This is a genomic window from Sphingomonas citri (genome assembly GCF_019429485.1).
GTDB lineage: Bacteria > Pseudomonadota > Alphaproteobacteria > Sphingomonadales > Sphingomonadaceae > Sphingomonas > Sphingomonas citri.
On the sequence record NZ_JAHXZN010000001.1, the window covers coordinates 616,015 to 672,897 of the forward strand.

General features: G+C 70.1%; 46 protein-coding genes (2 of these 46 cut by a window edge). 19 read left to right on the forward strand and 27 right to left on the reverse strand.

The window, feature by feature from the left end; genetic code table 11:
* The 3 genes in view from KZ820_RS03065 to KZ820_RS03075 are tightly spaced (at most 41 nt apart) and all read left to right on the forward strand, a layout consistent with a single transcriptional unit that may run on beyond the window.
* Window positions 1-884, forward strand: the 3' portion of a protein-coding gene (locus tag KZ820_RS03065; protein ID WP_219747205.1) for a pilus assembly protein TadG-related protein. It extends 1,015 nt beyond the left edge of the window; 884 of the gene's 1,899 nt are visible here — the last part of the coding sequence; its start codon lies beyond the left edge, outside the window; the stop codon is at window positions 882-884.
* A gap of 41 nt (window positions 885-925) precedes the next feature.
* Complete coding sequence (locus tag KZ820_RS03070) at window positions 926-1,459, forward strand: TadE family protein (RefSeq protein ID WP_308462108.1); 534 nt, start codon at window positions 926-928, stop codon at window positions 1,457-1,459.
* Window positions 1,456-2,109: a TadE/TadG family type IV pilus assembly protein gene (locus KZ820_RS03075; protein ID WP_308462109.1), complete on the forward strand. Its 654-nt coding sequence runs from the start codon at window positions 1,456-1,458 to the stop codon at window positions 2,107-2,109. Before KZ820_RS03070 ends, KZ820_RS03075 begins: the two co-directional genes overlap by 4 nt.
* A 99-nt stretch (window positions 2,110-2,208) precedes the next feature.
* Here KZ820_RS03075 and KZ820_RS03080 read toward each other — a convergent pair whose 3' ends face one another.
* Entirely contained in the window at window positions 2,209-3,648 is a 1,440-nt protein-coding gene (locus KZ820_RS03080) for a pyruvate dehydrogenase complex E1 component subunit beta (RefSeq protein WP_219747208.1), read from the reverse strand.
* 1 nt (window position 3,649) lies between these two features.
* Window positions 3,650-4,720, reverse strand: a complete 1,071-nt coding sequence (pdhA, locus tag KZ820_RS03085; protein WP_219747209.1) for a pyruvate dehydrogenase (acetyl-transferring) E1 component subunit alpha — start codon at window positions 4,718-4,720, stop codon at window positions 3,650-3,652.
* A 114-nt stretch (window positions 4,721-4,834) separates the two neighbouring features.
* Between pdhA and KZ820_RS03090 the strand changes: the two genes are divergently transcribed.
* Genes KZ820_RS03090 through KZ820_RS03100 form a run of 3 tightly spaced genes read left to right on the forward strand, consistent with a single transcriptional unit; the run spans window position 4,835 to window position 8,446 of the window.
* A complete protein-coding gene (locus KZ820_RS03090) occupies window positions 4,835-6,202 on the forward strand; it encodes an MFS transporter (protein WP_219747210.1) in 1,368 nt (455 codons plus the stop codon).
* Entirely contained in the window at window positions 6,199-7,119 is a 921-nt protein-coding gene (gene cysK / locus KZ820_RS03095) for a cysteine synthase A (protein ID WP_219747211.1), read from the forward strand. The genes KZ820_RS03090 and cysK overlap by 4 nt, the downstream gene beginning before the upstream one ends.
* A gap of 22 nt (window positions 7,120-7,141) precedes the next feature.
* A complete protein-coding gene (locus tag KZ820_RS03100; protein ID WP_219747212.1) occupies window positions 7,142-8,446 on the forward strand; it encodes a cell wall hydrolase in 1,305 nt (434 codons plus the stop codon).
* 170 nt (window positions 8,447-8,616) lie between these two features.
* Here the strand turns inward: KZ820_RS03100 and KZ820_RS03105 are convergent, their stop codons facing one another.
* From KZ820_RS03105 to hisI, 4 genes are read right to left on the reverse strand one after another with little or no spacing between them, the layout of a single operon-like run.
* A complete protein-coding gene (locus KZ820_RS03105) occupies window positions 8,617-10,419 on the reverse strand; it encodes an acyl-CoA dehydrogenase C-terminal domain-containing protein (RefSeq protein WP_219747213.1) in 1,803 nt (600 codons plus the stop codon).
* A 4-nt stretch (window positions 10,420-10,423) separates the two neighbouring features.
* Window positions 10,424-10,855 carry a MerR family transcriptional regulator gene (locus KZ820_RS03110; protein ID WP_183943762.1) on the reverse strand — a complete coding sequence of 144 codons (432 nt, stop codon included), beginning with the start codon at window positions 10,853-10,855 and terminating at the stop codon, window positions 10,424-10,426.
* A gap of 49 nt (window positions 10,856-10,904) precedes the next feature.
* On the reverse strand, window positions 10,905-11,381 hold the full coding sequence (locus tag KZ820_RS03115) for a hypothetical protein (RefSeq protein WP_308462110.1): 477 nt from the start codon (window positions 11,379-11,381) through the stop codon (window positions 10,905-10,907).
* A gap of 23 nt (window positions 11,382-11,404) precedes the next feature.
* On the reverse strand, window positions 11,405-11,785 hold the full coding sequence (gene hisI / locus KZ820_RS03120; RefSeq protein ID WP_219747214.1) for a phosphoribosyl-AMP cyclohydrolase: 381 nt from the start codon (window positions 11,783-11,785) through the stop codon (window positions 11,405-11,407).
* Window positions 11,786-12,053: 268 nt separating this feature from the next.
* On the opposite strand from hisI, the gene KZ820_RS03125 reads away from it, so the two are divergent.
* Together KZ820_RS03125 and KZ820_RS03130 are read left to right on the forward strand one after the other, a co-directional pair.
* Entirely contained in the window at window positions 12,054-13,394 is a 1,341-nt protein-coding gene (locus KZ820_RS03125; protein WP_219747215.1) for a cryptochrome/photolyase family protein, read from the forward strand.
* 10 nt (window positions 13,395-13,404) lie between these two features.
* Window positions 13,405-14,616 (forward strand): SAM-dependent methyltransferase, encoded by a 1,212-nt coding sequence (locus KZ820_RS03130; RefSeq protein ID WP_219747216.1) that lies wholly within the window; start codon window positions 13,405-13,407, stop codon window positions 14,614-14,616.
* Window positions 14,617-14,936: 320 nt separating this feature from the next.
* Here KZ820_RS03130 and KZ820_RS03135 read toward each other — a convergent pair whose 3' ends face one another.
* The 8 genes from KZ820_RS03135 to KZ820_RS03170 form a co-directional block, all read right to left on the reverse strand.
* On the reverse strand, window positions 14,937-17,291 hold the full coding sequence (locus KZ820_RS03135) for a TonB-dependent receptor (protein ID WP_219747217.1): 2,355 nt from the start codon (window positions 17,289-17,291) through the stop codon (window positions 14,937-14,939).
* Between the two features lie 248 nt (window positions 17,292-17,539).
* Window positions 17,540-18,235, reverse strand: coding sequence for a response regulator transcription factor CtrA (ctrA, locus tag KZ820_RS03140; protein WP_183920808.1), 696 nt, complete (start codon window positions 18,233-18,235; stop codon window positions 17,540-17,542).
* A gap of 97 nt (window positions 18,236-18,332) precedes the next feature.
* Window positions 18,333-19,451, reverse strand: coding sequence for an AI-2E family transporter (locus KZ820_RS03145; protein WP_219747218.1), 1,119 nt, complete (start codon window positions 19,449-19,451; stop codon window positions 18,333-18,335).
* A 287-nt stretch (window positions 19,452-19,738) separates the two neighbouring features.
* On the reverse strand, window positions 19,739-21,181 hold the full coding sequence (locus KZ820_RS03150; RefSeq protein ID WP_219747219.1) for a hypothetical protein: 1,443 nt from the start codon (window positions 21,179-21,181) through the stop codon (window positions 19,739-19,741).
* A gap of 44 nt (window positions 21,182-21,225) precedes the next feature.
* Window positions 21,226-22,620 carry a dihydrolipoyl dehydrogenase gene (lpdA, locus tag KZ820_RS03155; RefSeq protein WP_219747220.1) on the reverse strand — a complete coding sequence of 465 codons (1,395 nt, stop codon included), beginning with the start codon at window positions 22,618-22,620 and terminating at the stop codon, window positions 21,226-21,228.
* Between the two features lie 78 nt (window positions 22,621-22,698).
* Window positions 22,699-23,037, reverse strand: a complete 339-nt coding sequence (locus KZ820_RS03160) for an acyl-CoA thioesterase (protein ID WP_132910401.1) — start codon at window positions 23,035-23,037, stop codon at window positions 22,699-22,701.
* Between the two features lie 62 nt (window positions 23,038-23,099).
* The gene (locus tag KZ820_RS03165; RefSeq protein WP_219747221.1) at window positions 23,100-23,330 is read right to left on the reverse strand and encodes a hypothetical protein; all 231 of its coding nucleotides are present in this window, start codon (window positions 23,328-23,330) and stop codon (window positions 23,100-23,102) included.
* A gap of 13 nt (window positions 23,331-23,343) precedes the next feature.
* Window positions 23,344-24,696 (reverse strand): pyruvate dehydrogenase complex dihydrolipoamide acetyltransferase, encoded by a 1,353-nt coding sequence (locus KZ820_RS03170; RefSeq protein ID WP_219747222.1) that lies wholly within the window; start codon window positions 24,694-24,696, stop codon window positions 23,344-23,346.
* Window positions 24,697-24,849: 153 nt separating this feature from the next.
* Between KZ820_RS03170 and KZ820_RS03175 the strand changes: the two genes are divergently transcribed.
* Window positions 24,850-25,302 (forward strand): universal stress protein, encoded by a 453-nt coding sequence (locus tag KZ820_RS03175; RefSeq protein ID WP_219747223.1) that lies wholly within the window; start codon window positions 24,850-24,852, stop codon window positions 25,300-25,302.
* Between the two features lie 180 nt (window positions 25,303-25,482).
* Here KZ820_RS03175 and KZ820_RS03180 read toward each other — a convergent pair whose 3' ends face one another.
* On the reverse strand, window positions 25,483-27,276 hold the full coding sequence (locus KZ820_RS03180; RefSeq protein ID WP_219747224.1) for an ABC transporter transmembrane domain-containing protein: 1,794 nt from the start codon (window positions 27,274-27,276) through the stop codon (window positions 25,483-25,485).
* A 153-nt stretch (window positions 27,277-27,429) separates the two neighbouring features.
* On the opposite strand from KZ820_RS03180, the gene KZ820_RS03185 reads away from it, so the two are divergent.
* Window positions 27,430-28,674, forward strand: coding sequence for a polyhydroxyalkanoate depolymerase (locus tag KZ820_RS03185; protein ID WP_219747225.1), 1,245 nt, complete (start codon window positions 27,430-27,432; stop codon window positions 28,672-28,674).
* Between the two features lie 261 nt (window positions 28,675-28,935).
* On the opposite strand, the gene dprA is transcribed toward KZ820_RS03185, so the two are convergent.
* Window positions 28,936-30,027, reverse strand: a complete 1,092-nt coding sequence (dprA, locus tag KZ820_RS03190; RefSeq protein ID WP_219747226.1) for a DNA-processing protein DprA — start codon at window positions 30,025-30,027, stop codon at window positions 28,936-28,938.
* Window positions 30,028-30,043: 16 nt separating this feature from the next.
* Window positions 30,044-30,679: a glycerol-3-phosphate 1-O-acyltransferase PlsY gene (gene plsY, locus KZ820_RS03195; RefSeq protein ID WP_373369011.1), complete on the reverse strand. Its 636-nt coding sequence runs from the start codon at window positions 30,677-30,679 to the stop codon at window positions 30,044-30,046.
* A gap of 107 nt (window positions 30,680-30,786) precedes the next feature.
* Here plsY and murI point away from each other — a divergent pair, with 107 nt between their 5' ends.
* Window positions 30,787-31,569 carry a glutamate racemase gene (murI, locus tag KZ820_RS03200; RefSeq protein ID WP_219747227.1) on the forward strand — a complete coding sequence of 261 codons (783 nt, stop codon included), beginning with the start codon at window positions 30,787-30,789 and terminating at the stop codon, window positions 31,567-31,569.
* Window positions 31,570-31,910: 341 nt separating this feature from the next.
* A complete protein-coding gene (hemA, locus tag KZ820_RS03205; RefSeq protein WP_219747228.1) occupies window positions 31,911-33,155 on the forward strand; it encodes a 5-aminolevulinate synthase in 1,245 nt (414 codons plus the stop codon).
* A gap of 419 nt (window positions 33,156-33,574) precedes the next feature.
* Here hemA and KZ820_RS03210 read toward each other — a convergent pair whose 3' ends face one another.
* Window positions 33,575-34,738, reverse strand: a complete 1,164-nt coding sequence (locus KZ820_RS03210) for a BaiN/RdsA family NAD(P)/FAD-dependent oxidoreductase (protein ID WP_219747229.1) — start codon at window positions 34,736-34,738, stop codon at window positions 33,575-33,577.
* A 219-nt stretch (window positions 34,739-34,957) separates the two neighbouring features.
* On the reverse strand, window positions 34,958-38,374 hold the full coding sequence (locus tag KZ820_RS03215) for an amidohydrolase family protein (RefSeq protein WP_219747230.1): 3,417 nt from the start codon (window positions 38,372-38,374) through the stop codon (window positions 34,958-34,960).
* Between the two features lie 170 nt (window positions 38,375-38,544).
* Between KZ820_RS03215 and KZ820_RS03220 the strand changes: the two genes are divergently transcribed.
* Window positions 38,545-39,288, forward strand: a complete 744-nt coding sequence (locus tag KZ820_RS03220) for a Crp/Fnr family transcriptional regulator (protein ID WP_219747231.1) — start codon at window positions 38,545-38,547, stop codon at window positions 39,286-39,288.
* A 226-nt stretch (window positions 39,289-39,514) separates the two neighbouring features.
* Here the strand turns inward: KZ820_RS03220 and KZ820_RS03225 are convergent, their stop codons facing one another.
* Together KZ820_RS03225 and KZ820_RS03230 are read right to left on the reverse strand one after the other, a co-directional pair.
* Window positions 39,515-39,793 carry a hypothetical protein gene (locus tag KZ820_RS03225; protein WP_219747232.1) on the reverse strand — a complete coding sequence of 93 codons (279 nt, stop codon included), beginning with the start codon at window positions 39,791-39,793 and terminating at the stop codon, window positions 39,515-39,517.
* Window positions 39,793-40,758, reverse strand: a complete 966-nt coding sequence (locus KZ820_RS03230; RefSeq protein WP_258047713.1) for a glycerophosphodiester phosphodiesterase — start codon at window positions 40,756-40,758, stop codon at window positions 39,793-39,795. The genes KZ820_RS03225 and KZ820_RS03230 overlap by 1 nt, the downstream gene beginning before the upstream one ends.
* Before the next feature lie 121 nt (window positions 40,759-40,879).
* On the opposite strand from KZ820_RS03230, the gene KZ820_RS03235 reads away from it, so the two are divergent.
* The 6 genes from KZ820_RS03235 (at window position 40,880) to KZ820_RS03260 (ending at window position 48,613) form a co-directional block, all read left to right on the forward strand.
* Complete coding sequence (locus KZ820_RS03235) at window positions 40,880-41,389, forward strand: 2Fe-2S iron-sulfur cluster-binding protein (protein ID WP_183920824.1); 510 nt, start codon at window positions 40,880-40,882, stop codon at window positions 41,387-41,389.
* Complete coding sequence (locus tag KZ820_RS03240; RefSeq protein ID WP_219747233.1) at window positions 41,386-42,351, forward strand: FAD binding domain-containing protein; 966 nt, start codon at window positions 41,386-41,388, stop codon at window positions 42,349-42,351. Before KZ820_RS03235 ends, KZ820_RS03240 begins: the two co-directional genes overlap by 4 nt.
* The gene (locus KZ820_RS03245) at window positions 42,348-44,591 is read left to right on the forward strand and encodes a xanthine dehydrogenase family protein molybdopterin-binding subunit (protein WP_219747234.1); all 2,244 of its coding nucleotides are present in this window, start codon (window positions 42,348-42,350) and stop codon (window positions 44,589-44,591) included. Before KZ820_RS03240 ends, KZ820_RS03245 begins: the two co-directional genes overlap by 4 nt.
* A gap of 29 nt (window positions 44,592-44,620) precedes the next feature.
* Entirely contained in the window at window positions 44,621-46,825 is a 2,205-nt protein-coding gene (locus KZ820_RS03250) for a xanthine dehydrogenase family protein molybdopterin-binding subunit (protein WP_219747235.1), read from the forward strand.
* A 203-nt stretch (window positions 46,826-47,028) separates the two neighbouring features.
* Window positions 47,029-47,952, forward strand: a complete 924-nt coding sequence (locus KZ820_RS03255; protein WP_219747236.1) for an XdhC family protein — start codon at window positions 47,029-47,031, stop codon at window positions 47,950-47,952.
* Window positions 47,939-48,613, forward strand: coding sequence for a nucleotidyltransferase family protein (locus KZ820_RS03260; protein ID WP_219747237.1), 675 nt, complete (start codon window positions 47,939-47,941; stop codon window positions 48,611-48,613). Before KZ820_RS03255 ends, KZ820_RS03260 begins: the two co-directional genes overlap by 14 nt.
* Window positions 48,614-48,756: 143 nt before the next feature.
* Here KZ820_RS03260 and KZ820_RS03265 read toward each other — a convergent pair whose 3' ends face one another.
* From KZ820_RS03265 to bioB, 6 genes are all read right to left on the reverse strand, one after another.
* Window positions 48,757-49,965, reverse strand: a complete 1,209-nt coding sequence (locus tag KZ820_RS03265; RefSeq protein ID WP_132907653.1) for an ABC transporter permease — start codon at window positions 49,963-49,965, stop codon at window positions 48,757-48,759.
* Window positions 49,965-50,699, reverse strand: coding sequence for an ABC transporter ATP-binding protein (locus KZ820_RS03270; protein WP_219747238.1), 735 nt, complete (start codon window positions 50,697-50,699; stop codon window positions 49,965-49,967). The genes KZ820_RS03265 and KZ820_RS03270 overlap by 1 nt, the downstream gene beginning before the upstream one ends.
* Window positions 50,689-52,086: an efflux RND transporter periplasmic adaptor subunit gene (locus KZ820_RS03275; protein ID WP_219747239.1), complete on the reverse strand. Its 1,398-nt coding sequence runs from the start codon at window positions 52,084-52,086 to the stop codon at window positions 50,689-50,691. The genes KZ820_RS03270 and KZ820_RS03275 overlap by 11 nt, the downstream gene beginning before the upstream one ends.
* Complete coding sequence (locus tag KZ820_RS03280; RefSeq protein ID WP_219747240.1) at window positions 52,086-53,603, reverse strand: efflux transporter outer membrane subunit; 1,518 nt, start codon at window positions 53,601-53,603, stop codon at window positions 52,086-52,088. The genes KZ820_RS03275 and KZ820_RS03280 overlap by 1 nt, the downstream gene beginning before the upstream one ends.
* Window positions 53,604-53,904: 301 nt before the next feature.
* Entirely contained in the window at window positions 53,905-56,028 is a 2,124-nt protein-coding gene (locus KZ820_RS03285; RefSeq protein WP_219747241.1) for an acetyl-CoA carboxylase biotin carboxylase subunit, read from the reverse strand.
* Between the two features lie 74 nt (window positions 56,029-56,102).
* On the reverse strand, window positions 56,103-56,883 hold the 3' portion of the coding sequence (gene bioB, locus KZ820_RS03290; protein ID WP_373368994.1) for a biotin synthase BioB. 278 nt of this gene lie beyond the right edge of the window; the window shows 781 of its 1,059 coding nt (coding positions 279-1,059); its start codon lies off the right edge, out of view — the gene reads right to left on this strand; it ends in the stop codon at window positions 56,103-56,105.

Below are 56,883 nucleotides of genomic sequence, written 5' to 3' on the forward strand. Positions count from 1 at the left end.
TCGACACGACCAGCTTCGGGGCTGCGGGTGCGGACTATTTGGCGAACAGCACGGCCTATCGCTCCTGGTTCTACGACTATTACATCGGACTGAACGACGGTAGCGCCAGCAATAGCAACGACGTCATCCGGGCGACCAGCCCCAAGGGCGGGTACTACGACCCGGCAACGGGCAACCGCCTTTCGACCAACTGGTATGTCGACTGGAAGCAGATCCCCAACTATTACACGCGTTGGGCGAACACCCCCGGGAGCGCGCGCGTCAATCCTAACGGCGGCGTCACGGCCAACGGCTCGCAGAATCAGACACCGAACAAGAGTCCCAATTGGCAGTGCCCTGAAGAGGCCATGCTGCCCCTCTACAACCGGCCGAAGAGCGACTACACCACTTATATTCGTGACTCCAACGCGGCGATCTATCCAGCCAACGGCACGATCCACCACGCCGGTCTGCTGTGGGCCTACCGCCTGCTGGTGCGCGACGACGTCTTCCCACGCCCGCGTCCCTCCGGTCTGACGGCGGAGAAGCCGCGGCGCGCGATCGTGTTCATGACCGACGGTATCAACGAGATCGGCCAAGACCAGAACGGATACATCGATCGCACCTTTACCTGGTACGGCCGTTGGTCAGATAAAACGATCTCGACGTCGGACAATCCTAACGATGTGAAGACGCAAATGGTGCGACGATTTTCGAAGACGTGCGCCAACATTCAACGCGAGGACAATGCCCCGCAGGTCTATATCATCGCGCTGGTGTCCAATAGCTCCGCGTTCGATGCCTGTGCCCCCGGCCGCGTCTACCGCACCAACGATGCCACCCAGCTCAACGCCGCGTTCCAGAATGTCGCGGCCGAACTCGTCGACCTGCACCTGACGCAATGACGCGCGCGCTTCCCCTCCTCCGCGATCGCCGCGGCGCCACGGTGATCGAGTTCGCGCTGATCCTGCCGGTGGTGCTCAGCGCGGTGTGCGGGACGATCGAGCTCGGCCACATGCTGGTCGCGCGCATGGTGCTCGACGGTGCCGTGGTCGAGGCCGCGCGAGTCGCCACCGCGAGCGTCGACAACAGCCAGGCCGCGCGTGACACGGTGATGCGTCAGAGCATCACCACCGCGATGAGCAGCTTCCCGCTCGCCACCGGCCAGCAGATGTCGATCGACACGCGCGTCTTCGCCGATTTCAGCACGGCCTATCCGGAGGTCTATGCCGACGCCAATCGCAACGGCAAATACGATCTGGGCGAGACTTTCACCGATCGCAACAAGAACGGTAAATGGGACCCCGCCACCCCGATCACCGGGACGATGGGGGGCGCCGGCGACGTGCTGAGCATCACCGTACGCTATCCCAAGAAGGTGCTGTTCGGCTTCCTCGGCACGCAATGGGCGATGGGGTCGCTGATCAACCTCTCGGCCACCACCGTCGTGCGCAACGAAGCCGTGAGCCGCACCTCGTGAGCGCCCGCGCTCTGCTCATCCGGCTCGCGCGCGAGCGCCGCGCCGTGGCCATGCTCGAGCTCGCGCTCGTCATGCCGCTGTTCCTCGGCTTCGTGCTCACCGGTCTCGAGTTCGCCAACTGGGTGATGGCGAACAATCGCGCGCAGCGGCTCGCCTCGATGACGGCGGATCTGGTGGCGCAGAGCGGCGTCGGCTCGGTCGGCGCGAGCGAGAAGCAGATCTACGACCTGTTCAGCGCAATCGACATCACCGCCCAGCCCTTCGACCTGCGTAACCACGGGCGCGTGGTGATCAGCAGCGTGAAGGGGACCGACAACGACGAAGACGGGATCATCGAGGAGCGCTTCCTGTGGCAGCGCTTCGACGGCAATTACGTCGCGGCGACGCCGCTGCTCGGCTGCGCGCGGTCAAATCCGCTGGCGACGCTGCCGACCAGCCGGGCGCTACCGCTGGACGAGATCCTGTTCCACGTCCAGGTGACGTACGATTACCAGCCGCTGATCAGCCGCCGACCATTCGGCTGGATCGACCTCGGCACCGCGATCACCCGCACGGCGACCTATCGTGCGCGCAGCACGCAGTTCCAGACGCCCTCGCCGGTCAATCAGTTTCCCGCCAAGAGCAAGTGCACGACCGCGGACGGGTTGTGAGCGACAGCGAGCATCACTTGTAGATCATCGCGCGACGGATGGCGCACCACGCGGGCGGGTAAGTGGCGCCCGCGCCACTTACCCGCCTCGCCGGCGCCGTCACTTGCGGTAGGTCACCTTCTTCACCGCGGCGACGATCTTGTCCGCGGAGATCAGCGCCAGCTTCTCGAGGTTGGCAGCGTAAGGCAGCGGCACGTCCTCGTTGGTGACGCGCAGCACCGGCGCGTCGAGGTCGTCGAAGCCCTGCTCCATCACTACCGCAGCGATCTCCGACGCGATCGAGCAGGTCGGCCAGCCCTCTTCCACCACTACCAGGCGGTTTGTCTTGGCGAGGCTCTTGAGCACCGTCTTGGTGTCGAGCGGGCGCAGCGTGCGCAGGTCGATCACCTCGGCCTCGACGCCCTCGGCCGCCAGCTTGTCGGCCGCCTCGAGCGCGAGCCCGACGCCGATCGAGTAGCTCACGATCGTCACGTCCTTGCCCTGGCGCATGATGCGCGCCTTGCCGATCGGCAGCACCCAATCGTCCAGCTTGGGCACCTCGAACGAGCGGCCGTAGAGCAGCTCGTTCTCGAGGAACACCACCGGGTCCTGGCTGCGGATCGCCGCCTTGAGCAGGCCCTTGGCGTCGGCCGCGTCATAGGGCGCGATCACGATCAGACCGGGGACGCTGGCGTACCACGGGCCGTAGTTCTGCGAGTGCTGCGCGCCGACGCGGCTCGCAGCGCCGTTGGGGCCGCGGAACACGATCGGGCAGCGCATCTGGCCGCCGGACATATAGTTGGTCTTGGCGGCCGAGTTGATGATGTGGTCGATCGCCTGCATCGCGAAGTTGAACGTCATGAACTCGACGATCGGCTTCAGCCCGCCCATCGCCGCGCCGGTGCCGACGCCGGCGAAGCCGTACTCGGTGATCGGCGTGTCGATCACGCGCTTGTCGCCGAACTCGTCGAGCAGGCCCTGGGTCACCTTGTAGGCGCCCTGATATTGCGCGACCTCCTCGCCCATCACGAACACGCGCGCGTCGGCGCGCATCTCCTCGGCCATCGCGTCGCGCAGCGCCTCGCGGACGGTCTGCTTCACCATCTCGGTGCCCTCGGGCACCGCGGGGTCGCTCACCTCGGCGTCGTGGCGCGCCGCCTCGAACATCTGGCGCGCGCCGGTGTCGACCTTCTCCTGCGCGGGGTGCGCCGAATCCTCGACCGTGTCCGACTTCTTCTCGTCGGCCTGCGCGTCGCCGCGCGGCGAATCATCCTTGGTCGCGGCGGCGCCGCCCGAGTCCGCCGACTCCGCCTCCTCGCCCTCGCCGGCCAGCTGGAGGATCACCGTGCCGACCTTCACCCCATCGGTGCCCTCGGCGACCAGGATCTTCGCCACGGTGCCCTCGTCGACCGCCTCGAACTCCATCGTCGCCTTGTCGGTCTCGATCTCGGCCATGATGTCGCCGGACTTCACCGTGTCGCCTTCCTTGACGAGCCACTTGGCGAGCGTGCCCTCCTCCATCGTCGGGGACAGCGCCGGCATCTTGATGTCGATCGCCATCTCAATACTTCTCCACCAGGACGTCGGTATACAGTTCGGCCGGATCCGGCTCGGGCGTGCTCTCGGCGAAATCCGCCGACTCGTTGACCTGCTTGCGGATGCGCTGCTCGATCGCCTTGAAGTCCTCCTCTTGGGCGCCGTGCAGCTCGGACAGCGTGCGTTTCACCGCCTCGATCGGGTCCGACTTGTCGCGCACCGCCTGCACCTCGTCGCGCGAGCGGTATTTGGCGGGGTCGGACATCGAGTGGCCGCGGTAGCGATAGGTCTTCATCTCGAGGATGATCGGGCCCTTGCCCGCGCGCACCCAAGCGAGCGCTTCTTCCGCCGCGCCGCGCGCCGCCAGCACGTCCATGCCGTCGATCTGCAGGCCGGGGATGCGGAAGCTCTCGCCGCGCTTGTACAATTGGTCCTCGGACGAGGCGCGGTTGACGCTGGTGCCCATGGCGTATTGATTGTTCTCGATCACGAAGATGATCGGGAGCTTCCACAGCTCGGCCATGTTGAAGGCTTCGTACACCTGGCCCTGGTTGGCCGCGCCGTCGCCGAAATAGGCGAGGCAGACGCCGCCGTCCTCGCTGTACTTGTGCTTGAACGCGAGACCGGCGCCGAGCGACACCTGCGCGCCGACGATGCCGTGGCCGCCGTAGAATTTATGCTCGACGCTGAACATGTGCATCGAGCCGCCCTTGCCCTTGGAGATGCCGGCCTGACGCCCGGTCAGCTCCGCCATCACGTCCTTGGGCGGGATCCCGCACAGCAGCATGTGGCCGTGGTCACGATAGCCGGTGATCACCGAATCGGCGTCGGTCAGCGCCGACTGGAGTCCGACCGCGACGGCTTCCTGGCCGATGTAGAGGTGGCAGAAGCCGCCGATCAGGCCGAGGCCGTAGAGCTGGCCGGCCTTCTCCTCGAAGCGGCGGATCAGCAGCATGTCCTCGTAGAATTTGAGCAGCTCTTCCTTGCTCGCCTCGTACGGACGCGGGTCCGACGGGCGCTCACGATTCGTCTTCTGCGGGTCGGCGGGGGGCGTATCGCCGGCCGGTGCCGGGCTGCGTGCTGGGGCTTTTGCCACGATGGACAGGACCTCATTCCTTGGGGAGATGGGGGCCTATAGGCGCGGGTCGCATCGGACTGCAAACCCCACCGGGTTGCAAGGGTTTCAGCGCGGGTCTACGCCGCTGGTCCGATGCACGCCCCGATCGATCCGCCGGCCGCGCCGCGCCACCCATTACGCATCGCCAACTTCCGCGCTTACTGGCTGGCGCGCTTCTGTGGCACGATCGCGATCAGCGCGCAGGCGATCATCATCGGCTGGCAGGTCTACGGCCTCGCGCGCCAGACCATGGACATCCGCGACGCCGCCTTTCTCCTCGGCATGATCGGGCTGGTGCAGTTCATCCCCTTGTTCCTGCTAACGCCGCTCGTCGGGCTGGTGGCGGACACGGTGGACCGGCGCTGGATCGTGCGCGGCACCACCGCACTCTTGGTGCTCAACGCCGCGACGCTGGGGCTGCTCACCTGGTCGGGTCAGCTCGGCCTACCATATCTTTTCGTGTCCGCTGTCCTGATCGGGGTCGCCCGCGCTTTCTCCGGGCCAGCCTATTCCGCGCTGGCGCCGAATCTCGTGCCCAAGGAGAGCCTGCCGACCGCGATCGCGATCTCCTCGATTGCGTGGCAGTTCGGCACGATCGCGGGGCCGAGCGTCGGCGGGCTGCTCTACGCGATCCACCCCGACATGGCCTATGGCGTGATCTCGGGGCTGCTGCTGCTCGCGCTCGGGCTGATGTTCCTGATCGGCAAGGTGCCGCAGCCGCCCGCGCAGAAGGACCGCCGCCCGCTCCAGCGCATACTCGACGGCTTCGCCTATGTTCGCCGCAACCGGCTGGTACTCGCGGCGATCACGCTCGACCTGTTCGCGGTGCTGCTGGCGGGGGCGACCGCGCTGCTGCCGATCTTCGCGCGCGACATCCTCCACGTGGGCGCCTCCGGGCTGGGCGTGCTGGCGGCGGGCATGGGGATCGGCGCGGCGAGCACCGCTCTCTGGTTCTCGTTCCGCCCGATGAAGCGCAACGTCGGCGTGAAGATGCTCGCCTCGGTGATCGTCTTCGGACTGGGCATCCTCAGCTTCGGCGTGGCGACGCAGCTGACCGATGCGCTCGGCATCACTCATGTCGCGCTCGGCGCGGGGTGGCCGGTCCTCCAGACCGACTTCCTGCTCAGTCTCGTCGGGCTGATCGTCGCGGGCGGCGCGGACATGGTGTCGGTCTATGTCCGCACCTCGCTGATCCAGCTCCACACCCCCGACTCGATGCGCGGCCGCGTCAGCGCGGTGTCGCAGCTCACCATCTCGGCCTCCAACGAGCTCGGCGAGGCCGAGAGCGGGCTGATGGCCTCGCTGCTCGGGCCGGTGGGCGCGGTGGTGTTCGGCGGCGTCGGTGCGATCGCCATCACGGTGATCTGGTCGCGGCTGTTCCCGGAACTGAAGAACGCGCGGACCTTTGACCCGCCCGAGATGCTAGAGACCGAACCCCAGCACGGAGTAGCGCAGCCATGAAGGCCCAGACCATCCTGGAGACGATCGGCAACACGCCGCACATCCGAGTCAGCCGGCTGTTTCCCGGCTCGGAAGTGTGGATCAAGTCCGAGCGGTCGAACCCCGGCGGCTCGATCAAGGACCGGATCGCGCTGGCGATGATCGAGGCGGCCGAGGCGTCGGGCGCGCTCTCGCCCGGCGGCACGATCGTCGAGCCGACCAGCGGCAACACGGGGATCGGCCTCGCCATGGTCGCCGCGGTGAAGGGCTACAAGTTGATCCTCGTGATGCCCGAGAGCATGAGCCTCGAGCGCCGCCGGCTGATGCTCGCTTATGGCGCGCAGTTCGACCTCACTCCGCGCGAGAAGGGGATGAAGGGCGCGATCGAGCGCGCGCTCGAGCTGGTCGAGCAGACGCCGGGCGCGTGGATGCCGCAGCAGTTCGAGAACCCCGCCAACGTCGACGTCCACGTCCGCACGACGGCGCAGGAGATCCTCAACGACTTCCGCGACTCCCCGATCGACGTCATTATCACCGGCGTCGGCACCGGCGGCCACATCACCGGCGTGGCCGAGATGCTGAAGAAGGAATGGCCTAATCTCAAGGTCTTCGCGGTCGAACCTCAGGCATCGCCGGTAATCTCGGGCGGCCAGGCCGGCCCCCACTCGATCCAGGGCATCGGCGCTGGCTTCATCCCGGCCAACCTCCACACCCAGGCGCTCGACGGCGTGATCGAGGTCGACGCCGCGGTGGCAAAGGACATGGCGCGCCGCGCCGCGCGCGAGGAAGGCATGCTGGTCGGCATCTCCTCGGGCGCGACGCTCGCCGCGATCCTCCAGAAGCTGCCCGACCTGCCCGACGACGTGCGCGTGCTCGGCTTCAACTACGATACCGGCGAGCGCTACCTCTCGGTGCCGGACTTCCTGCCGGAGAACTGAGCTGGGCGGCATCGGTAAGCGGATGGGCGCGATCCTCGGCGGCATCGCGCTGCTGGCGATCGCCGGCCCGCTGGTGGTGATCCAGCGCACCCCCGCGGTGCCGCGCGCGATCGCGGCCAAGGTGCGCCCGCCGCAGAGGGTCGCGCCGCCGACCGAGCTGCCCGCGGTCGAGCCGGTCGAGCTGCAGGACCTCACCGCCGAGGAGGCGCGCGCCTATAACGCGGGGATACCGTTCGTGCGCGGGCCGAAGCCGGCAGCGCAGCCGTTCCGCTTCGCCGGCGACGCCGCCGCGCTGGCGCGCGCGACCGACTGTCTCGCCGCCGCTGGCTGGTACGAGGCCGGCGACGATCCGGCAGGCCAGCGCGCGGTGGTGCAGGTGGTGCTCAACCGATTGCGCCATCCCGCTTTCCCCAAGACGGTATGCGGCGTGGTGTTCCAGGGCGCGGAGCGCAGCACCGGCTGCCAGTTCACCTTCACCTGCGACGGCGCGTTGGCGCGGCATCCGAGCGCGCCGGCGTGGGACCGCGCGCGCAAGGTCGCGGCCGATGCGCTAGCGGGCAAGGTGGAGAAAAAGGTCGGCTACGCCACGCATTACCACACCGACTGGGTGGTGCCCTATTGGAGCTCGAGCCTCGACAAGATCGCCGAGGTTCACACGCATCTGTTCTTCCGCTGGACCGGCTGGTGGGGCACGCCACCCGCCTTCCGCCGCGCGGTGTCGCGCGACGAGCCGGTGATCGCCGCGCTGGCACCGGTGTCGCCGGCGCACCAGCTCGGGGCCGCGCTGACCGAGGCGGAGGCTGCGACCGCCGCGGCGGCGCCTTTGCTCGCGGGCGCGGGCGCTCCGGTACCGGCGGCGACGCCGCTGGCCGGGGACGAGGACGCCTTCGCGATGGTGCTGGGAAGCGACTCGCCCGAGCGCTACGGCGACGCCGCGCGCGCGGCGTGCGGCGAGCGCGCGCGGTGCAAGTTCATGGGCTGGACCGACCGCGCGCAGCTGCCGGGGAGCGCGACGATGACGCCGCAGCAGATCGCGGCGATGTCGTTCAGCTATCTCCGCAACAAGGACGCGGGCATCGAGCGGATGCTGTGGAACTGCAAGGAGTTTCCGCGCACCGGTCCCGGCCTGTGCATGCGCCGCCAGGCGGTCTCGCAGCTCGCGCCGCCGTCGGGGGCGACGCCGGCGGGGCCGGAGCCGCTCGACGGCGTGCGGCGGCGCGAGGGGGCGGGAGTGAGAAGCCAATCCCCTTCAGGGGAGGGGTTGGGGTGGGGCGCTTCCTCAGGCGCCACCCCTGCGGCGAGGCCCCACCCCCAGCCCCTCCCCTGAAGGGGAGGGGAGCGAACAGCACAAATCCTCCTTGATCGCGGGTAGGGAGACCGCTCGGCGCAGCCGGGTGGTGGAGGGGGCAGGCCCAAAAGCTCGGCACGCGCGGAGCCCCGCCTCACCAGCGCTGACGCGCTGCAACCTCCCCGTGCCGGGGACGAGCTGAGCCCCCCTCACGCCGCCGCGAACATCTCCGGCGGCAGCGCCATGATCGCCTCGGCGCCGCCCTCAATCTTGCGGCGCAGCGCGCCCGCCTCGGGCAGCACGCGCTCGGCGAAGAAGCGCGCGGTCACCAGCTTGGCGTCGAGGAAGGCGGCGTCGCCCGCCCCTTCGACCTTGAGCCGCGCCGCCGCACTCGCCATGCGCAGCCACATCAGCCCGACCGCGACCACGCCGACCAGGTGCATGTACGGCACCGCGCCAGCGCCGACATTGTTGGGGTCCTTCATGCCGTTGGCGAGGAACCACATCGTCGCCGCCTGCAGCTCGCCCGCAGCCTTCTCCAGCCGGGCGGCGAGGTCGGCGGTGGCCGGCTCGGCTTTGCCCGCCGCGATCTCCTCCAGCACCAATTTGCCGAAGGCCTGCACCGCTCGGCCGCCGTTCTGCGCGAGCTTGCGCCCGACCAGATCCATCGCCTGCACGCCGTTGGTGCCCTCGTAGATCATCGCGATGCGCGCATCGCGGACATACTGCTCCATCCCCCACTCGGCGATATAGCCGTGCCCGCCATAGACCTGCTGCGCGTTGGTCGCGATCTCATAGCCGCGGTCGGTGCCGACCCCCTTGATCACCGGGGTGAGCAGACCGAGGAGATCGCCGGCGAGCTGACGCTCCGCCTCGTCGGTGGCGTTATGCTCGAGATCGGCCTGGAGCGCGCCCCACAGGCACAAAGCGCGCAGCCCTTCGGTCCAGGCCTTGCCCTCCATCAGCATGCGCCGCACGTCGGGGTGAACGAACAGCGTGTCGGCCTTCTCGCCCGGCTCCGCCGGGCCGGTGAGCGCGCGGCCCTGCCGCCGGTCCTTCGCGTATTGCACCGCGTTCTGATACGCGGTCTCCGCGACGCCGAGCCCCTGCAACCCGACGCCGAGCCGCGCCGCGTTCATCATGATGAACATCGCGGCGAGCCCTTTCATCTCATCGCCGACGAGCCAGCCAGTGGCGCCGTCATAGTTCATCACGCAGGTCGAGTTGGCGTGGATGCCCATCTTGTGCTCGATCGAGCCACACGTCACCGCGTTGCGCGCGCCGAGCGACCCGTCGTCCTCGACCAGGACCTTGGGCACGACGAAGAGCGAAATGCCCTTCGAGCTGTCCGGCGCGCCCGGCGTCTTCGCCAGCACGAGATGGATGATATTGTCCGTCAGGTCGTGCTCGCCCGCCGAGATGAAGATCTTGGTGCCGGTTATCGTGTAGCTGCCGTCGGCCTGCGGCTCGGCGCGGGTGCGGATCAGCCCGAGGTCGGTGCCGCACTGCGGCTCGGTGAGGTTCATCGTGCCGCCCCACTCGCCCGACACCATCTTGGGCAGATACTTCTGCTGTTGCTCGGGGCTGCCCTTCACCAGCAGCGCCGCGATGGCGCCATGCGCCAGGCCGGGGTACATCGCGAACGCCATGTTCGCCGAGATCATATACTCCTGGAAGGCGGTGGAGACGACGTGCGGCATCCCCTGCCCGCCGAACGCCTCCGGCGCGCTCAGCGTACCCCAGCCCGACTCGACGAACTGCCGATACGCTTCCTTGAAGCCCTCGGGCGTGGTGACGCTGCCATCGGGGTGGCGCGTGCAGCCCTCCTGGTCGCCCGACTGGTTGAGCGGGAACAACACCTCGGCGACGAAGCGCCCGCCCTCTTCCAGCACCGCCTCGACCGTGTCGGGCGTGGCGGCGGCGAAGCCGGGAACGTTGGCGTAGCGGTCGAGCCCGATCACCTGCTCGAGCACGAAGCGGGTGTCGCGGACGGGGGGAGTGTATTGCGGCATCGTCTCAGCTTTCCTTGGCTTTGCCACCCTCGACCACCGTCAGGAACTCGGCCAGTTCGGTGATCGCGGCGTCGATATCGTGCTTCTGTTGCTGGAGCGCGGCAATGCGCTCGCGGCAGCGCTCGATCGCCACCGCGCGCTGCTTCTGCCGGCCGTCCCCGACGTCGTAGAGGTCGATCATCTCGCGGATGTCGGCGAGGCTGAAACCGACGCGCTTGCCGCGCAGGATCCACGCCAGCCGCGCGCGATCGCGGTGCGAGTAGATCCGCACCATCCCGCGCCGCTCTGGCGCGATCAGTCCCTCGTCCTCGTAGAAGCGCAACGCGCGCGGCGTCACGCCGAACTCGGCCGACAGATCGGTGATGGTGAAATGATCCCGGTCCGCGCGCGGCGGTACGACGGCATAAGCGGCAGACGCGTCGAGAAGATCGCTCATGAGGAGCGAGGTAGCTTCCCTTTACGTGAACGTCAACCAGCGTGGTCGGCTAGTCGTCACCGCAAAGCAGTCGACCGTCGGGACCGCGTGTCCGGCGTGCCTCGGCGACCGAGTCGCTCAACCGCTCCAGTCGGAGCCCCGCGATGGAGGCGCGGCCGGAGCACCGCGGGTCGCAACCCGCGGGGAATGTCGCCGGGAAGACGAGCGCGTCGTCATCGTAGCGGAGCTCGACCGTACAGCCCCTGCCCCATTCAGTCGTCACCGCCGCCCCGGCACGCGCCGCGCCGCGCGCGACACAGCGCTGACCGGCACCGTAATCGACGCTCGCGCCCGCTCTCAGCGCACCGTCCCGCCGTGGGACGAGGCAGAGCCGCGCGGTCTCCGACGCGAAGACGCCGACCGGTCGCTCGCGCGCCGGTGCCGCGATCAGGCCGGTCGCCTCGGCGGCGCGCTCCAAAGCGACTCCCCCGGGCTCGCCCGGTGCGTGCGATGGCGCGGCGCGGTCGCAGCCGGCGAGCAGCAGCACAGCGGACGCCAGTGCGCAGCGGATCACACCACTGGGCTCAGCGCGCCCTCTGCGGGCGTGACGCCGAGGGCGACCCCGCGGTAGAAACAGCTGCGCGCGCCAGTGTGGCAGGCGGGACCGGCGGGATCGACGATCAGCCAGAGGGCATCTTGGTCGCAGTCGACTCGCATCTCGACGACTCGCAGGATGTTGCCCGACGTCTCGCCTTTCCTCCACAGCCGCCCGCGACTGCGCGAGAAGAAGGTCGCCTCGCCAGTCGCCCGCGTGACCTCGATCGCGGCCGCGTCCATGTGCGCCACCATCAGCAGCTCGCCGCTGGCGCGATCGGTCACCACCGCGGTGACCAGCCCGGCCGAGTCGAACTTGGGGAGAAAGTCGGAGCCGGTCTCGCGCGTGTCGGTCATGCGAGATCGCCTAGAGCGAGATGGTGCCGGTTTGAAGCGGCGATGTGCGTCGTCGGTGTCTCTTGGTACCCCGGCGAAAGGCGGGGCGCGGGAAGGTCTTTGAGGCTCGCACGCCGAGCTTCGAAGAATATAAAATCGGTCTCGGCGGCCGCAGGTCACGAGTTCTTCCGCTTGGGCCCCGGCCTTCACCAGACACCCGACGTGCCTCACCGCGCCTTGACTCAACCTGGATCAGGAACCAGCGCCGGGGCTGGAACGTAACCGAGCGATGACCGACCTGCTGTGGCTGCGCCAGGACCTTCGCCTCCATGACCAGCCCGCGCTGATCGCCGCGGCGCACGCGGGCGCGGTGATCCCCGTCTATGTGCTCGACGACGAGGCGCCGGGCGCGTGGAAGATCGGCGAGGCACAGCGCTGGTGGCTTCACCACAGCCTCACCTCGCTCGCCGACGCGCTCGAGAAGAAGGGCAGCCGCCTGATCCTCCGCCATGGCAAGGCGGAGGCCATCCTCCCGGCACTGCTCGAGGAGACCGGTGCCGAGCGAGTCCATGCGATCCGCCACTATGAGCCCTGGTGGCGCGACGCCGAGGCGGCGCTCGGCGACCGACTCTGCCGCTACGACGGCAACCATCTGGCGCGGATCGAGGACGTCACCACCGGCGCGGGTGCGCCCTACCGGATCTACTCGTCGTTCTGGAAAGGGCTCCAGCCGCACCTCCCGTCGGATAAGCCCCTGCCCGCACCGCGCTCCATCCCGGCGCCCGAGACCTGGCCGAGGAGCGACCGGCTCGCCGACTGGCACCTGCTGCCGACCGCGCCCGACTGGTCGGGCGGGTTCGACTGGACGCCGGGCGAGACGGAGGCGCTGCGCAAGGTCAAGCAGCTCGCGCTCGACGGCTATGATGAGCGCCGCAACCTGCCGAGCGAGGAGGGCACGTCACGGCTCTCGCCGCATCTCCACTTCGGCGAGGTGTCACCGCGCACCGTCTGGCACGCGACGGAGGGCGCCGACACCATTTTCCGCAAGGAACTGGCGTGGCGGGACTTCACCGACGGCGTGGTGAGCGCACTGCCCGACTATGCGGATGTCAACGGGCGCCGACGCTACGACACGCTGCCGTGGCGCAGCGGCACGGCAGCGCAGGCGGACCTGCGCGCGTGGCAGCGCGGGCGCACGGGCTATCCGATCGTCGACGCCGGCATGCGTCAGCTGTGGCAGAGCGGCTGGATGCACAATCGCGTGCGGATGATCACCGCCTCGTTCCTGGTGAAGCACCTGCTGATCGACTGGCGCGAGGGCGAGCGTTGGTTCTGGGACTGCCTAGTCGACGCCGACTACGGCAACAACTCGGTGAACTGGCAGTGGGTCGCGGGCACGGGCGTGGATGCCAACATGTTCGGACGGATCATGGCGCCGATCGGCCAGTCCGAGAAATTCGGCGCGGGTGACTATATCCGGCGCTGGGTGCCCGAGCTGAAGCATCTGGACGACTCCGCGATCCACGACCCCGACGCCGCGGGGTGCAGGCCGGACAGCTATCCCGCGATGCTGATCGGGCATCGTGAGGCGCGCGAACGCGCGCTGGCGGCGGGTAAGAAGGTGCGATAGGCGGCGCGGCATGGATGCCGCGACCACCCGCCCTCCCCCCGCCGATCTCGGCAGCCGGATCGTGGCGCCGCTGTTCCACCGCATCCTCGACCGGGTTGATCGCGGGCTGGTGACAGGGGCAATCGAGGCCGAGCTGCCCGACGGCACACGCCGGCTGCTCGGCGGGCACGAGTCCGGACCGTTCGCGGCGGTGCGCGTGGTGCGCTGGCGCGCGCTGTGGCGACTGGTCAGCGCGGGCTCGATCGGCTGGTACGAGGGTTGGGAAGCGGGCGACTGGACCAGCCCCGATCCCGTTCCCGTATTCGACCTGTTCATGCGCAACCGCGCCGAGCTGGGCGATGTCGCGCGCGCCAAGCGCGGCGCGAGGCTGGCGGCGCGGCTCTTCCACCGCCTACGCCGCAACGACAGAGGCGGCGCGCGCCGCAACGTGGCGGCGCACTACGACCTCGGCAACGACTTCTATCGAGAGTGGCTCGACGAGACGCTGACCTATTCCAGCGCGCGCTACCACGCGCCAGATGAGCCGCTCGCGGAAGCGCAGGGGCGCAAGCTGGCCGCGATCCTGGCGCGCACGGGGACGAGCGCGGGCCAGCGCGTGCTCGAGATCGGCTGCGGCTGGGGCTCGTTCGCGGCCGCCGCGGCGGCGGCAGGAATCGGTGTCCACGCGCTCACGCTCTCGACCGAGCAGCGTGACCATGTCGCCGCGCGCGCGCTGCCGGGCGTGAGCGTGGCATTGTGCGACTACCGCGACGTCACCGGCGTTTACGACGGGGTCGCCTCGATCGAGATGGTCGAGGCAGTCGGCCCGGATTACTGGCCGGCATATTGCGCAACGCTGGCGCGCGTGCTGCAATCCGGAGGCCGCGCCGCGCTCCAGCTGATCGCGATCGCGGACGACGTCTGGGATGCCTATGCCGGCGGCGTCGACTTCATCCAGCGCTACATCTTCCCCGGCGGGTCGCTGGTGTCGGTCAGCCGCTTTCGGGCGATCGCCGCAGCGCACGGGTTGGCGTGGCAGGACGAGGAGCGCTTCGGGCTCGACTATGCCGAGACATTACTGGAGTGGCGCCGCCGCTTTGATCGCGCCGCCGCCGAGGGGCGACTGCCGGCCCGATTCGACGAGCAGTTCCAACGGCTGTGGCGTTACTATCTGATGTACTGCGAGGGCGGCTTCCGCGGCGGCGGTATCGACGTGCTGCAAGTCACGCTGCTGAAGGAGTAGCCGCCCCTTGTCGGGGCGTCCGATCGCGGGTCATCCCGAACGTGATCCGGGCTCCACCATGCCGCGCACAAGGGCGCGCGTCATCTTGCGGCAAGATGGACCCGGACTCGAAGACAGCGAGCAATTGTGACTTCTCCACGCCAGCCTCTCGAACTCGTCTTTGCTCCGGGCTGGTAGATCCGGACCTAGAAACGAGATGAACCTTCGCTTGGCTCAAGATCCTGACCTCGCCGGATCGCGGTCATGGAACGCGCAAGGTCAGTTTCTCGCGAAGATCCCCTTCCGGGAAGAGGATCCCGTCTCGTGCCCATCTCCTGTGCTCAGAACCCGCGCCGCAGCGTCACGAAGAACTGGCGCGGCGCGCCGGCGAGCAGCGTCTGATTGTCCCCGCTAGCGGTGTAGCCATTGCTGCCGATGGTCGAGACATACTTCTTGTCGGTCAGGTTGGTGACGCTGCCCTCCAGCGCGAAACCGCGGAAGAAGCCCATGTTCTCGCCGAAGCGCACGCCGATGCTGGCGTCCACCAGCACGCGCGCGCCGATCGACTGGTCGTTGAGGTAGGTGAAATAGCGCTTCGCCATATAGTCTGCCCCGACGCGGCCGAAGAAACGGCTGTCGTCGTACACGATCTCGCCCTTGGCCATGTGCTCGGGCGTGTCGACCACGGTCTTGCCCGCGGTCGCGGTCAGCACCGTGCCCGCGGCGTTGACCACGTCGTCCTGGTAGGTCGCCTTGTTGTAGCTGTAGCTGGCGAACAGGCTGAGCGGCTGGACCACGCGATAGAAGGCCGAGACCTCGCCGCCGTAGCTCTCCACCCCGCCGGCGTTGTTGAGGGTCGGCGGGTTGCCCTGGATGCCCGAGCCGTTCTGGAAGGTGAGCAGCCGGTCGTTGAAGTCGATGTAATAGCCTACCGCGGAGAGCTGGAGCCCGCCGGCGCGCAGACGCACGCCGCCCTCGGCGGTCTTGGAGGTCTCGGGCTTGATGCGCGAGCGGATCGCGTCGAAGCCGACCTGGGTGGTGCCGAACGGCCCCGCCGTGCCCGAGACGAAGGCGCGCATGTTCTCGGTGTAGCTGGCGAACAGCTCGGCACCGCCGCCCAGTGCGAAGACCGCCCCGGCCTGGGGCAGGAACCAGTCCTTCGACTCGATCTTGCCCGCCACCAGCACGCCGGTGAGCAGGTTGGCCTTGTTCTCGACGCGCATGCCCTTCCAGCCCGCGTTGATCGTCAGCCGGCCGAGCTGGAGCGTGTCGGCGACGTGATATTGCAGCGTCTCGGTATCGTAATTGCCCGCCCATTGCGTGAAGAACGGGTTCTCCTGATAGTCGAGCGCGCGGCGATTGGGCGTGGTGCCGTCGGCCATGCCGTAGAAGCGGCGCGCCTGGTCGAAGGCGTTGCTCTCATACCAGGCACCGACCTCGAAGCGATTGGCGCCGAGCTCGAGCGCCGCGTTGGTGAAGTTGCCCGCGCGCATGATGCGGTATTCGGTGGTGCGGAACGACAGCGCCGAGCCGCCCGTGATCGGCGTGCCGTCGACGTCGGGCGCGCCCGCGGGCGTGGGCTGATAGGGCGTGATCCACGAGCCCTGCCCCTTGTTGCGGTGTATATAGCTGGTCGACACGATCGACAGCTGCGGCAGCAGCTGCGCCTCGAAGGTCACGCCGCCGAGCCAGTCGCGGCGCAGACCGGCGGCGTCGTAATAGACGTCGTCGAGCGTGCCGATCCCCGCCGGGAAGGCGAGGCCGACCCCCGGATAGGGCAAGGCCGCAGTGGCGCTGGCCGCGCGCGCTGCCTGGTTCTGCGCGATCTGCGCGAGCTGGAGCGCGAGTGGATAATCGTTCGAGATATTGTCGTTGTTCAGCCCGCGGCGGCGAATGATGTCGAGGCTGAGATCCTGGTAGTCGTTCTCGCGACGATCAGAAAAATTGAGGAAGGCGGTGATCTTGCCGTGCTCGCCCACCTCCTTCACCACCTTGGCGTTGGCCTGGTGCTGGCGCTGCTCGCCAACGCCCTTCCACTTGTCGGTTTTGAGGAAGCCGTAGCTGAGATAGCCTTTGAGCCCACCGCCGAGATCGCCCGACTCGGCGCGGACGAAGGCGCGATACGTCTGGTCGCTGCCATAGGTGCCCGAGGCGACGAGGTCGGCGGTGTCCGACGGCGCGCGGCTGACGAACTGGAGCGTGCCACCGAGATTGCTGGTCGACGCGGTGCCGAGCGCGCCCGCGCCCTGCGCCACGGTGGTGCTGGCGATGTTCTCCGAGAGGATCGCGCGGCTAATGTGCAGGCCGTTGACGTTGCCGTAGCTCATGTCGCCGAGGGGCACGCCGTCGAGCGTGAAGCCGAGCTGGTTCTGGTTGAAGCCGCGCAGCGAGATGCGCGTCGACCATTCATAGGCGCCGAAGGCGTCGGCCGACTGGAAGTTGACGCCGGGCAGCTTGGCCACCGCCTTGAGCGGCGAGGTGCCGGGGGTGAGCCGCTCGAGATCGGCCGAGGTCACCGTCTGCACCTGGCGGCTCTGGCCGAAGCCGAGCACGACCACGTCCTCGCCCTCGGTCGGCTGCTCGGGCGCGGTCTGATCGATCGACGCGGCGGTAGCGGGCGGCGGCGTGTCCTGCGCGAGCGCGGGCGCGGCGAACAGGCACGAGGCGCCGGCGAGCAGCATGTATTTGGCGGTCATGGTCTCTTCCCCCATTGTCGTTAGCGGGGGCGCCTGCACTAGGTCCGGGACGGGCCGATGACGGTTCGGTTGCGGTTATGCGACAGCGGGCTGGGACGTGCTCCTGCGCATCCAGGAGCCCAGGGCCAAGCGGGCCAGCGTTCGCGGCCCTGGGTTCCTGCCTCCGCAGGCACACGGGTCGACATCAGAACAACGGCCGCCGCACCCTCCGGTGCGACGGCCGCCGCCTCGGTCGATAGCGCCAGGTTTCACGCGACCTGCGCGGTCTCCTCGGGCTCGCGCAGCACGTAACCGCGGCCCCAGACGGTCTCGATGTAATTGTCGCCGCCGCACGCCAGGCTCAGCTTCTTGCGCAGCTTGCAGATGAAGACGTCGATGATCTTGAGCTCGGGCTCGTCCATCCCGCCGTAAAGATGGTTGAGGAACATCTCCTTGGTCAGCGTCGTGCCCTTACGCAGCGAGAGCAGCTCGAGCATCGCATATTCCTTGCCCGTCAGGTGCACGCGCGCGCCGTCGACCTCCACGGTCTTGGCGTCGAGGTTGACCGAGAGCTTGCCGGTCTTGATCACCGACTGCGAGTGGCCCTTCGAGCGGCGCACCACGGCGTGGATGCGCGCGACCAGCTCCTCGCGGTGAAACGGCTTGGTGACGTAGTCGTCGGCGCCGAAGCCGAAGCTGCGCACCTTGGAGTCCATCTCGTTGATGCCCGAGAGGATCAGCACCGGGGTCTGCACCCGTGCGACGCGCAATTTCTTCAGCACGTCGTAGCCGTGCATGTCCGGCAAGTTGAGATCGAGCAGGATGATGTCGTAATCGTACAGCTTGCCGAGATCGAGGCCTTCCTCACCCAGATCAGTATTGTAGACGTTGAATCCCTCGGTCGACAGCATCAGCTCGATGGCCTTGGCGGTCGTCGGCTCGTCCTCGATCAGCAGCACGCGCATCGGCAAATCCCCGGTTCGTCAACGCGAGAGACCCTGTCACCCGCGCTTCGCTACGTTCATACCCAATGGCTTCTGAACCAGAAAGGTTAATTCACACTTAATCCGGACGTTCCGTTAATGTCGAATCTTCATTTTCTGTAACGGGCCGCGGCGTGCCCTTGGCGGTGAACAGCGTGCGCTCGCGCGAGCGCGGTATGTTTTCGCCGAGGACTTCGCGCAGGTAGAGGCTGCGCACCAGCGTGAAGCCGACCACGAGAATGCCGCCCGAGAAGAACAGCCCGAACAGCCCGAAGACCGCGCCCGTCCCGATGATCGCGAAGAGGCTCAGCGCGGGCGGGATCGCGACGACCCGGCTGGTGACGAAGGGTGTGACGAAATTGGTCTGCACGACTCGCACCACCGCGAACACGGTGAGCGCCCAGACGAGCTGGTCGGTGCCCCTGGTCGCGGCCAGCCCCAGCGCGGGCAGCATCGCCGCGACAGGGCCTACATAAGGGATGAACTCGGACAGGCCGGTGAGCAGCCCCAGCAGTGCCGGCGAGGGCACGCCCGCGATCCACAGCCCGATCCCGACCATCGCGCCCATCGCGGTCATCTGGATCAGCTGCGCGCGCAGCCACAGCAGCAGCGTCGAGGCGACGTCGCCTAGCGCATCCTCCACCGCGGCGCGCTTGGATGGTGGCACCATCAGCAGGAAGCCGCGCTCGTAGATCTTGGGATCGACCGCGAAGAAGATCGCGCCGAACAACACCAGCACCGCGTTGAGCAGGAGCTCGCCCGCCCCGCGCACGATCTCGCCGATGTCCTGCGCGACCCGGCTGCCCGCGAAGGCGGCCTGTACCGCGTCCGCCACCTTCTCGCCCACCGGGCTCTGCGACATATAGGCCTGGAGCTGCCCGAGCAGCCCCGGCAACGCGACCACCAAGGTGTTGACCTGCGCGCGGAACTCGACGCCGAACAGCCAGCCGAGCAGCGCCAGGAAGGCGAGCACGCTGGCGATCGCCGCCCCCATGGCGGCGCGCGGGCTCAGCCGGGTGCGGGTGGCATAGACCTCGGCGATGGCGTGGATGATGATCGCGATCAGCATCGAGCCGAAAGCGAGGATCAGCAGGTGTCGCGCGAGATAGAGCGCGGCCAGCACGGCGACGATCAGCACCAGCCACAGCACGCGTCGGATGAAGCGCGCGTCGGGCTCGTCGGGGGCGAGCCGGTTCATGCGCGCGGCTGCGCGACGAGAAGGGATCGTTGCATCGCCGGCACAACGCCCGGAACGACGAAAAGGCGCGCGGTGCCACGAAAAGCGCAGATGCGGATGGTGGAAGGTTGTACCAATCCCCGCCCGTTGGTCGCGCGATCCGGGACCGACTTACACGCCCTCATCCTGAACTCGTTTCAGGATCCACCGTCGTGCGACCTCAGCCGCTTCGGCGCATGCGGATCGGGGAATACTGAGACGAGCTCAGGATGAAGATGGAGCGTCAACGGAACCTTTGCCTACTCCCGCTACGCCGGCAGCAGGCTCAGCGGCGGCGTCCAATGCAGCAGCCCCTGATACTCCTGCGGCGGCTCGGGCAGGGTCGCGCGCTCCGCCACCGCGGCGGCGAGACACAGACCGGCGACCAGCACCATCCAGGCGGGCACGCGACGCAGCGGATAGGTGTCCGCCAGCAGCACCGCGGCCAGCGCGGTCGCGAGCATCGGCCACAGGTGATAGCGCAGGTCGGTCGCGATCGAGATCGCGAGGAAGCTGAATTCCACCGTCACCGCCGACGCGAGCAGCGCGATCGCGAGCTGACGCGGCGGCGCGTGGCGCCAGCGCCGCGTCCCGACCAGCAGCAGCAGCGCGAGCAGCAGCCAGGCGAACGGCCAAGCGATCGGGGTCAGCATCGCCTGGGCGACGAGCCACATCCACTGCTGCGCCTGCGGCCCCGGGCTGGCGAGCCCCAGATTGTTGGGCTCGCTGCCGCCGGTCGGCGCGGCGCCGGCGAGCCGGGCGGGCACCAGCCAGCGCTCGGTCATGTTCCAATGCGCCGCGCGCTGCGCGAGATAGGCGAGCGGGTGGTGGAGCGCGGCGTTGGCGAGCCGCAGGTACAGGTCGCCCCCGCGCTGCGCCTTGAGCGCCGCCACCGCGTCCACGCAGCCCGGCGTGTCGCCGAGCGGATCCCAGAAATAGGGCGTCACGCAGTCGTTCGCGCGGAGCTGCCGCGCCGCCTCGCGCGACAGGCCGACCGCGTGCGAGCCCGGCGCGCGCACCGCGATGCCGGCGAGATCGTAGAGCGGCTGGGTCTTCTCCACCCCGCTCGACGCCGCGCCGATCAGCTGGTGGTTGACCGGCCCCGCGAGCGCCAGCGCCAGCACGAGCAGCACGCCCGAGGCGGCGATCAGCGCGCCCGCGCGCCGCACCGGGAACAGCCCCGCGATCAGCGGCGCCAGCGCGAAGGCGGCGTTGGCGCGCACCAGCAGCGCGTAGCCGAACAGCAGCGCGGCGAGCAGCGCCGCGGCGACGGGAACGGGACGGTCGCGCAGCCGCCACCAGGCCACGAGCCCGAACGCCCCCAGCGCGGCACCGACCAGCTGCGCGTCCTTGAGCACCACCGCCTGCCAGCCGAGGAACGGCGGCAGCAGCCCGATCATCAGGATCATCCAGCCCGCGGCCGCCCGACCGATTCGCGCCAGCGCGCCCGCGATCAGTCCCAGGCCGAGCCAATAGCCGGTGAGCTGCAACACCAGCAGCGGAGTGGCGCCGTCGCCGAAGGGCAGCAGCCGGCGCCACAGCCACGCCATGACCGGCGGGTGCCAATCGTCGTAACGGCCGCTCAGGACCTGGCGGAACTGCTCGACCGAGTCATATTCCGCCACCCCCGGCGCGAAGACCACCAACGACGCCAGCAACAGCGCCGCGGCGGCGATCAGCGGGTAACGGGCGGGGCGCGACGCATAGATCATATGGCCGGATTATAGGACGCCCGGCGCCACCCCGCGTCGTTCGGTCAGATGTGCAGGGCGCGGTTGTAGGCGCCGAGCACGCTCTCGTGCATCATCTCGCTCAGCGTCGGGTGCGCGAACACCGTCTCCATCAGCTCGTGCTCGGTGGTCTCGAGCTGGCGCGCGACGACATAGCCCTGGATCAGCTCGGTCACCTCGGCGCCGACCATGTGCGCGCCGAGCAGCTCGCCGGTCTTGGCGTCGAACACCGTCTTCACGAAGCCGTCCGCCTCGCCCAGCGCGATCGCCTTGCCGTTGCCGATGAAGGGGAATTTGCCCACCTTCACCTGGCGCCCGCTCTCCTTGGCCTTGGCCTCGGTGAGCCCGACGCTGGCGACCTGCGGGCGCGAGTAGGTGCACCCCGGGATGTTCCACGTCTCGAACGGATGCGGGTCCTGCCCCGCGATCTTCTCGACGCAGACGACGCCCTCGTGGCTCGCCTTATGCGCCAGCCAGGGCGCGCCGGTGACGTCGCCGATCGCGTAGATCCCCTCGACGTTGGTGCGGCCATAGCCGTCGACCTTGATGTGGCCGCGCTCGGTCTGCACGCCGAGCGTCTCCAGCCCGATGTTCTCGGTGTTGGGGACGATGCCGATCGCGACGACGACGTGGCTATACTCCTCGGTCGCGCTCTTGCCGTCCTTCCCCTTGATCGTCGCCTTCACCGACGCCGCGCCGGTCTCGATCTTCTCCACGCCAGCGCCGGTGAGGATCTTGATCCCCTCCTTGGTGAGGCGCTTCTCCATGAAGGCGCTGACCTCCTCGTCCTCCACCGGCAGGATCCGCGGCAGCATCTCCACGACCGTGACGTCCGCGCCCATGTCGTTGTAGAAGCTGGCGAACTCGATCCCGATCGCGCCCGAGCCGATGACCAGCAGCTTGGTCGGCATCTCCTCGGGCACCATCGCGTGACGATAGGTCCAGATGCGCTTGCCGTCCGCCTTGGCGAAGGGCAGGTCGCGCGCGCGCGCGCCAGTGGCGACGATGATGTGCTTGGCCTCGAGCTCGACCGTGCCGCCGCCCTGCTTGACGCTCAGCTTCCCCTTGCCGGTGAGCGCGCCGACGCCCTCGACCACCGTCACCTTGTTCTTCTTCATCAGGCCTTTGACACCGGCGTTGAGCTGGCCGGCGACCTTGCGACTGCGCTCGACGATCTTGGTGAGATCGAAGCCGACATTGTCCGCCTTGAGCCCGTAGTCGGCGGCATGGGTCATATAATGGTAGACCTCGGACGTGCGCAGCAGCGCCTTGGTCGGGATACAACCCCAGTTGAGGCAGATGCCGCCGAGCCGCTCGCGCTCGACGATCGCGACCTTGAGCCCGAGCTGCGCCGCGCGGATCGCGGACACGTAGCCGCCGGGGCCCGAGCCCAGCACGATGAGGTCGTAGGTGTCAGCCATTGCGCCACTCCTGGGCCGCAGCCCCTGTTTGCCATCAGATGGGTGGCGCGGGTCGCGCGCGCACCGTGTAAAACCACGTCACGCCGCCGGCGGCACCTCGCGCGGGCGGCGATCCTCGTCGATCGCCACGAAGGTGAAGCGCGCCTCGGTCACCTTGCGCGACTCCTCGCCGTGGCGATCGCGCGCCCAGCTCTCCACGTCGATCGCGATCGAGGTACGCCCCACCCGCGCGATCGTGGCGTAGACCGAGACCTCGTCGCCGACGTGGACGGGCGCGTGGAACTGCATGCCGTCCATCGCGATCGTCACCGCGCGACCGCGCGCGCGCCGCGCTGCGGTGAGCCCGGCGGCCGAGTCCATCAGGCTCATCAGCCAGCCGCCGAAGATGTCGCCATAGGCGTTGGCGTCGGCCGGCATAGCGGTGACGCGGATCGTCGGTGCACCGCTCGGGGGCACCGCGCCCACGGGAGCCGCCGCGCTCACGCGCGCCCCTCCCCGTGACGCTGCTCCTCGTGCCGCTGCACCTCCCAGACGTCGCGCGCGCCCAGCAGCGCCACCGCCACCATCGTGCCCGCGCCGACCAGCCAGATCGTCTCCGCGCCCTGCGGATAGCTCCACGCCGCACCCTTGAAGACGAGCGCGGTCACGCCCAGCGCGAGCAGTCCCCAGGCCCACTCGCGCCACACCGCGGGCAGCTCCATCTGCGCCATCGCCCGCTCCGGATCAGGCGAGCATCGCCAGCGGGTTCTCGACGAGCTGCTTGAACGCCTGCATCAGCTGCGCGCCGTCCGCCCCGTCGATCGCGCGATGGTCGAAGCTGCCCGTCGCCGACATCACCGAGGCGACGCCGAGCGTGCCGTCCTTGAGCACCCACGGCCGCTTCTCGCCCGCGCCGATCGCCAGGATCATGCCCTGCGGCGGGTTGATCACCGCCTCGAACTGCTTGATCCCGAACATGCCCATGTTGCTGATCGAGGCGGTGCCGCCGGTGAACTCCTCGGGCTTCAGCTTCTTGTCGCGCGCGCGCGCGGCGAGGTCCTTCATTCGCGTCGAGATGCTCGACAGCGAGGCGGTGTCTGCCTCGGTGATCACTGGCGTGATCAGCCCTTCGGGGGTCGACACCGCCACCGAGATGTCGGCACGACCGAAGCTGACGAGCTGGTCGGGCGTGAACATCACGTTGCACTTGGGCACCTGGATCAGCGCCACCGCGAGCGCCTTGATCAGCAGGTCGTTGACCGACAGCTTCACCCCGCGCGCCTCCAGCCCGGCGTTGAGCTCGCCCCGCAGTTTGAGCAGCTTGTCGAGCTCGACGTCGACCGTAAGGTAGATGTGCGGCACCTGCTGCTTCGACTCGGTCAGGCGGCGCGCGATCGTCTTGCGCATGTTGCTGAGCTTGGTGAGCTCGTGCGGCACGTCGGGGATCGTCGCCGGCCTGGGCGCGGGCGCGGCGGCCTCGGCGGTCGGCGCCGGCGCGGCGGTGCTCGCGACTGGGGCGGCCGCGCCGGTCTTGGCCCCCTCCACGTCGGCGCGGACGATGCGGCCGTTCGGGCCGGTGCCGCTCACCGACGCGAGATCGACGTTCCGCTCGGCGGCGATGCGGCGCGCCAGCGGGCTGGCCTTGACGCGCTCGCCCGCGGCGCGCTGCGGCGCGGGCGTGCCGGAGGCCGGGGCGGCCGAACCGGCGACCTGCGAGTCGGCCGGCTTGCCGTGATCCTCGACGTCCTCGGGCGCGGCCTTGGCCTCGCTGCCGGTCTTGTTGGGGTCCTCGGGCGAGGGGCGCGGCTCGCTCTCCTTCGCCGCCGGCGCGGGGGTGCTCTCGCCGCTCCCGTCATCCTCGCCCTCGAGCAGCGCGATCACGGTGCCGACCTTGACGCCGTCGGTGCCCTCGGCGACCGCGATCTTGGTGATGCGGCCCTCGTCGACCGCCTCGAACTCCATCGTCGCCTTGTCGGTCTCGATCTCGGCCATGATGTCGCCCGCCTTGACCTCGTCGCCCTCCTTGACGAGCCACTTGGCCAGCGTGCCCTCTTCCATCGTGGGCGAGAGGGCAGGCATCTTGATTTCGATGGGCATCGTGAGTCCTCGAGCGGATCCTGGAAGTTGCCCGCGTCTCTCGCGGTTGCGCGACGCAGGGTCAACCCCACCCCCTTCTCGCCTAACGCGGCCGCGGCTTGCGCGCGCGTGGCGCGCGGCGGTAAACCCCTCCCAATCAGGGGACCTTCACCGATGCGCATCTACCTCACCGTCGTCGACGATACCCCCGAGGCGCTGAGCGCGCTGCGCTTCGCCGCGCGCCGCGCGGTGCGGACCAACGGCGGCGTCGAGATCCTCGCGCTGCTGCCGCCGCAGGAGTTCATCCCGTTTGGCGGGGTGCAGGCGACGATGGAGGAGGAGCAGCGCCAGCACGCCGAGGGGTTGGTGGCGCGCGCGGCCGGGACGCTGCTGGAGGAATCGGGCGTGCGCCCCTCGCTGACGGTGCGCAGCGGCGACGGCCCCAAGGTGATCCGCGAAATGATCGCAGCCAACCCGCAGATCGCCGCGCTGGTGCTCGGCGCCGCGGCGGGGGGCGCCCCGGGTGCGCTGGTGTGCCACTTCGCCGCCGAGGCGGGGACGCTGCCGGTGCCGCTGATGATCGTGCCGGGCGGGCTGGCGATGGAGGCGATCGACCGGGTGAGCTGATCAGGACGTCTTCGCTTGCGGGGAGCTGAAATCCCTCCGCTCGCGGGGAGGTGGCAGCGCGCCAGCACCGACGGAGGGGGCTCTCCACGAGCGAGCCGGTGCGTCTGCGAAGGCTTCCTCCACCACCCGGCTACGCCGGGCGGCCCCCCTCCCCGCGTGCGGGGAGGATTGTCGTCGCTCCTACGACGCCGCGTCGAACTGCAGGCTGGCCAGCCGCGCGTACAGGCCGCCGCGCGCGATCAGCGTAGCGTGCGTGCCCTCCTCGACGATGCGGCCACCGTCCATCACCACGATCCGCGACGCCGCGCGCACCGTCGCCAGCCGGTGCGCGATCACGATCGTGGTGCGCGTCGCCATCAGCCGCTCGAGTGCGTCCTGCACCAGCCGCTCGCTCTCGGCGTCGAGGGCGCTGGTCGCCTCGTCGAGCAGCAGGATCGGCGAGTCGCGCAGCAGGGCACGCGCGATTGCGATGCGCTGGCGCTGCCCGCCCGACAGCCGCGCCCCGCCCTCGCCGAGGAAGGTGTCGAGCCCCTCCGGCAGCGCGCGCAGGAAGTCCCCGGCATTGGCCGCCTCGGCCGCGGCCCAGACCTGGTCGTCGCTAGCGTCCCAGCGGCCGTAACGCAGATTGTCGCGCGCGCTGGTGGCAAAGATCACCGTCTCCTGCGGCACCATCGCGATGCGCGCGCGCACCTCGGCCGGATCGGCCCGGCGCAGATCGATCCCGTCGACCAGCACGCGCCCGGCGGCGGGCTCGTAGAAATGCTCGATCAGCTGGAACAATGTCGACTTGCCCGCGCCCGAAGGGCCGACCACCGCCACCGTCTCGCCCGGCGCGACGCTGAGGCTGAAGTCGTGCAGCGCGGCCATGTCCGGCCGTGTCGGGTAGCGGAACTCGACCGCCTCCAGCGCCACGCGCCCCTCCGCCGGCTCCGGCAGCGCGACCGGCTGCGCCGGCGCCGCGATGGCAGGGCGTTCGTCGAGCAGTTCGGCCAGCCGCCCCGCCGCGCCTGCGCCGCGCAGCAGGTCGCCGTAGACCTCGGTCAGCGCGCCGAACGCGCCCGCGACGATCCCGCCGGTCAGCACGAAGGCCGCGATCGCGCCGCCCGAGAGCCGCCCCGCCGCGACGTCGATCGCGCCCTCCCACAGCACCAGCGTGATCGCGCCGAACACCAGCCCGATGACGATCGCGGTCATCACCGCGCGCAGCCCGATGCGACGCTTGGCGGCGTCCATCGTCGCCTCCACCGCGCCGGCGAAACGCGCGCTTTCGCGCCGCTCCTGCCCGAACGCCTGGACGATCTTCATCGCGCCCAGCACCTCGGTGACGATCGTGCCGACATCGGCGACGCGGTCCTGCGAGGTGCGGGAGTAGGCACGCACCTTCCGACCCAGCAGCGTAATCGGCAGGATCATCAGCGGGATGCCCAGCAGCAGCAGCGAGGCGAGCTTCGGCGAGATGGCGAAGAGGTAGATCAGCCCGCCCACCGCGGTGAAGCTGTTGCGCAGCGCCACCGAGATGGTCATCCCCACCACCGTCTCGATCTGCCCGGTGTCCGCGGTCAGCCGCGAGGCGATCTCGGACGGGCGGTTCTCCTCGTAGAACGCGGGGCTGAGCGTCATCAGGTGGCGCACCACGCGCTCGCGGAGGTCGGCGACGACGCGCTCGCCCAGCCAGGCGACGAAATAGAAGCGCACCGCGGTGCCGAGCGCCAGCACCAGCACGATCATCAGCATATAATGGAACGAGGACGCGACCGCCGCGGACGAGCCGTCGCCGGCGGCGAAGCCGCGGTCGATCACGCGCTTGAAGCTGTACGGGATCGCGATCGTCGCCGCGGAGGTGATCGCCAGCGCGGTGAAGGCCGCCGCGATCTGCGCCGGATAGGCGCGTGCGTGCTGCCACACCATATTGAGATTGCCGAGGCGCCGCGAGGATGCCGGGCGGGCGGGAGCGACGTCGGGAACGCTAGCCATGTCGGGCGCCTAGCAGTGCCCGGCAGGCGGCTCAACGTGTGGCGTGGCGGCCACCATGGGGCAGGATCGCCACCGCGGCGCGCTTCGTGCGTTACGCCTGGTAGGTTTTGTATTACGACCGATCATGCCCATATCTGAGGCGGAAGGAAGCGAATGCTCTACGACGCATATGAATGGCAGCGGTCGTGGCTCGCCTCGGCGAGCGCGATGGCGACGGTGGGGGCCAATTGGCTCAACAACCCGTCCAACCCGTTCGCCTATCTCGGCGGCGGGCCGGTGATGGCGAGCGCGCTCGAGGTGTTCGCGCACGCTTCCGCCTCGCGCGGCAAGCCCGCCTTCGCGCTCGACACCACGATCGTCGACGGGCGCGAGGTGGCGGTGACCGAGGAGATCGTGCTCCAGCGACCGTTCGGCCAGCTCAAGCGCTTCCGCCGCGAGGGCGTCGAGGGCGGCCCGCGGCTGCTGATCGCGGCGCCGATGTCGGGCCATTTCGCCACGCTGCTGCGCGGCACGGTGGAGCGGATGCTGCCCTTCGCCGACGTCTACATCACCGACTGGCGCGACGCGAAGCTGGTGCCGCTCACCGACGGGCAGTTCGATCTCGACGACTACATCGACTATCTGATCGCCTTCCTCGAGGCGATCGGCCCCGACGCCGGCGAGGGGGATGGCCCGCGCGGCGCGCACATGCTGGCGGTGTGCCAGCCCTCGGTGCCCTGCCTCGCCGCGACCGCGCTGATGAGCGCGGACGCCAACCCGTGTCGCCCGCGCACGCTGACGATGATGGGCGGTCCGATCGACACGCGCGAGGCGCCCACCGCGGTCAACACGCTCGCCACCGAGCGGCCGTTCGCCTGGTTCGAGCAGAACGTGATCGCCACCGTGCCGATGCTCTACCCCGGCGCGGGGCGGCGCGTGTACCCAGGCTTCCTCCAGCTCGGCGGGTTCATGACGATGAACCTCGGCAACCACATGATGAGCCACTACGAGCTGTTCAAACACCTCGTCACCGGCGACGGCGAGAGCGCGGACGCGACCAAGCGCTTCTACGACGAATATCGCTCGGTCTGCGACATGACCGCCGAATTCTACCTCCAGACGATCGACACCGTGTTCCAAACCCACGCGCTGCCGCGCGGCACGATGACGCATCGCGGCCGCCCGGTCGATCTCGGCGCGATCACCGACGTCGGGCTGCTCGCGATCGAGGGGGAGCGCGACGATATCTCGGGGCTGGGGCAGACCAAAGCGGCGCTGACCTGCGCCACCGCGCTGCCCGAGGCGCACAAGCGCTACCATATGGCCGAGGGCGTGGGGCATTACGGCATCTTCAACGGGTCGAAGTGGCGGGAGCGCATCGCGCCGGTGGTGGAGGAGTGGATCACCGCGCACGGGTGATCGAGCAAGCCGTGTTGCCACAATTGGTCGTTCTGCTCGATCCCGAACGTCAGCTTTCGCCACTCGCTCGCGAAGCTGCCCGCACGCCTCTTGTCTTCCGTCATCCCTGACTTGTTCCGGGATCCACTCATCCGCGCGAGCAACAGACGGCGAGAGCGCGGATGAGTGGATCCCGGACCCAGTCCGGGATGACGAGGGGAGCGTGGCAGCAGCTACGCCCGCAAAGCAAAAATGTCATTCATTCGCGCCTACCCGCCGCCCTTACACCACCCGGCTGACCCGCCCGCCGGGATGGCGCTCGAGTCGCCCGGCGAGTTCGAGCTCGAGCAGCACGTCCTGCACCAGAGCCGCTGGGAGCGCGCTCTGGCGCACCAGCTCGTCGGTGGCGACCGGCGCAGCGGCGAGCAGCGACTCCACCCGCGCGCGCTCCGCGTCGCCATGGTCCGCCGCCCCCTCGTGCACGCTCTCCCACGCGGCGACCGATCGAGGCAGTGCGCGCGGATCGAGCGGGCGGAGCTGCTCGAGCACGTCCGCGGCGTCCTGCACCAGCGTCGCGCCGTCGCGGATCAGCGCGTTGCAGCCGCGCGCGCGTGGGTCGCTGGGATGGCCCGGCACCGCCATGACCTCGCGCCCCTGCTCGCCCGCCAGCCGCGCGCTGATCAGCGAGCCCGAGCGCGGCGCCGCCTCCACCACCAGCGTCCCCAGCGCCAGCCCGGTGACGATACGGTTGCGATAGGGAAAGTGGCGCGCGCGCGGCTCGGTGCCGGGCGGCATCTCGGCGAGCAGCAGCCCCTCGCGTGCGATCCGCTCCTGCAACGCGGCGTGCTGCGGCGGGTAGGCGACGTCGATCCCGCCCGCCACCACCCCGATCGTCTCGGGCAAAGCGCCGAGATGCGCCGCGCCGTCGATCCCGCGCGCCAGCCCCGACACCACGCTCACCCCCGCGGCGGCGAGGTCGCGCGCCAGCTCGCGCGCGAGGCGACACGCCGCCGCGGAGGCGTCGCGCGCGCCGACGATCGCCACCGTCGGTCGCGCCGCCAGCGCGAGATCGCCGCGCAGCGTCAGCACCGCGGGCGAGTCGTCGAGCTCGGCGAGCAGCGGCGGATAGTCCGCGTCGCCGAGCAGCAGGTGGCGCGCGCCGAGTCGCTCGAGCAGCGCCCGCTCGCGCTCGATCGTATCGAGCAGTGGCACCGGAGGGGCACGCCCGCCGCCGCGCCGCGCCAGCTCGGGCAGCGCCTCGATCGCGGCGCCCGCAGTGCCGAAGCGCGCGAGCAGGCGGCGGTAGCTGACCGGGCCGATCGAGGGCGTGCGGATCAGCCGCAGCCGCGCCGCGCGCTCCGCCTCGTCCACCATGCGCCGGGGGCGCCTCTTACCCCTGTTCGACCGCGTCGCCCGCGGCCGGCGCGGCGGAGCGGCCGACGCGCGGCTCGGTGCCGTCGACCAGTCGCGCGATATTGGCGCGGTGCTTCCACAGCACGAGCGCGGCGAGTCCCATCAGCAGCGGCACGAGGTCGAACTCGCCCAGCACTGCCGCGGTGACGGGAGTGCTGATCGCCGCCGCCATGCCCGCGAGCGACGAGATCCGCAGCAGCGCGAGCAGCCCCAGCCACAAAGCCGCGAACACCGCGCCGAGCGGCCAGTGCAGTGCCAGCGCCACGCCCATCAGCGTCGCCACGCCCTTGCCGCCGCGGAAGCGCAGCCACGCGGGGTAGCAATGCCCCACCATCACCGCCGCCGCAGCGTAGAGCTCGGCGCCGGGCAGCCACCAACGCGCCAGCAGCACCGCCGCGGCGCCCTTGCCGAGATCGAGCAGCAGCGTCGCCGCCGCCAGGCCCTTGCGGCCCGTGCGCAACACGTTGGTGGCGCCGATATTGCCCGATCCGATCTGCCGCAGGTCACCGGCGCCGAACGCGCGGGTGAGCAGCACCCCGAACGGGATCGATCCCAGCAGATAGCCCAGCAGCAGCGCGGCCGCGGGCAGCGTCCAGACGAGTTCGTCGGTCAGTTCCGGTCCCCCATGCCGCCCCTCTCTAACCGAAACATTTCGGGTACGCTACCGCCCGGCGCGACCGACGTTGCCGGTATCGGCGAGAGGCCGTAAGCGCGCGGGCGATGAGCGACACGCGGCCGATCCTGTTCTTCGACTCGGGCGTGGGCGGGCTCTCGGTGGTGGCGCCGACGCGCGCGCTGCTGCCGCACGCGCCGATCGTCTACGCCGCCGATTCGGCGGGCTTCCCCTATGGCACGCGGTCCGAGAGCGAGATCGCGGCGCGCGTGCCCGCGCTGCTGGGACGGCTGGTCGAGCGCTATCGCCCGCGGCTGGCGGTGATCGCGTGCAACACCGCCTCGACGATCGCGCTGCCCGCGGTGCGCGCCGCGCTCGACGTCCCCGTGGTCGGCACCGTGCCCGCGATCAAGCCGGCGGCAGAGATGAGCGCCACGCGCGTGATCGGCGTGCTCGGCACCGAGGCGACGGTTCGCCAGCCCTATGTCGACGACCTCGCCGCGCGGTTCGCGGGCGACTGCGTGGTGCTGCGCCACGGCTCCGCCGCGCTGGTCGAGCTGGCCGAGGCGAAGCTGGCCGGCGAGGCGGTCGGCCCCGCCGCGGTTGCCGGCGCGCTGGCGGGGCTGCTGGAGCAGCCCGGCGGCGAGCGGATCGACGTGGTGGTCAACGCCTGCACGCACTTCCCGCTGCTGGCCGACGAGCTCGCCGCGGCGGCGCCTTCGGGCGTGCGCTTCGTCGACGGCGGCCCGGGGATCGCGCGGCGGATCGTGTCGCTCAGCGCGGGGCAGGATTGGGCAGCGGGGCCGGACGTGCTGGTGTTCACCCGCTTCGGCGAGCACGAGCGGCGCGTCGCGGCGGGGCTGGCGTTCGCGCGGGTGGAGGCGCTGTAGCGGCGGGCCGCGGGCGAGGCGGTAGGATCCGCTCGGCGGCGACTACATTCCCGTGTCCGTGTGCCTGGCCTGCGCCTGCCCCTCTTCCGTCATACCCGCGAAGGCGGGAATGACGGAAGGGGGGGCGGAGACGAAGGGCGGCTACGGAGAAACGCGGCGTCGGCGGAGAAGAAGCGACGGCGCGCGCCCCAACACGTCCGCCACCGCGCCGCACCCCACACCGCGCGGCCTTTTCCCTCTTGACCGCCGGCCGGGGTGGGACAATTTGTCCAAGCGCTCGATCAGACATAGCGGCCTTATCCGCTGGCCATCGGGGGCGTAGGGGAGTAATCGCGGGCGCCATGATCAGCGACAGCAGAGAGGCGCGCGGCGTCGACTACTCGCGCGTGTTCACGCAGGCGATCGATCGACTCCATGCCGAAGGGCGCTACCGCGTCTTCATCGACATCCTGCGCAACAAGGGCATGTTCCCCAACGCGCGCTGCTTCGCCGGGCACAACGGGCCGAAGCCGATCACCGTCTGGTGCTCCAACGACTATCTCGCGATGGGTCAGCATCCCAAGGTGATCGCCGCGATGGAGGAAGCGCTGCACGACGTCGGCGCGGGTTCGGGCGGCACGCGCAACATCGGCGGCAACACTCATTACCACATCGATCTCGAGCACGAGCTCGCCGACCTGCATGGCAAGGAGGCGGCGCTGCTGTTCACCAGCGGCTATGTCTCGAACGAGGCGACATTGTCGACGCTGGCCAAGGTGCTGCCCGGCTGCATCATCTACTCGGACGAGCTCAACCACGCCTCCATGATCGCGGGCATCCGCAACGCGGGGTGCGAGAAGCGCGTGTTCCGCCACAACGATCTCGCGCATCTCGAGGAGCTTCTCGCCGCGGACGATCCCGCTGCGCCCAAGCTGATCGCGTTCGAGAGCGTCTACTCGATGGAGGGCGACGTCGCTCCCGTGGGCGCGATCTGCGACCTGGCGGACAAGTATAACGCATTGACCTATCTCGACGAGGTCCATGCGGTCGGGATGTACGGCCCGCGCGGCGGCGGGATCAGCGAGCGCGACGGCGTGGCCGAGCGGCTGACCATCATCGAGGGTACGTTGGGCAAGGCGTTCGGCGTGATGGGCGGCTATATCGCCGCCGACCGCACGATCGTCGACGTGATCCGCAGCTACGCGCCGGGCTTCATCTTCACCACCTCGCTGTCGCCGGTTCTGGTCGCGGGCGTGCTGGCGAGCGTGCGCCACCTCAAGGCGTCGAGCGCCGAGCGCGAGGGGCAGCAGGCCGCCGCGGCGACGCTCAAGGCGATGCTGCGCGAGGCCGGGCTGCCGGTGATGCTGGGCGAGACGCACATCGTGCCGGTGATGGTGGGCGACCCCGTCAAGGCCAAGAAGATCAGCGATATCCTGCTCGCCGAATACGGCGTGTACGTGCAGCCGATCAATTACCCGACGGTGCCGCGCGGCAGCGAACGGCTGCGCTTCACCCCCGGCCCGGCGCACGACGAGGCGATGATGCGCGAGCTGACCGCGGCGCTGGTCGAGATCTGGGACAGGCTGGAGCTGCGCCTGGCGGCGTGAGGGCGCGCCCCTTTTTCGTCGTCGCCGCGAAGGCGAGGGTTCAGCCGCGCTGAGGCTGGCGGAGAAGCCGCGCGGGCGCGTCCTCGTCCCCGTCGTCGCCGCGAAAGCAGGAATCCAGATGCGCTAGCGCCCGCGACTGAGCGGCGCGGGCGCATCCTCTCCTCCCATCATTTCCGCACAGGCGGAAATCCAGACGCGCTGGCGCTCGGGGTTGAGCGGCGAGGACGCGTCCTCTCCTGCCGTCATCCTCGCGACGGCGGGGATCGAGACGCGCTGGCGTCCGCGGGTGTGCAACGTGCCCGCGGCACCACCGTGGCCGCCTGACGCGGCGTACGCGACGGAGCCGCTATCTCAGCGTGTCTGGGTCCCCGCCTCCGCGGGGATGACGAAAAGGGCGTCACTGCGTTGCACTCGCTCCCTTACACCGCCTGCCCGGCGGCGTAACCGCTCGCCCACGCCCATTGAAAATTATATCCGCCGAGCCAGCCCGTGACGTCCACCGCCTCACCGATCGCGTACAGCCCCGGCACCTTCCGCGCCTCCATCGTCTTCGACGACAGCTCGACGGTGGAGATACCACCCACCGTCACCTCGGCCTTGGCGAAACCCTCGCTGCCGTCGGGGTGGAAGCGCCAGTCCGCCAGCCGGCGCTCCGCCTCCGCCAGCGCACGGTCGCTCGCCGCGCCCAGCTCGCCCAGGCCGAGCCGCTCCGCCAACACCTCCGCCAGCCGCGCGGGCAGCCCCAGCGCGCCCGCCAGCGTGGCGCGCGGCCGGGCGCGCTTGGCCTCCACCAGCCAGCCCGGCGCGGCGTTGGGGCGGAAGTCGATCGCGACGTCCTCGCCGCGGCGCCAGTAGCTCGACACCTGAAGGATCGCCGGTCCCGACAGGCCGCGATGCGTGAACAGCGCCGACTCGGCGAAGCGCGTCTTGCCGACGCGCGCCTCCACCGCGGTGGCGACCCCCGACAGCGCGCGGAACAGCGCCTCGCTGCCGGGCAGCGTCAGCGGCACCAGCGCGGGGCGCGGCTCGACCACCTTGAGCCCGAAGCGGCGCGCGATGTCATAGGCCACGCCGGTCGCGCCGAGCTTGGGGATCGATGGCCCGCCCGTCGCCACCACCAGCGCCGGCGCGCGATGGGTCCGCCCGCCGTGTGCCACGGTAAAGCGCGCGTCGGCGTGCTCGATCGCGCCGAGCGAGGCGCCGAGCCTTACCGCGACGCCCCCCGCCTCGCACTCGCCGAGCAGCAGCTCGACGATCTGGCGCGCGCTGCCGTCGCAGAACAGCTGGCCCAGCGTCTTCTCGTGCCAGGTGATGCCGTGGCGCTCGACCAGCGCTAGAAAATCCTGCGCGGTGTAGCGGCCCAGCGCCGATTTGGCGAAATGCGGGTTGGCGGAGAGATAGCGGTCGGCGGTGGCGTGCAGGTTGGTGAAGTTGCAGCGCCCTCCGCCCGAGATCAGGATCTTCTTGCCGGGCGCGTCGGCGTGGTCGAGCACGACGACGCGGCGGCCGCGCTGCCCCGCCACCGCCGCCGCCATCAGCCCCGCGCCGCCCGCGCCGAGCACGATCGCGTCATAGTCTTCCATGCGCGCGCCGTGACATAGCCGGGCGGGATGCGCCAGCGGGGCGGGCCGCTCGGAAGCGGCGAACCGCCTAACCTTCTTCTTCCGTCATCCGGACTTAGTCCGGGATCCACTCGTCAGCGCGCCTGACCGCTGCTGAGTACGCGGCGGGGTGGATCCCAGAGCAAGTCCGAGATGACGGAAGTGAGATGACGCGGGCCGTCAGCAGACCGCGCCGCCTCCTCAGTCCACGTCGCCGAAGCCGTGCCCGATCGTCGCACGGCCGGCTGCGCCGCTCGCGTCCCCGGCGCGCTCCCACCAGTAGGGCTGGCGCTGGCGCGTGCCGGTGGCGACCTCGTTGAGCGTCGCGGCGTCGTACAGCCGGCCGCCGAGCATCACCTGCCTTACCTTGTCGCTGTTGCGGATGTCCGCGGTCGGGTCGGCGTCGAGCACCACCAGGTCGGCGAGCTTGCCCGGCTCGAGCGAGCCGACGTCCTTGGCATAGCCGAGCGACGTCGCCGAGGCGATCGTGCCGGCGCGCAGCGCCTCCAGCGGAGTCATGCCGCCGCGCACGAAGCTCCACAGCTCCCAATGCGCGCCCAGCCCCGGCTGCTGCCCGTGCGCGCCGATCGCGACGAGCACGCCCTTCTGCGCGAGCTTGCGGGCCTCGCGCGCGGTGACGCCGTCGACATAGTCGCTCTCGGGCGCGATCTCGCGGCGCGCGTTCTGCGCGGCGAGCAGCGCCGGCGGCGCGTGGCGCGACAGCAAGGGATGCCGCCACACGTCCATGTGCGCGCGCCAGTACGGGTCACCCGCCGGGCCGCCATAGGCCACCACCAACGTCGGCGTGTAACCCACCTTGGTCTGCGACCAGAGCTGCACCACGTCGCCGTAGAAGGTCTCGAGTGGGACATTGTGCTCCACGGTCGAGTTGCCGTCCTGCACCAGCGTCATGTCGAGCGTGAACAGCGAGCCGCCCTCGGGCACCACCTCCATGTTCTCGGCCTGCGCGGCGGCGACCACCATCTGGCGCTGCTCGCGGCGCGGCTGGTTGTAGTTCTTGACGCTGTGCGCGCCCACCGCCTTGAGCCGGCGCACCACCGCCAGCGCGTCGTCATAGTCGTCGATCTGCGCGTAGACGTCCGCCGCCTTGGCGCCGTAGATCACCTCGCCGGTGGAGAAGGTGCGGGGTGCGAGCACCAGCCCGGCCTGCTGCATCTCCGCGGCGGGGAAGATCTCGGCCGAGCGCGACGACGGATCGTGGATCGTCGTCGTGCCGAGCGCGAGATTGGCCATCGCCGACCAGTTCTGCTGCGGCACCAGCTCGTCGTCACCCTGCGGGCCATGCGCGTGCGCGTCGACCAGGCCGGGGATGATCGTCTTGCCGCTGACGTCGACCGTCCTCGCACCCGCCGGGATGGGGACCGACGCGCGCGGGCCGACCGCGACGATGCGGTCGCCGCGGATCAGCACGGTGGCGTCGTCGACGATGCCGCCATCGGCCGCCGCCATGGTGACGACGCGCGCGCCGGTGAGCGCCACCGTGCCGGTCGGCTTGGCGGCGTCCACCTCCATCGACAGCGACACGCCGGTGCGCGGTGGGGTGAACGAGGCGCCCTTCGCCCCGTCCTCCGCCGGCGCGGCGCGGAACAGCTGCGCGGTCTGCGCGGTGTAGAGCACCGGCCCCGCGCTCCAGTGGATCTGCGCGCCGCCGTTGGACCAGTGGATGAAGTCGGCGCCGTCCGCGCTGACCCGCGTCGCCGGCAGCGCGCTCCCCTTCATGTCGACGTCGACGGCCTGCTTGCCGGGCAGCAGCGGCATCACGAACGCCTCGTAATTCTGGCGAAAAGCGACGTAATCGCTCGCTGGCGAGACCTGATAGTCGTTGACCAGCTCACCCGCGGCATGGACCCGCTTGTTCTCGCCGGTGAGATCGGTGCTGACGAGCTGGCGCTTGCCGCCGTCGTTGGCGATCATGAAGACGCGGTCGCCGCTCGCGCCGAACTGCGGCGCGGCGGCGTCGCGCGCGACCCGCTCGGGCGCGCCGCCGCTCGCCGCGACACGGTACACGCCGCTGCCGGGATTGCCGCGCGGCGCGGTGAGCTCGCCGCCCTGCCCCTGCTCGAACACGATCGTCTTGCCGTCGGGCGAGAAGCGCGGGCGGCGATAGGTGCCCGCCGCAGTGGTGACGGTGCGCGCCGCGCCGCCGCCCGCGGCAACGGTGCGGATCTGGCCGAGCGTGTCGTCGCGCCAGCCGACGAAGACGACCTGCCTGCCGTCGCGCGACCAGCTCGGGAACAGCTCGAACCCGTCGTCGCCGCGCGTCAGCCGCTTGGCCGCGCCGCCCGCGACCGGCTTGACCCACAGCTTGCCCAGCGTCTCGAACACCACCTGGCGGCCGTCGGGCGAGACCTCGGCCCAGCGCGGCATCTTGGTGGCGAAGCGCGCCGGCGCGACCTCGACCTGCGGGTGGACCGAGTCGACCACCACGCGCGTGTCGTCGACGCGGAACGGGATCACGCTCGCGGCGCCGCCGCCCGCCGGCACGCGGCGCAGTTTGCCGCCGGCCCAGAACACGATCGCCTCGTCGCGTGGCGTCCACGCCATGTTGGGGTAGACGCCGGTGACCGCCCAGGTCTCCTGCACGTCGCGGTCGAGCGGCGCGTAGATCTTGCGCTCCTCGCCGCTGGCTAGGTCCTTGACCCACAGGCTGCTGACATTGTCGTCGCGGCGCACGAAGGCGATGCGCTGGCCGTCGCGCGACGGCGTCGGCCGCACCGCGCCGCCCGCGCCCGAGACGACCGTCGTCACCTCGCCGCTGTCGAGGTCGTAGCGCTCGATGTCGAACAAATCGGTGCGCGAGTTCTGCGCATATTCGAAGATCGGGCCGGGCGAGACGTTGCGCGTGTAATAGACGCTCCTGCCATCGGGCGCGTAGATCGGCTCGCCCAGCTCCTTCTGCAGCACCTCGCTGGCGCGCTTGACCAGCTGCACCCCGCCGCCGCCCGAGACGTGGTAGAGCCACACCTCGCCGGTGCCGAGCGAGCGGCCGGTGGTGAAATGCTTCTTAGCGACGATGAAGCGCCCGTCGGGGCTCCACGTCGGCTGGTTGAGCAGGCGGAAGTCCTCCTTGGTGACCTGGCGCTTGTCGCTGCCGTCGCGGTTCATCACCCAGATATTGTCGCCGCCGCCGCGGTCCGAGGTGAAGGCGATACGGCGCCCGTCGGGCGAGAAGCGCGGCTGGTGCTCGAACGCCAGCCCCGCGGCGATCCGCGTCGGCGTGCCGCCGGCGATCGGCATGGTATAGATGTCGCCGAGCAGGTCGAACGCGATCGTCTGGCCGTCGGGCGAGACGTCGAGGTTCATCCAGCTGCCCTCGTCCGTCGTGATGCGCACCTCGCGCGTGCGCAGTCCGCGCGGTGCGTTGACGTCCCATTTGGCAGGCTTGCCCATGTCGCCCGCGGGGGCGCCGGCGGTCGGTTGCGGCGGCGGCAGCGGGCCGGCCTGATCGGGCAGCGGCGCGGTCGCCTGGTCCTCGGGCGCCTGGGTCTTCGCCACGGGCGGTTCGTTGGGCGGCGGGCTCACCTGCGCGGCGAGCGGGGCCGAGAGTTGGGCGGCGGCGAGGCAGAGGGCGACGGCGGTGAGAGCGCGCTGGGACATTGTGCGAAGATTCCCCTTTCGGCCGGGACGTTAAGGGCTGATCTCGCGGCGCGAAAGCGCGCGCGACGGATTTCACCTCGCCTCGCAATTTTGCAGAAAAGTTAAAATACGTCAGAGTCTTGCTTCGCAGAACCGGGCTAGCGTCGGCGCATCTCTGATGGGATCGCTGCGTGCTACACACCCTCCCGCTACACCGTTTCAACGAATCAATCGTCCTCCCCGCCGCCGACATCGAGCGGATCCAGACCATGGGCGAACCGCCGATGCGACTAGCGCGCCACGCGGTGCTGCGCCGCGAGGGAGAGTCGCCGCGCTATATCTACCTGCTGCTAGACGGTTGGGTCGCCTCCTCGGTGCTGCTGCCGGGCGGAGACCGCCAGATCACCAAATTCCATCTGCCCGGCGACCTGCTCGGCACGCCCAGCATGTGCCTGGAGCGCACCGCCGACACGTTGACCGCGCTGACCGCCGCGAGCGTGAGCCGCGTGCCGCTCGCCGCCTTCGGCGACCTGTTCCAGCGCTCGCCGCATTTCGCCGCGGCGATGCTGCTGAGCATCCAGCGCGAGCGGGTGGCGCTGATGGACCGGCTCGCCGCGGTCGGTCGCACGCCCGCGCTGGCGCGCGTGGCGGCGCTGCTGCTCGATCTCGCCGAGCGGCTCGGCGCGCTCGGCGGCGGCGAGGTGAGCGAGTTCGAGCTGCCGGTGACGCAGGAGCAGATCGGCGACCACCTCGGGCTCACCGCGGTGCACGTCAACCGCATCTTCCGCCAGCTGGTCGAGACCGGCCTGGTCGCGCGCCACCGCCAGCGCGTGACGCTGCTCGACCGCGCGCGGCTCAAGTCGGTCTCGGGTCGGCAGGAGCGCGTGCCCGTGCAGGACGTGAGCTGGCTAGTGGGCGCACGAGCGGAGGCGTAGCGGGCCATCTGCGCTGACGAAACCGCCGATCAACCCCAAGCGGACTCAATTTCTTCTCGGCTGGCGAGTTTGCTCGAGGAGAGAACGTGTCGCAGAGGCATCGAGCGTCACCCGGCAGCGCCGCTCCACCGCGACTCCTTCTCGGCCGTACGGCGGATGACCCGCCGATGCGGCCATGAGGCACTGTCGGCGGTGTCGCTGTATCATCGCGCGCCGGCGAACCGGCTCAGCGCCCCGCTCCCGCGGACCTGGGCGCGGTCTGACACTGGTCGGGATGCTTGCGGCACGCCTTCTCACGCTCGCGCCGCTCCTTCTCGTCGCGCTCGGCCTGTTTGCGCTGCTCGCGGACGTATTTCTCGTCACGCTCCTTGGCGCTGGTGGTCATCACGTCGGCGCCCTTGCCGACCGCCTTGACCGGCAGCGTCGCGACGTTCCACGCGGTGCGCACGCACCCGCCCGTCGCCAGCAGCGGCATCGCCGCCATCATCACCAGGAACCCACGCATCACTTCGTCTCCCGCGCCCGTGCCTCCGCCCCGATAGCAGGAAAATCGGTGAAGAACCCGTCGATCCCCTGCCCAAGCGCGGCGCGGATCTCGCCGACCAGGTCGCCGTGCGTGGCGGGCTGGTCGCCGCGACGGAAGCGCGGGTCGAGGAAGACGTTCTCGGCGCGATAGGTCCACGGGTGCACCTTGAGCCCCGCCGCGTGCGAGTCGTGCACCAGCGGCGTCGCGGTCGCGCCCGACCACAGCATCGCCTTCTCCGGCCCGAGACCGTAAGCGTAGCGTGCCACCGCGCGCAGCCCCTCTGGCGTCACCATCGCGGCATAGCTCGGCGCGGCGCCGTCGGCGGGGGCGCCCTTGGCGGCGACGAGCTGGATCAGCCGGATCTTGGTCATCGTCGCCAGCCGCTTGAGATTGTCGACCTCGAACGACTGGATGAACACCGGCGCCGCGGGCGAGTCCCAGCCGGCGGCGCGCAGCTGCGCGACCAGCAGCGTGTCGGTCGGGTGGCCGATCGAGCGAAAATAGGTCGGGTGCTTGGTCTCGGGGTAGATCCCGACGTGGTGCTGCTTGGCCAGCGCGATCACCTCAGCGAAGGTCGGGATCGCTTCCTTGCCGTCCCACGCCGTGTTCCCGGGGCGCAGCTGCGGCAGCCGCTCCTTGGCGCGCAGCGTCTTCAGCTCGGCCAGCGTGAAATCCTCGACGAACCAGCCGGTCAGCGACTGACCGTCGATCGTCTTGGTGGTGCGGCGGCCGGCGAACTCGGGATGCTGCGCGACGTCGGTCGTCTCGGAGATCTCATTCTCGTGGCGCGCGACCAGCACGTCGTCCTTGGTCGGCACCAGGTCGGGCTCGATCACGTCGGCGCCCTGCTCGATCGCGCGCGTGTAGCTCGCGATGGTATGCTCGGGCCGCTCGCCGCTGGCGCCGCGGTGCGCGATGATGAGCGGGCGAGTCGGTGCGGTCATCCCCGCTTTCTGCGCCAGCGCCGTGCCGGGCGCCACCGCCAGCGCCATCCCCATGAGAATCGTTCGCACGGACCCGCCGAGCGGCCGCGACGTTTCGCACACGTTAGTCAGGGGCCGGTCCATGCACTTCACCATTAACGGAAAATCCTACGAGGCCGAGGTCGATGTCCGCACCTCGCTGCTCGACCTGTGCCGTGAGCATCTCGGGCTCACCGGCAGCAAGAAGGGCTGCGACCACGGCCAGTGCGGTGCCTGCACCATGTTGGTGAACGGTCGCCGTATCAACGCCTGCCTCACGCTCGCCGTGATGCATCAGGATGACGAGATCATGACGATCGAGGGTCTGGGCACGGTCGAGAACCTCCACCCGCTCCAGGCCGCGTTCGTCAAGCATGACGGCTATCAGTGCGGCTATTGCACGCCGGGGCAGATCTGCTCCGCGGTCGGCATGCTCGACGAGGTGAAGAAGGGCTGGCCCAGCCACGCCTCCGCCGACCTGAGCGACGTCACCTTCGACGAGAGCGAGATCAGCGAGCGGATGAGCGGCAACATCTGCCGCTGCGCCGCCTATCCCAACATCGTCGAGGCGATCCGCGAGGTCGCCGCCGAGCAGCGCGAGGTGACGGCATGAAGACATTCGACTACGCCCGCGCGGGCAGCGTCGCCGAGGCCGTGCAGGCAGGCGGCCGCTTCATCGCCGGCGGCACCAACCTGCTCGATCTGATGAAACTCCAGGTCGAGACTCCCGAGAAGCTGGTCGACATTAGCCGCCTCGACCTCGCCCGGATCGAGGAGCGCGAGGACGGCGGCCTCACCATCGGTGCGCTGGTGCCCAACAGCGACCTCGCCGCCGATCCGCGTGTGATCGAGAAGTATGAGGTGCTCAGCCGCGCGTTGCTCGCTGGCGCGAGCGGCCAGCTGCGCAACAAGGCGACCACCGGCGGCAACCTGCTCCAGCGCACGCGCTGCTATTATTTCTACGACACCGCCGCGGGCTGCAACAAGCGCGAACCCGGCAGCGGCTGTGAGGCGATCGGCGGCTTCAATCGCGTCCACGCCATCCTCGGCACCAGCGACCAGTGCATCGCCACCCACCCCGGCGACATGCCGGTGGCGATGCGCGCGCTCGACGCGGTGATCGTCACCCAGCGGGGGGACGGCGATAAGCGCCGCATCCCGATCACGGACTTCTACCGCCTGCCCGGCGACACGCCGCACATCGAGAACGTCCTCGAGCCGGGTGAGCTGATCACCCACGTCGAGCTGCCCGCACCGCCGCAGGGCAAGCAGACGTACCGCAAGGTGCGCGACCGTGCCTCCTACGCCTTCGCGCTCGTCTCCGTCGCCGCGGTGATCGCGGTCGAGGAAGGGAAGATCGCCTCCGCCGCGCTCGCCTTCGGTGGCCTCGCGCACATGCCGTGGCGCAATCCCGCGGTCGAGGCCGCGCTGATCGGCCAGACGCCCGGCACCGCCGCCTTCGAGGCCGCCGCCGACGCGTTGCTCGATGGCGCGAAGGGCTTCGGCAGCAACGACTTCAAATTGCCGCTCGTGCGGCGCGTCCTCATCGCCACGCTCCGGGATCTAACGCAATGACCCTGCTCGACACCGTCCTGGGCCGCGACGAGCACCGCTCGCTCCGCATGGACAAGCCCCTGCCCGACAGCCTGCTCGATCGCGGCGCGCAGGGCGTGATCGGCCAGCCGATCGACCGCGTCGAAGGGCCGCTCAAGGTGTCCGGCCGCGCCACCTATGCGGCGGAATACCCGGCCGAGCGGCTCAGCTACGGCGTGCTGGTGCGCGCGCCGTTCGGCTCTGGCAAGATCACCGACGTCGTCGCCGACGAGGCCAAGGCCCTGCCGGGCGTGATCGACGTCATCACCGATTACCCCAGCTTTATCCGCAACCCGCAGCAGGGCGGCGAGAAGAAGGCGCCAACGCAGGGCGTGGAGAAGGTCGACTATCACGGCGAGATCGTCGCGATCGTCGTCGCCGAGACGTTCGAGGCCGCACGCGATGCCGCGGCGCGGGTCAAGGTCGCCTATGAGCCGGCGGAAGGCGCCTTCGTCTTCGCGGAGCATCGCGACGAGGCCGATCGGCCTCCGCCCGACCAGATCCCCCCCAAGTCGAGCCAGGGTGACGTCAACGCCGCGATGGCGTCCGCTGCCTATACCGTCGACCAGACCTACACCACGCCGAGCCAGAACTCCGCCGCGATGGAGCCGCACGCGTCCATCGCCGAGTGGAAGGATGGCAAGCTGACGCTGCACGGCTCGTACCAGATGGTCGCGTCGGACCAGATGCAGCTCGCCCAGGCGCTCGGCGTGAAGAACGATCAGGTGCGGATCATCTCGCGCTATGTCGGCGGCGGCTTCGGCTCCAAGCTCGGCATCGCGCCCGAGAGCGTCGCCGCCGCGATCGCGGCCAAGCGGCTCGACCGGCCGGTCAAGGTAGCGATGGCGCGCCAGCAGGTGTTCGACGCCACGGTGCGCCGCTCGAATACCGAGCAGCGCATCCGTCTCGCCGCCGACCATGACGGCAAGCTCACCGCGATCGCGCACGAGACGCTGGCGAGCAATCTGCCCGGCGAGGACTATTTCGAGCCGGCCGGCATCGGCACGCACTTCGCTTATGCCGCGGAGAACCGATTGACCGACCACAAGCTGGTACGGCTCAACTGGCTGCTCTCCGGCTCGATGCGTGCGCCGGGCGAGGCGGTCGGCATGCTCGCGCTCGAGGCGGCGATGGACGAGCTGGCGGAGGTGATCGGGATCGACCCGATCGAGCTGCGCCGCCGCAACGAACCCGAGCAGGACCCCGAGAAGAAGGTGCCCTTCTCCAGCCGCCAGCTGGTGCCGTGCCTCGATCGAGGGGCGGAGGCGTTCGGTTGGTCCGCGCGCAAGAAGACCGCGGGCGACCGGCGCGGCGAGTGGCTGCACGGCATGGGCGTCGCCGCCGCGGTGCGCTCGAACATGCTGCAGAAGTCGTCCGCCTCGGTCGAGCTGACCAAGGACGGCCGCGCGATCGTGTCGACCGACATGACCGACATCGGCACCGGCACCTATACGATCCTGGCGCAGATCGCCGCCGAGACGCTCGGCCTGCCGCTCGACCGCGTGATCGTCCATCTCGGCGACGGCGAGGCGCCGCCCGCGGCGGGCTCTGGCGGCTCGTGGGGCGCGGGGTCGTCAGGCTCCTCGGTCTATGTCGCGTGCGAGGCGCTGCGCGAGAAGCTGGCCCAGGCGATGGGCGTCGACCCCGACGAGCTCACGCTCAAGGACGGCCGCGTCATCGCCGAGAACCGCGCGGTGGAGATCACCGAGCTGGTCGGCGACGGCATGAAGGTCGTCGGCACGATCCAGCCCGGGCACCAGGAGAAGCTGGTGCGGCAGGCGAGCTACGGGGCGCATTTCGCCGAGGTGAAGGTGAACGCGGTGACGGGCGAGGTGCGCGTCGTGCGCATGCTCGGCGTGTTCGAGGCGGGGCGCATCCTCAACCGCAAGACCGCCCGCTCGCAGTGTCTCGGCGGCATGACCTTCGGGATCGGCGCCGCGCTGAGTGAAGAGCTGGTCCACGACCGTCGCAACGGCAAGGTGGTGAACCGCGACCTCGCCGAATATCACGTGCCGGTCAACGCCGACATCCCGCAGCTGGAGGTCGAGTTCATCGACGGGCGCGACCACCACGCCAACCCGATCCACGCCAAGGGCATCGGCGAGCTCGGCATCTCGGGCGCGGGCGCAGCGATCGCCAACGCGATCTACAACGCCACTGGCGTGCGCGTGCGCGACTATCCGATCACGCTCGACAAGCTGCTGCCCGGCCTGCCAGACTAAAAAAACGCAGGATAATCCGGACTGACAGGATGATCGAACAGGCGATCGACACGGCGGAGCGGCCGGGCGGGCTGGCGCGCGCGGTGCAGGGCGTGCTCGGCGCCGCCGTGCCGCGCGTGGAAGGACCGCTCAAGGTCACCGGCGCCGCCACCTACGCCTATGAGCGCGCGCCGGACGACGTTGTCTATGCCGCGGTGGTCGGCGCCCCGGTCGGCGCCGGCCGCGTCACCCGCATCGACGCCGCGGCGGCGCGCGCGCTGCCCGGTGTGATCGCGGTCATCGACGACGACCCGCGTCTGCCGGCCGGCGGCGCCAACTCGCGCGCGATGCCGCATCAGGGCACCGACCGCGTCTTCCACTACGGCCAGCCCGTCGCCGTCGTGGTCGCCGAGACGCAGGCGATCGCGCGTGAGGCGGCGGCGCTCGTCCGCGTCGACGCGGAAGCGACGCCGGGCCGCTACGACGCCGCCGACCTGCCGATCGAGCGCCGGCCCAAGTCCGCCTTCCTCGCGCCCGTCGACACCGGCGACCTCGACGCCGCGTTGCGCGACGCGAACGTCGTGCTCGACCGCACCTACACGACTCCGGCGCACTTCCCCGCCGCGCTCGAGCCGCACGCATCGACGATCTGGTGGGAGGGAGACGTGCTCACCGTCCGGTCGAGCAACCAGATCGTCGGCGCCGCGCGTGACACGATCGCCACCGCGCTCGGCATGGCGTCCGACAAGGTGCGCGTGCTCGCGCCCTATGTAGGCGGCGGCTTCGGCGGTAAGACCGGTGTCGGCCCCGAGGTGATCCTCGCCGCGATCGCCGCCGAGCGGCTGCGCCGCCCGGTCAAGGTCGCGCTCCCGCGCCGCGACACGGCTTATCTGGTTCACCATCGCAGCCCGACGAAACAGCGCGTCCGCATCGCCTGCGACCGCGACGGGCACATCGCCGCGATCGCCCACGAGAGCGTGGCGCAGCAGAACGACGATGCCGGCTTCGTCGAGCCGGTGCCGTTCGGCACGATCCCGCTCTACGCCGGCGCGGCACGGCGGATGACGACGGACCTGGTCCGCGTGAACCTGCCGCCGACCGGCGCGGTGCGCGCGCCGGGCGAGGCGGTCGGCACCTTCGCCACCGAGTGCGCGATGGACGAGCTCGCCGAGGAACTCGGGCTCGATCCGATCGAGCTGCGCCGCCGCAACGAGCCGGCCTATGATCCGACCACGTCGCGCCCCTTCTCCACGCGCCGGCTGCTCGACTGCTACGCCGAGGGTGCCCGGCGCTTCGGCTGGCCTGCCCGCGTGCCCGACCCCGGCACCACGCGCGACGGCGAATGGCTGATCGGCATCGGCATGGCGACCGCGCTGCGCGGCAATTTCACCGTGGCGGCCGAGGCGGAAGTGCGGCTCGACGCGGGCGGCGCCGCGACCGTGTCGTGCGACATGACCGACATCGGCACTGGCACCTATACGATCCTGGCGCAGACCGTGGGCGAGATCCTCGGCCTCGCGCCCGCCGCGGTGACGGTGCGGCTCGGCGACACCGACCTGCCGCCCACCGCCGGCTCGGGCGGCTCGTTCGGCGCGGGCAGCGCCACCTCCGCCGCGGCGCTGGCGTGCGAGGAGGTGCTCGCCGAGCTGGCGCGCCGAATGAACGCCGCGCCTGAGGAGCTGGTGCTGCGCGATGGCATGGTGAGCGCGGGCTCGCGCACGGTGCCGCTCGCCGATCTCGTCCGCGACGCGTCGATCGTCGCGCGCGGGCGCAGCACGCCGGGGCAGCAGGCCCAGCGCACCAGCCAGGCCAGCCACGGCGCGCACTTCGCCGAGGTCGCGGTCAACGCGGTCACCGGCGAGGTGCGCGTGCGGCGGATGGTGGGCGTGTTCGACGTCGGCCGCGTACTCAACCGCGCCACCGCGACCAATCAGCTGGTCGGCGGCATGATCTGGGGGATCAGCTACGCGCTCGGCGAGGCCGCGTTGGTCGACCCGCGCTCGGGCCGCTTCGTCAACCCGGACTTCGGCGAGTATCACGTCGCGGTGAACGCCGACGTCCCGCGCATCGAGTGCCATTTCGTCGAGGAGATCGACGACGCCGCCAACCAGACCGGCGCCAAGGCGGTGGGCGAGCTCGGCATCTCGGGCGCGGGCGCGGCGGTGATCAACGCGATCCACAATGCGACGGGCGTGCGCGTGCGCGACGTCCCCGCGACGCTCGACACGCTGCTCGCCGCGCTGCCGCCGGTGTGAGCGAAACATGTATGGCGTGTGGGCGGCGCGAAGAAGCATCGCTGCTTGGACGGAGGTGCTTCGAGACGGTACTTCGACGAGCTTAGTGCCTCCTCAGCACGAACGGTGGCGCGCATCCGTTCGTGCCGAGGAGAAGCTGAGCTCGTCGAAGCCTCGTCTCGAAGCATGGCTCCACCGCTGCTGAACAACAGGAAAGACCGCCCATGGCCGACAACGACACCGTCCTCGCCGCCGCGCAGAACTGGAAGGGCGCCCCGCTCGCGCTCGCCACGGTGGTCTCGACCTGGGGCTCGGCGCCGCGACCGCGCGGCAGCCACATGCTGGTCCACGCCGACGGGCGGTTCGAGGGTTCGGTCTCGGGCGGCTGCGTCGAGGGCGACATCCTCGACACCGCGGCGCAGGTGATCGCGGGCGCGCCGTTCCAGCTCAAACGCTACGGCGTCGCCGACGACAGCGCCTGGGAAGTGGGCCTGCCCTGCGGCGGCGAGATCAGCGTCATGGTCCAGCCGGTATCGGCCGAAGGCTTCGACCCCGAATTGTTCGACCGCATCGCCGTGGCGCGCGCAGAGGGCCGCTCGCTCACCGTCACCACCGATCTCGCCACCGGCCATGCCGACCTGCGCCCGCTCGAGACGGGCGAGGTCTTCGCCAACCGCTACGACCCGCCGCGACGGCTGCTGATCGTCGGCGCCGTGCAGATCGCGCAGAGCCTCGCCGCGCTCACCCAGGCGCTCGGCATCGAGACGGTGGTGATCGACCCGCGCGGGCGCTTCCTCACGGAGGAACGCTTTCCCGGCGTCACGCTGGACGATCGCTGGCCCGACGAGGCGGTTGCGGCGTGGAGGCCCGGCCCGTCCACCGCGGTGGTGACGCTCAGCCACGACACCAAGATCGACGACCCCGCGCTGATCGCCGCGCTCGCCGCCGAGACCGGCTATGTTGGCGCGCTTGGCAGCCGGCGCAGCCACGCGGCGCGACGGGAGCGGCTCGCCGCCTCGGGCGTTGATGCGGATCAACTCGACCGGATCGACGGTCCCGTCGGGATCGACATCGGCGCGATCGGCCCGTCCGAGATCGCGCTGTCGATCGCGGCGGCGATGGTGGGAGCGTTCAATGATCGCCGTTGAGGAGACCGTCCTCGTGCTGCTCGCCGCCGGCCGATCGGAGCGGTTCGGCGATATCGGCAGCAAGCTCGACCAGCCGTTCCTCGCGCGCCCGCTCGGGCTACACGTCGCGGTGGCGCTGGAAGACATGCCGTTCCGCCAGCGCGTCGCGGTGGTGGACGGGTGCAAGATCGACTTCGCGCAATTCGGCTTCTTCGTCACCCACAACGACGATCCGGAGCGCGACATGGCATCCTCGGTGCGGATCGGGGTCGACTGTGCGCGGGCGCATGACGCGAAGGCGGTGCTGATCGCGCTCGCGGACATGCCGCGGGTGACCGCGGCGCACATCTACCGGCTCTTCGACGCGAGCGAGATGGGCGAGCAGGCGGTGGTGGCGTCGAGCGACGGCCGCTCGCCCAAACCACCCGCGCTGTTCGGCCGGGCGCGCTTCGACGAGCTGCTCGCGATCAGCGGCGACCAGGGCGCGCGCGACCTGATCCAGTCGGGGCGACACGTCGTCACCAACGGGGCCGAGCTGATCGACGTCGACACGCCCGCGGAACTCGAGGCGCTGCGCGAGCTGGTCCACGCGCCCGAGGCACTGTCGCGGCCGGACTCACACGTGCTGCGCGGCGGGGATGCTGCGGCGCTAGCGGCGCTGCGTGGCCAACTGGAGGAGTGACGCCGAACTGCCACCCCGGCGCACGCCGGGGTCCATTTGGGGGACGCGGCTGAGACTCACTGACGCCTTCCCCCCTGGACCCCGGCGTTCGCCAGGGTGGTCAGCGATAGGAGATGGGCCCGATCACTCGTGCCGCCCCGCCCCTATTCGTGCCGCAGCGCGTCGATCGGGTTGAGCGCCGCCGCGCGTCGCGCCGGAAAATAGCCGAACACCACGCCGATCACCGCGGAGATCGCGAACGCCACCAGGTTGATTCGCGGATCGAACGTCCATGGCACCTGGAGCAGCGGCGTCAGCCCCGCGATCACCGCCTGCGCCAGCACCAGCCCGATCAGCCCGCCGAGGCACGACAGCGCCACCGCCTCGACCAGGAACTGCAGCAGCACCTCGCGCGCCACCGCGCCGATCGCGAGCCGGATGCCGATCTCGCGCGTGCGCTCGGTCACCGACACCAGCATGATGTTCATGATGCCGATCCCACCGACCACTAGGCTGATCGCGGCCACCGCGGCGACGATGCGGGTCAGCGCGGTGGTGGTGCCGGTGAGGGTGTCGCTGATCTGCTTGGTGTCGAAGATGTTGAAATCGTCCTCGCGGCCGTCGGTGATGGTGCGGCGCTCGCGCAGCAGCTGGGTGATCGAGGCCTGGACGGTGCTGGTGGCATAGGCCTGGTCGACCCCGACCAGCATCAACCGCACGTCGCGGTTTCCGGTGAAGCGGCGCTGCACCGTCTTGATCGGCATGATCACGATGTCGTCCTGGTCACCGCCGAACCCGGCCTGCCCCTTGGTCGACAGCACGCCGATCACATCGCAGCTCACGTCGCCGAGCCGGAAGCGCTCGCCCACCGCCTCGCCGCCGCGGAAGAGGTTCTGCCGCACGGTGTTGCCGATGATGCAGACCGCCTTGCCCGCCTGCTCCTCCTGCGGCGTCCACTGCCGACCGCTCACCAGCGGCCAGGGCTGGACCTGGAAATAGGCCGCTGTGGTGCCGTTGATCGTGGTCGACCAGTTGGCGCCCTCATAGATCGCGGTGGCGCTCGCCTGCGCCTGCGGGGCCACCGCGGTGACGCCCGCGATCTGCCCCGCGATCGCGGTGACGTCCTCGGGCTTGAAGTCGGGCGGGCGCGGCCCGCCACCGCCGCGACCGAAGCCCTGGCCGGGGCGGATCTGGAGGATGTTGGTGCCGAGCGCCGCAATCTGCGATTGCACCGCGGCGGTGGTCGCCTTGCCGAGCGTGACCATCGTGACGACCGCGCCGACGCCGATGACGATGCCGAGGATCGTCAGGAACGAGCGCAGCAGGTGCCGGCGGATCGAGCGCAAAGCGAGCAGGAAGGTGGTGCCCAGCATCAGTTCGCCTCGACCCGCTCGGGCAACTCGCCCGGCCGATGCCGCGCCTCGATCCGCTCGACCAGACCGTCCTTGAAGTGAATCACGGTGCGCGCGAAGGCGGCCATGTCGGGCTCGTGCGTCACCATAAGCACGGTAATGTTGCTGTCGCGATTGAGCCCGGTGAGCAGCTCCATGATCTCGATCGAGCGCTCCGAGTCGAGGTTGCCGGTCGGCTCGTCGGCGAGCAGCACGTCGGGCGAAGTGACGATCGCGCGCGCGATCGCGACGCGCTGCTGCTGGCCGCCCGACAGCTCGGCGGGAGTATGGTCCCACCATTGGTCGAGCCCCACCTTCTCCAGCGCCGCCATCGCCGCCTGGCGCCGCGCGCGCTTCTCGTCGCCGCGGTACAGCAGCGGCAGTTCGACATTCTCCAGTGCGGTGGTGCGGCTGAGCAGGTTGAAGCCCTGGAACACGAAGCCGAGGTGCCGGCGACGCAGCAGAGCGCGCTGGTCGCGGTCGAGCGTCTCGACGTGATGGCCCTGGAACAGGAAGGTGCCACCGCTCGGCACGTCGAGGCACCCGAGGATGTTCATCGTCGTCGACTTGCCCGAGCCCGACGGGCCCATCACCGCGACGAAGTCACCAGCGGCGATGTCGAGGTCGACGCCCTTGAGCGCCTGGAACTGCGTCGCGCCCTCGCCATAGACCTTGGTGACGCCGCGCAGGCTGATCAGGGGCGCGTCACTGGCCACCCGCCGCGCCCCCTCCCCCGCTGCGGCGCCCGCGCCCGCTGGCGCTGGCCGCGCCGGCCTGGTCGGTGCCCGCGGCGAGCTGACCGGTGATCACCTCCATGCCGGGCTTGAGCCCGCCCGACAGCACCTCGGTCTGCGTGCCGTCGGTGTCGCCGGTGGTGACCTGGATCGGCCGGGGCGTGCCGTCCTCGCCCTTGACGTAGACGGTCTGCGCCGCGCCGCGGCCGACGGTGGCGCTGCGCTCGCCCGCACGAGCGCGCCGCGGCGGCCCCATCAGGATCGTGCCGGTGATGCCGCCGCGCCCGCCGCCGCCGGCGCTCGGCTTGAAGCGGAAGGCGGCGTTGGGGACGAGCAGCACATTGCGCTTGTCCGCGGTGACGATGTCCGCGGTGGCGGTCATGCCGGGCCGCAGCTGAAGCGTCGGGTTCGCCACGGTCAGGTCCGCGGCATAGGACACCACTTGCCCGCTGGTGCTGGTGCTCGAGGTGGTCGACGACGAGGACGAAGCCGTGGCGTTGCTGACCGTCAGGTTCGAGCCGAGGTCGACGCGCGTGATCGTCGCCGGGAAGCTGCGGCCGGGGAAAGCGTCGACGGTGAAATCGGCCTTCTGCCCGATCTGCACCTCGCCCACGTCGGCCTCGTCGATCGCCACCTCCAGCTTCATCTTGGAGAGGTCCTCCGCGATCACGAACAAGGTTGGCGTGTTGAACGAGGCGGCGACGGTCTGGCCGGGATCGACCTGGCGCGCCAGCACCACGCCGTTGACGGGCGAGCGGATGATCGCGCGCGCGCGCTGCGTCTGCGACTGCGACAGCGTCGCGCGCGCGGCGGCGACGTTCGCCTCGGCGACGCGCAGCGCCGCAGTGGCACGCTGCGCGTCGGCCTGCCCGGTCTGCAACTCGGTGCGCGACGGCACGCGTCCCTTCGACAGCTTGAACACCTCGTTGAGCCGGGCGAGCTGCGCCTGCGACTCCGCCACCGTGGCACGTGCCTGCGCCACCTGCGCCTCATTGGCGGCGAGCTGCGCCTGGCCGGCGCGGATCTGGTCGTCGATCTGCTCGGGATCGATCAGCGCGAGCGGCTGGCCCGCGCTGACGCGGTCGTTGACGTCGACCACTACCTTGGTGACGAGCCCGGAGAGCTGCGAGCCGACCGTCACCTGGTTGGTCGGCGCGAGCTTGCCCGTGGCGGAGACGGTGACGGTGAGGTCACCGCGCTTGGCCGTGGCGGTGGCGTAGCGCACCGGCTCCTCGCCGCCGAACACGCAGCGCGAGAGCAGCAGCAGCACCACGACCAGGCCGGCGAGCACCAGCACCCACTTGGCCCAGCGCCGCCACGCCGGCTGCGGCTGGACGCCCAGGAAGTCGTCGAGCTGTGTCTCGGGCATCAGGGCTGTCCGTCGCTGGGCGTGGTGAGGGGGGCGGGCGTCGGCGCGGGTTGAGCGAGCGTCGGCGCCGCGGCGGCGCGCGGCGGCGCCTCTGGGACCACGGCCGAGTCCCACCCGCCGCCCAGCGCGCCGAACAGCTGCACCAGCGCGGTCGCCGCGTCGGCCTGCGCCTGCGCCGCGCTGTTGCGCGTGCTGAGCAGCGTCGCCTCCTGCTGGCTGAGCGTGGTGAAGTCGGTCAGCCCGGTGCGATACTGGCTGCGCGACAGGATCGCGGCGTTGTTCGCTGCCTCATAGGCGATGGTCAGCTGCTCCTCGCGCCGCCGCGCGGTGTCGAGCGCCACCGCGGCATTCTCGACGTCCTCCAGCGCGGTCAGCACGATCGACTTATAGGCGGCGAGCGCGGCGTCGGCCGCGGCCTCCTGACCGCGCACCTGGCTGTTGAGCCGGCCGCCGTTGAAGATCGCCTGTGTGATGCCCGCGAACAGTCCGCCCGTGACGGTGTCGAGCAGGCTGCCGACGCCCGATGCGCGCGTGTTGATGTTCCCAGTGATCGCGAGATTGGGATAGAGCGCGGCCTTGGCGACGCCGATCTGCGCGGTCGCCGCGGCGAGCGTGCGCTCGGCCGCGCGCACGTCGGGCCGCTGGCGCAGCACGTCGGCGGGGATGCCGATGCCCGCGGGCGCAGCGCCGACCGGGATCGACCGCGCCGCCGCCAGCCGCGGCTTGAGCGCGCCCGGCGCCTGCGCGGTGAGCACGCCGATGCGCGAGACCGCGGCGTTATATTGCTGCTCGAGCGACGGGATCGTCGCCGCGGTCTGCGCGCGCTGCTGGCGCGCCTGCTCCTGGTCGAGCGACGAGACCAGCCCGGCCTGGACGCGGAAGCCCGCGATCTCGAGATTGTCGTCCTGCAGCGTCAAGCTGGCGCGCGCGTTGGCGAGCTGCGCCTGGTACAGCCGCGCGAGCACGTAGTTGCGTGCGACTTCCTGCTGCACCGACAGCAGCGTGGTCGCATAGTCGAAGCCCGAGGCCTGATATTGCGCGCGGCTCGCCTCGACGGTGCGGCGCACCTCGCCGAACAGGCCGAGCTGGTAGGAGGCGCTCAGCCCGACCGAATAATTGTCCGCGCCGCCGCCACCGACATTCTGCACGGTGCCGTCAGGGAGTGTGATCGTCTGGCCGCCGCCGCGCAGCGTCTCGGAGCGGCTGTAGCCGGTGTTGCCGCTCAGCGAGGGCAGCAGGTCGGCGCGGCTCTGCACCAGCGACTCGCGCGCCTGGCGCAGCCGCGCGATCGCCTGCGCGACGTCGAGGTTGGCGGTCGCGGCCTGGTCGACCAGCTCGCCGAGCACGGGGTCGTCGAAGCGCTGCCACCAGCGCGTGAGATCCTCGCGCGTCGGCGCGGCGGGGACGGAATAAGCGCTCGGCACGCCGAGCTCGGACGCCGACCGCGGCTGGTAATCGGGGCCGACACTGCAGCCCGCCAGCGCGAGCAGGGTCATCGCAAGGGTCGCACGCCTCATGCTGCGATGCATGAACATGCCCGCCGGGCGCGTCCAGCGTTAATGTGTCGCAAGATGTCGTGGGGGGTCCGTGCTGGGCGGGAGCCGTGGCAGCAGACGGCATCGTGACGGTGATGAACCTCGCCTTGGTGAGACACGGCTGACGAAAAGGGCGTCTTCCTGGACTCGTTTCAGGATCCACGGTGCCGCGTACGAGGAGCGTTAGGCGCTCGCGCGACGGTGGACTCTGAAACGAGTTCAGGATGACGGCCGAGAAAGGCTAGCGCATCTCGCACGCGAGATCGATCGCCTGTCCCCCCCCTCACTCCAGTTCGAGGATGACCTGATCCACCGCCAGGCTGTCGCCTGCCGCTGCGATGACCGTCTTCACCGTGGCGCTCTTCTCGGCGCGCAGGATGTTCTCCATCTTCATCGCCTCGACCACCGCGAGCGGCTGGCCGGCCTCGACCTTGTCGCCGACCGCGACATCGAGCCGGACGAGCAGCCCGGGCATCGGCGCGATCAGGAACTTGGACAGGTCGGGCGGCACCTTCTCGAGCAGATGCCGCGCATAGGGCGCGACCCGCGCGGGCAACACGCGCGCGACATGGCTGGCGCCGCGTGTCGTCAGCCGGAAACCGGTGCGCGTCGGCGCGATCCTGACCGACAGACGCGCCTCGTCCGCCAACTCCGCCTCGATCAGGCGATCGCCGGGCGTATATTCAATGCCGAGCTCGAGCGGCGCGCCATCGACGCTGATCGCGTCAGGCGAGACATGGACCTCATGATCAACGCCACCGATCCGCACCACCCAGTCGGCGGGTGGCTGGAGGCGGTGGCCGAGCTGACCCTCGATCCGCCGCGCGCGATCCGCCTGCGCGGTCGCGGCGAAGGCGCTGACGGCGGCGAGATCGCGCAGCAGCTCGGCGGAAGCGGGGGCGCCGTGGAAGCCGTCGGGGTATTCCTCGGCGATGAAGCCGGTGGTCAGCCGACCCTCGCGGAAGCGCGGGTGCTGCATCAGCGCCGACAGGAAGTCGATGTTGGTGCCCGGCCCCTCGATCTCGAAGGCGTCGAGCGCGGCGACCTGCGCATCGATCGCCGCCTCGCGCGTCGGCGCCCAGGTGATCAGCTTGGCGATCATCGGATCGTAGAACATGCTGACCTCGCCGCCCTCCGCGACACCGTCGTCGACGCGGACGATGGCTTGCGGTTCGGAGTGCTCTTCCCCCTCACCGTCATCCCCGCGCAGGCGGGGATCCAGAGACGCGACGTCCGCCGCCTTATCGGCGACACGGATTATGGATCCCCGCCTGCGCGGGGATGACGCCGGGTGGGGAGCGTCGGTGGCCGCCGGCGGATTGTAGCGCACCAGCCGCCCGATGCTCGGCAGGAAGCCGCGATACGGGTCCTCGGCATAGACGCGGTTCTCGATCGACCAGCCGTTGATCCCGACGTCGCTCTGCCCGAACGCCAGCGGCTCTCCGGCCGCGACGCGGATCATCTGCTCGACCAGATCGAGCCCGGTGATCTCCTCGGTCACCGGATGCTCGACCTGCAGCCGCGTGTTCATCTCGAGGAAGTAGAAGCTCTCGCCGGTCGTATCCGCGCCCGAGACGATCAGCTCCACGGTGCCGGCCGAATGATAGCCGACCGCCCGCGCCAGCGCGACCGCCTGCTCGCCCATCGCGGCGCGCATCTTCGGCGTGACGAACGGCGACGGCGCCTCCTCGACCACCTTCTGATGGCGGCGCTGCACCGAACATTCGCGCTCGTTCAGGTAGACGATGTTGCCGTGCTGGTCGCCGAGCACCTGGATCTCGATGTGGCGCGGGCTCTCGATGAACTTCTCGATGAAGACGCGGTCGTCGCCGAAGCTCGCCAGCCCCTCGCGCTTGGTCGCCTCGAAGCCCTCGCGCACGTCCTGCTCGCTCCAGGCGAGCCGCATCCCCTTGCCGCCGCCGCCGGCGGAGGCCTTCATCATTACCGGATAGCCGATCTCGCCCGCGATCCGAACCGCCTCGTCGGTGTCGGCGATCTCGCCGAGATAGCCGGGCACGACGTTGACACCGGCCTGCTTGGCCAGCTTCTTCGACTCGATCTTGTCGCCCATCGCCGCGATCGCGTTCGGCGGCGGGCCGACGAAGGCGATCCCCACCTCGGCACAGGCACGCGCGAAGCTCTCGCGCTCGGACAGGAAGCCGTAGCCGGGATGGATACAGTCGGCGCCGGTCTCCTTGGCGGCGAGCAGGATCAGCTCGGCCTTGAGATAGCTCTCCGCCGCCGGCGCCGGCCCCAGCCGCACCGCCTCGTCCGCCATCAGCACGTGCGGCGCGCGCGCGTCGGCATCGGAATAGACCGCAACGGTCTTGATCCCCATCCGCTTGGCGGTGCGGAACACGCGGCAGGCGATCTCGCCGCGGTTGGCGACCAGGATCTTCTTGAACACAGACCTCTCCTGCTTTCCCGCCGACGCGATGGGGCGATGGCGAGCGCTTGTCTTATCTGGTCGGCTGCCGCCGCTTATTCCGCCGCCTGCGCCAAGCGGCGCTCCGCCGCCATCGGCGTCACGCCCAGCTTGGCGAACAGCGCGGCGTCCTTGTAGTCGCCGGCGTTCCCTGCGGTCAGCAACTTGTCGCCGGTGAAGATCGAGTTGGCGCCCGCCATGAAGCACAACGCCTGCGTCGAGTCCGACATGCTCTCGCGCCCGGCCGACAGGCGCACCATGCTCGCGGGCATCGTGATCCGCGCCACCGCGACGGTGCGGACGAACTCGATCTCGTCGATCTTGGCCAGCGGCGTGTCGGCGAGCATGTCGCCGAGCACGGTGCCCTTGACCGGCACCAGCGCGTTGACCGGCACGCTGCCGGGATGCTCGGGCAGGGTCGCCAGCGCGTGGACGAAGCCGACGCGATCCTCGCGCGTCTCGCCCATACCGACGATGCCGCCGCAGCAGACGTTGATCCCGGCCGAGCGCACCGCGTCGAGCGTGTCGAGCCGCTCCTGGAAGGTCCGCGTCGTGATCACGTCACCGTAACGCTCGGGCGAGGTGTCGATATTGTGGTTGTAATAGTCTAGCCCTGCCGCGGCGAGCCGGTCGGCCTGGTGCGGCTCGAGCATGCCGAGCGTCATGCACGTCTCCATGCCCATGCCGCGGACGCCCTCGACCATGGCGACGATCGCGTCCATGTCGCGATCCTTGGGATTGCGCCACGCCGCGCCCATGCAGAAGCGGGTCGAGCCGTTGTCCTTCGCCTGCGCCGCCGCCTGCAGCACCGCGCGCACGTCCATCAGCTTGGTCGCC

What these genes read in the sequence shown, in the direction of transcription:
- KZ820_RS03240 (WP_219747233.1), top strand. Translation starts at nt 41,386, where the DNA reads ATGAAGACATTCGACTACGCCCGCGCGGGCAGCGTCGCCGAGGCCGTG.
- KZ820_RS03090 (WP_219747210.1), top strand. Translation starts at nt 4,835, where the DNA reads ATGCACGCCCCGATCGATCCGCCGGCCGCGCCGCGCCACCCATTACGC.
- KZ820_RS03250 (WP_219747235.1), top strand. Translation starts at nt 44,621, where the DNA reads ATGATCGAACAGGCGATCGACACGGCGGAGCGGCCGGGCGGGCTGGCG.
- KZ820_RS03105 (WP_219747213.1), bottom strand. Translation starts at nt 10,419, where the DNA reads ATGCCGCAATACACTCCCCCCGTCCGCGACACCCGCTTCGTGCTCGAG.
- KZ820_RS03225 (WP_219747232.1), bottom strand. Translation starts at nt 39,793, where the DNA reads ATGCGTGGGTTCCTGGTGATGATGGCGGCGATGCCGCTGCTGGCGACG.
- hemA (WP_219747228.1), top strand. Translation starts at nt 31,911, where the DNA reads ATGATCAGCGACAGCAGAGAGGCGCGCGGCGTCGACTACTCGCGCGTG.
- KZ820_RS03210 (WP_219747229.1), bottom strand. Translation starts at nt 34,738, where the DNA reads ATGGAAGACTATGACGCGATCGTGCTCGGCGCGGGCGGCGCGGGGCTG.
- hisI (WP_219747214.1), bottom strand. Translation starts at nt 11,785, where the DNA reads ATGACCGACACGCGCGAGACCGGCTCCGACTTTCTCCCCAAGTTCGAC.
- KZ820_RS03165 (WP_219747221.1), bottom strand. Translation starts at nt 23,330, where the DNA reads ATGGCGCAGATGGAGCTGCCCGCGGTGTGGCGCGAGTGGGCCTGGGGA.
- KZ820_RS03260 (WP_219747237.1), top strand. Translation starts at nt 47,939, where the DNA reads ATGATCGCCGTTGAGGAGACCGTCCTCGTGCTGCTCGCCGCCGGCCGA.
- KZ820_RS03185 (WP_219747225.1), top strand. Translation starts at nt 27,430, where the DNA reads ATGCTCTACGACGCATATGAATGGCAGCGGTCGTGGCTCGCCTCGGCG.
- ctrA (WP_183920808.1), bottom strand. Translation starts at nt 18,235, where the DNA reads ATGCGCGTGCTGCTGATCGAGGACGAGCCGACGACCGCCAAGGCCATC.
- KZ820_RS03130 (WP_219747216.1), top strand. Translation starts at nt 13,405, where the DNA reads ATGGATGCCGCGACCACCCGCCCTCCCCCCGCCGATCTCGGCAGCCGG.
- KZ820_RS03215 (WP_219747230.1), bottom strand. Translation starts at nt 38,374, where the DNA reads ATGTCCCAGCGCGCTCTCACCGCCGTCGCCCTCTGCCTCGCCGCCGCC.
- KZ820_RS03080 (WP_219747208.1), bottom strand. Translation starts at nt 3,648, where the DNA reads ATGGCGATCGACATCAAGATGCCGGCGCTGTCCCCGACGATGGAGGAG.
- KZ820_RS03150 (WP_219747219.1), bottom strand. Translation starts at nt 21,181, where the DNA reads ATGATCTATGCGTCGCGCCCCGCCCGTTACCCGCTGATCGCCGCCGCG.
- KZ820_RS03275 (WP_219747239.1), bottom strand. Translation starts at nt 52,086, where the DNA reads ATGCCCGAGACACAGCTCGACGACTTCCTGGGCGTCCAGCCGCAGCCG.
- KZ820_RS03180 (WP_219747224.1), bottom strand. Translation starts at nt 27,276, where the DNA reads ATGGCTAGCGTTCCCGACGTCGCTCCCGCCCGCCCGGCATCCTCGCGG.
- dprA (WP_219747226.1), bottom strand. Translation starts at nt 30,027, where the DNA reads ATGGTGGACGAGGCGGAGCGCGCGGCGCGGCTGCGGCTGATCCGCACG.
- KZ820_RS03110 (WP_183943762.1), bottom strand. Translation starts at nt 10,855, where the DNA reads ATGAGCGATCTTCTCGACGCGTCTGCCGCTTATGCCGTCGTACCGCCG.
- KZ820_RS03170 (WP_219747222.1), bottom strand. Translation starts at nt 24,696, where the DNA reads ATGCCCATCGAAATCAAGATGCCTGCCCTCTCGCCCACGATGGAAGAG.
- KZ820_RS03245 (WP_219747234.1), top strand. Translation starts at nt 42,348, where the DNA reads ATGACCCTGCTCGACACCGTCCTGGGCCGCGACGAGCACCGCTCGCTC.
- KZ820_RS03145 (WP_219747218.1), bottom strand. Translation starts at nt 19,451, where the DNA reads ATGAACCGGCTCGCCCCCGACGAGCCCGACGCGCGCTTCATCCGACGC.
- KZ820_RS03100 (WP_219747212.1), top strand. Translation starts at nt 7,142, where the DNA reads ATGGGCGCGATCCTCGGCGGCATCGCGCTGCTGGCGATCGCCGGCCCG.
- KZ820_RS03125 (WP_219747215.1), top strand. Translation starts at nt 12,054, where the DNA reads ATGACCGACCTGCTGTGGCTGCGCCAGGACCTTCGCCTCCATGACCAG.
- KZ820_RS03135 (WP_219747217.1), bottom strand. Translation starts at nt 17,291, where the DNA reads ATGACCGCCAAATACATGCTGCTCGCCGGCGCCTCGTGCCTGTTCGCC.
- cysK (WP_219747211.1), top strand. Translation starts at nt 6,199, where the DNA reads ATGAAGGCCCAGACCATCCTGGAGACGATCGGCAACACGCCGCACATC.
- KZ820_RS03255 (WP_219747236.1), top strand. Translation starts at nt 47,029, where the DNA reads ATGGCCGACAACGACACCGTCCTCGCCGCCGCGCAGAACTGGAAGGGC.
- KZ820_RS03265 (WP_132907653.1), bottom strand. Translation starts at nt 49,965, where the DNA reads ATGCTGGGCACCACCTTCCTGCTCGCTTTGCGCTCGATCCGCCGGCAC.
- KZ820_RS03230 (WP_258047713.1), bottom strand. Translation starts at nt 40,758, where the DNA reads ATGACCGCACCGACTCGCCCGCTCATCATCGCGCACCGCGGCGCCAGC.
- lpdA (WP_219747220.1), bottom strand. Translation starts at nt 22,620, where the DNA reads ATGGCTGACACCTACGACCTCATCGTGCTGGGCTCGGGCCCCGGCGGC.
- KZ820_RS03280 (WP_219747240.1), bottom strand. Translation starts at nt 53,603, where the DNA reads ATGAGGCGTGCGACCCTTGCGATGACCCTGCTCGCGCTGGCGGGCTGC.
- KZ820_RS03235 (WP_183920824.1), top strand. Translation starts at nt 40,880, where the DNA reads ATGCACTTCACCATTAACGGAAAATCCTACGAGGCCGAGGTCGATGTC.
- murI (WP_219747227.1), top strand. Translation starts at nt 30,787, where the DNA reads ATGAGCGACACGCGGCCGATCCTGTTCTTCGACTCGGGCGTGGGCGGG.
- KZ820_RS03175 (WP_219747223.1), top strand. Translation starts at nt 24,850, where the DNA reads ATGCGCATCTACCTCACCGTCGTCGACGATACCCCCGAGGCGCTGAGC.
- KZ820_RS03160 (WP_132910401.1), bottom strand. Translation starts at nt 23,037, where the DNA reads ATGCCGGCCGACGCCAACGCCTATGGCGACATCTTCGGCGGCTGGCTG.